Raw genomic sequence first — 56,878 nt, 5'->3', positions numbered from 1 at the left:
GCAAACTCGCCGACGAGTTGGCGCGTTTGCAGGCGGCGGAAATCCTGTTGCCCGAAGGCAAAAGCCTGCCTGATGGGTTTCAGACGACCTCCGCCAACATCACGCGCCTGAACTCGTGGCAGTTTGCCGCCGACGCGGGCGCGAAATTGTTGACCGAATACTTCGGCTGCCAAGACCTGCACGGCTTCGGTTTGGACGGCAAGGAACACGAAGCCGCCGTCGGCGCGGCGGGCGCGCTGTTGAACTACATCCGCCTGACGCAAAACCTGATGCCGCAACATTTAGACGGCATTTCGCTCGAAACCGACAGCCAATATATCGGCATGGACGCCGCCACGCGCCGCAATCTCGAAATCGCGCAAACCCTCTCCGGCAAAAAATCGCCGACCCTGTTTTCCATACTCGACGGCTGCGCCACCCACATGGGCAGCCGCCTCTTGGCACTCTGGCTGCACCACCCCTTACGTAGCCGCGCCCACATCCGCGCCCGCCAAGAAGCCGTTGCCGCGCTGGGTTCACAATATGAAACCCTGCAAGGCCGTCTGAAAAACATTGCGGACATCGAACGCATCGCCGCCCGCATCGCCGTCGGCAACTCTCGTCCGCGCGACCTCGCCGCCCTGCGCGACAGCCTGTTTTCCCTGAATGAAATCGAATTGTCCGCCGAGGGCAGTAGTCTCTTAGAAACCCTCAAAGCCGTTTTCCCCGAAACCCTGCCCGTTGCCGAAACCCTTAAAGCCGCCGTGATGCCTGAACCTGCCGTCTGGCTCAAAGACGGCGGTGTCATCAACCAAGGCTATTCGGCAGAACTCGACGAGTTGCGCCACATCCAAAACCACGGCGACGAATTCCTGCTCGAGCTTGAAGCGCGCGAACGCGAACGCACCGGCCTCTCCACCCTCAAAGTCGAGTTCAACCGTGTCCACGGCTTCTACATCGAGCTATCCAAAGTCCAGGCCGAACAAGCCCCCGCCGACTACCAACGCCGCCAGACCCTGAAAAACGCTGAACGCTTCATCACCCCCGAACTCAAAACCTTCGAAGATAAGGTCCTGACCGCGCAAGAGCAGGCATTGGCATTGGAAAAACGCCTGTTTGAAGCTCTGCTGAAAGAAGTTCAGACGGCCTTGCCGCAGCTTCAAAAAGCAGCCAAAGCCGCCGCTGCACTCGACGTACTTTCTACGTTTGCCGCGATTGCGGCCGAACGCGGCTTCGTCTGCCCCGAGTTTGCCGACTATCCGGTCATACATATCGAAAACGGCCGCCATCCCGTCGTTGAGCAACAAGTGCGCCACTTCACCGCCAACCACACCCGACTCGACCACAAACACCGTCTCATGCTCCTGACCGGCCCCAACATGGGCGGTAAATCCACTTACATGCGCCAAGTCGCCCACATCGTTCTCATGGCGCACACCGGCAGCTTCGTGCCTGCCGATTCAGCCCAAATCGGCCCCATCGACCAAATCTTTACCCGTATCGGCGCATCGGACGACCTAGCTTCCAACCGCTCCACCTTTATGGTCGAAATGAGCGAAACCGCCTACATCCTCCACCACGCCACCGAGCAATCCCTCGTCCTCATGGACGAAGTCGGTCGCGGAACTTCGACTTTTGACGGCCTCGCCCTTGCCCAAGCCATCGCCGAACATTTGCTGCAAAAAAACAAATCCTTCAGCCTCTTTGCCACCCACTATTTCGAGCTGACCAAATTGCCCGAAGCCCACGCAACGGCAGTCAATATGCACCTCTCCGCGCTTGAGCAAGGGCAGGACATTGTCTTCCTCCACCACATCGAGCCAGGCCCTGCCAGCAAAAGCTACGGTATCGCCGTTGCCAAACTCGCAGGCCTGCCCAACCGCGCTTTGAAAGCGGCTCAAAAGCATTTAAACGATTTGGAAAACCAAGCCGCCGCCAACCGTCCACAGTTGGATATTTTCAGCGCGATGCGGTCTGAAAATAGGGAAGATGAGGAAGGGAAAGAACAAGAAATTGAACCTGTCGATAATTTGCAGACCAATGAATTGGCTGAGGCGTTAGTGCAAATTCAGCCAGACAACCTCACGCCGCGCGAAGCCTTGGATGCCTTGTATCGTTTGAAAGATATCTGCAACAAGGCGTCGTAAATAACTTAAAGGCCGTCTGAAACAGGGGAAATATATAATGAGTTTTACTGATATTACCGTGGTTGGTATTACCGGCGCAGATTCTTATACCGAGGGCACGATGTATGCCATTATCCGCAGCTGTGCCGAATTGCCCGGCAGCCGTGGATTGCTGATCAGCCCGAGCTGTCCGCAAGGTTTGCCGAAAAATATCCGACATCAGCTTTGCCGGCCATTCGGTTATCTGGAATACAATCTGTTTGTTTTGTACCAACTGATGTATTACATCGAAACCGATTATTGTTTGATTGTTCAAAATGACGGCTGGGTGTTAAACGGTCAAAACTGGCAGGATGCCTATCGGGAATATGATTATATCGGCGCACCTTTGCCGATTTTGTTGGAAACCGAAGCAGACGGGCAGTTTTTCCTGAAGGGAACCGACCAATATTTGGCCAAACAGCATCTGATTCAGAACTCCCCGAATTTGGACGAGCCACAGAACGGCGGTTTCAGCCTGCGCAGCAAGCGGCTTTTAACCATGCCGCGACAGCTGGGCTTAAATGTAGAAATCCAGCCGCCTTTGCCGCCGGAAGACGGAAAAATTGCCGGTATGGAATGGCTGGTGCGTCTGCACCACGAAGATATGTTTTTGACGGCGCAACACCGTTATAGATTGCAGGACTTGGGTTTGAAATTCGCGCCTCCGAATATTGCTACACAATTTTCTTCAGAAGTACCGTTTATCAATCGAATGAGGAATGTCCCTTTAGAGCGCGTCTTTGGGGCGCACTGGATGGGAAGTGTGGTCTTGACCAGCTGCAACCGTATCCGTTTTACCCAATTAAATGGTGATGAGTTGGAAACATTCTCCCGTTTTTTTAGAAATTTGGGTTATGAATTAGAATAAATGAAGGCCGTCTGAAAGTTCAGACGGCCTTTTTTAATGGTTGTTAATGATGATGGTGGGCATGGCGTGCGGCTGCGCGTTTGGTACCAACAGGCACAATCAGCGTTGCGTAAGTATTGTCTTTCTGACATACGCTTTTATCGCCGTAATCGGTCTCGTTCACGACTTTGATTTTCCACAAACCGTCAATCAGCGTAATCACATTGACCACGCCGTTTTTATCGGTTTTGCCGGAGAAGCCTTGAGGTTCGCGGTGGTCATGGGTCGATTCCAAGTCCATTTCCGCCAAAGTGTCCGAGCTGGCGGTAACGGTGGCTTTAACCAAAGGCTCGCCTTTGTACAGGACTTTGACCGGCAAAATACCGCCGGCTTTGACTTCGTTCGGATTTTTCAGCGGAACCAGTTCCAGCTCTTGGCCGATAGGGCGGGTCAATACCGCTTCATCAACTGCGCCGTTGCCCACTTGGACGAAACTCTTGCCGAACATTTGCGATTGTTCGCAATAGGTGGCACCGGCCAGCTGTTTCAAGGTTTGCTGTTTCCAGCCGTCTTGGTTTTTCGACCAGAAAGTCGGTTTGTAGGTTGCGCTGACCCAGTAGGAGCCTTCAGGCAGGGCGGCTTTGGAAACGTATTGATAGTTTTCGCCTTTATTTACCAAATCAACGGTTTTCTTTGAGCTACCGGTCAATTGCAGCGGTTTGAAAATATGTACGCGGTCGTCGGCGATTTTTTCGACATTGGGGAAGTCATGGCTGTAACCCAAATCCGCATGCAGGATTTGGCCGGCAGGCTGATGTGTCGGTGCAGCCACCCAAACATCGTGCGCCTGCGCCACTGCGCCCAATCCCAGCAATCCTAAAAGCATCCATTGTTTCATCGTTTCTACACTCCATCTTTCTATTATTGAACAAAACGCCTAATGATTCGGCGAATACGAACGGTACTCTTTTTTATTAACTTTGTAAATAATATGGTTTAGATTTTATAGTTATAAGTAATTATTTTTTGATTTCAGACGGCCTTAGTTTATATAACCAAAACTGATAAACCCAAAAGCAAACATTATTTCCCGTTTGCCTCCGATCCCGATAAAGTATCGCCATACTTTTAATAGGAGCCGACCATGAATATCCGTACCCTTTCTTTTGCCGCATTGACCGCCGCGCTGGCGTTGAGTGCCTGCTCTCCCAAAAACGAACAATCTGCCGACAATGCAGCTTCCGCAGGCAAGGGCGGTAATGTGAAGCTGTTGAACGTCTCTTATGATGTCGCACGAGATTTTTATAAAGAATACAATCCTTTGTTTGTTAAAGAATATGCTGCGAAAAACGGCGGTGCAACGGTTGAAGTCCAACAGTCGCACGGTGGCTCCAGCAAGCAGGCTTTGGCTGTCGCCAATGGTTTGGCTGCCGATGTGGTGACCATGAACCAGACTTCCGATATCGAGCTTTTGGTGAAAAAAGGTTTGGTCAAAGCCGATTGGAACACCCGTCTGCCGGACAATGCCGTGCCTTATACCAGTAACGTCGTTTTCTTGGTACGCAAAGGCAATCCAAAACACATCCAAGACTGGGGCGATTTGGCCAAAGACGGCGTGCAAATCGTTTTGGCGAACCCGAAAACCACCGGCAACGGCCGCTACGCCTTTTTGGGTGCGTACGGTTATGGTTTGAAAGTGAATAACGGCGATGAAGGCAAAACCAAAGATTTTGTGGCCGCATTGCTGAAAAACACGCCTGTATTTGAAAACGGCGGTCGCGCGGCAACGACGACCTTCAGTCAACGCAATATCGGCGATGTCTTGGTTACCTTTGAAAATGAGGCCAACTACGTCAGCAAAAAGCTGACCCAAGACCAGTTTGAAATCGTCTATCCGAGCTACACCATTCTTTCCGAAGCACCGGTTGCCGTCGTGGACAGCGTAGTCGACAAAAAAGGCACACGCTCCGCTGCCGAAGCCTATCTGCAAAACCTCTGGAGCGAACCGGCTCAAGAGTTGGCCGCCAATCTTTATCTGCGTCCGCGCAATACCGAAGTGTTGGCCAAACACAAAGCCGACTTCCCCGATATTGAAACCTTCAATCCGAATGAGAAGTTCGGCGCTTGGTCGGACATCATGAAAAAATTCTTTGCCGACGGCGGATTGTTTGATCAGCTTTCCGGTAAAAAATAAGGTTTGAACATAGAGGCCGTCTGAAATTTCAGACGGCCTTTTGTTACAATAAGCCTTTTCCTTATCCACCTTTTCCCATGTCCCAACGCAAAATCATCCATATCGATATGGACGCATTCTACGCTTCGGTAGAACTGCGCGAGCAGCCGCATTTGAAAGGGCTGCCCGTCGTTGTGGCATGGGACGGTGCGCGCTCGGTCATTTGTGCCGCGTCTTATGAAGCGCGCAAATTCGGTTTGCACTCGGCCATGTCGGTGGCGACGGCAAAAAGGCTGTGTCCGCAGGCGGTGTTTGTGCCGCCGCATTTCGATTTGTATCGCCAAGTGTCGGCGCAGATTCATGCCGTGTTTCGGCGTTATACCGATTTGATCGAGCCTTTGTCTTTGGACGAAGCCTATTTGGATGTTACCCGAAATTTTAAAAATATCCCGTACGCCAGCGAGGTGGCCAAACGCATTCGCGCCGAAATTTTTGAAGAAACCGGTTTGACGGCCTCTGCAGGCATCGCGCCCAATAAGTTTTTGGCCAAAATCGCTTCCGACTGGCGCAAGCCAAACGGACAGTTTGTATTGCCGCCACCCAAAATCATGGCGTTTTTGGAGAGCTTGCCGTTGGGTAAGATTCCCGGTGTCGGCAAAGTTACGCTGAAAAAAATGAACGCCCTCGGTATGCAGACTGCCGGCGATTTGCACCGTTTTGAGCGCGGCGAACTTTTAAACCATTTCGGCCGCTACGGCTACCGCCTTTATGATTTGGCACGCGGTATCGACGAGCGGCCGGTCAAAGCCGAACGCGAACGCCTGCAAATCTCAACCGAAATCACTTTGCCCGAAGATTTGTCTTTAGAGCAGGCTTCCAGCCATTTGCCGCACCTTGCCGAAGACCTTTGGCGGCAGATTGAGCGCAAAAACGTCGAAGCCAAAGGCGTTACCCTCAAACTCAAAACCCACGATTTCCGCATTATTACGCGTTCGCTGACGTATTCTTCCGTCCTGCCCGACAGTGCCTCGCTGCTTCAGGCGGCGCATACTTTGCTGCAACGCATACCGCCGCAACGCGAAGACGCCTTCCGCCTGATCGGCATCGGTGTGAGTCATTTGCTGCCGAAAAACCAGCAGCAGACGCTTTGGTTATAAAGAAATAGAAAAGCATTCTTTCCGTTTGAAGATAGGGCGCAGGACAATATCGTTCCATAACCATATCGGCAGCCGTTTCAACAGGCCGTCTGAAAATTATTAGGAACAACCAGCCATGTCTTTATTCCGCCCACAACTCTGGAAAATCCCCGAAATCAGCGATGCCGAACGCCGCCAACTGCCTGAGTTGGCAGCCGCTTTGGAGCACCGTTTGCAAGACATTGCCGCACGCTATCCGCAAGCCGTCTTCGCATCCAGCCTTGCGGTTGAGGATATGGTCATTACCGATGCCGTGTGCCGTCTGAAACTGCCCATCCGCATCATCACGCTAAATACGGGCAAACTCAATCCCGAAACCGCCTCGCTGATTGCCGAAACCAATGCGCGTTATCAAACCGAATTGGAAGTGTTTTATCCCAATCGACAAACCGCCGCCGAATTTGAAGCGGAGTTTGGTACGACCGCGATGTACGACAGTGTCGAGTTGCGCCGCCGTTGCTGCCATATCCGCAAAATTGAACCGCTCAACCGCGCTTTGCACAACGCGCCTGCATGGCTGACCGGACAACGCCGCAGCCAGTCCGAAACGCGCAGCGAATTGAATTTTGAAGAGCTGGATACAGGCCGCAACATCGCCAAATTCAATCCTATTTTCGATTGGGAAGAGCAGGATGTTTGGGCATATGCGCACGAGCACCAAGTTCCGCTTAATGCGCTGTATCATCAAGGCTATCCCAGCATTGGGTGCGAACCCTGCACGCGTCCAGTCAAGCTGGGCGAAAATATCCGCGCCGGGCGATGGTGGTGGGAAAGCAAAGACAGTAAGGAATGCGGTTTGCACAAATAATCAAAGGCCGTCTGAAAACGTTTCAGACGGCCTTTTTGACGGTTTAACAAGATGATTTATCAAGTATTTGCTTTTCGTTCAACAAAAGTGGAAAGCAGGGCGGTATCGATGTCCCATTTCCAGATGCCTTGATCCGAGCCGTCCATGCCGCGCAGGAAGAGGTAGCGGATGGCGATTTGGGGCAAGGGCTTGCCGCGCAGGGCATAGTAGCGCGCAATGGCAACGGCGTAGATCAGGGCTTGCAGGTAGTAGTGATGATGCGCCACGGCTTCGTTCATCGCCTGTTGCGTGTACGCGCTTGCATCGTTGCCCAAATGGTTGGATTTGTAGTCGATTAAAACGACATTGCCGTCTGAATCTTGGCAAACCATATCGATAAAGCCGTTCAAATAGCCTTGCAAATCATGGAAATCAAGCAGTTGCGCGGCTTGGACGCATTCGGGTGGCAGGTTTGCTTCGCTTGAGGCAAACCAACGGCGCAAGTTGTCCAGTTTGAAATCGTCCATGTACAGGGTAAACCCCATTTCGGGCAGGCATCGGGTTGGCGGAATCTGCGACAGGCTCTCACCGATTAAAGGCGTCAGGCGGCAGATGTCGAGCATGGCGCTTACCGTCGGCAGCCATTTGTCTTCAAAGCTGTGGCGTTGCAAAACTTCGGCAATCATTTCGGATTGGCTCTCGGCAGAGGCGGCGAAGTCGAGTTTTTCCAACATTTCATGCAAACATACGCCGGCATTGGTGCCGCGGGGGAAATGGTGGATATCGAGGCCGTCTGAAAGCGGGGACGACAGGTTTTCAGACGGCATGGCACGGTCTGCGCTTTCTGCAGGGTCGATGGCAGGTTGCAAAGGCTCGTGTTGTTCGTCGGTTGACTTGGTGTGCCTGCTCAAACCGGTAAAGCTGGTGTAGCGGATAAAGTCAAAATCGCGGCGTTTGATGCTCTGTGCGCTCAAGGCTTGGTCTTGCTGGCGGCTGTATTGGTAGACGGTTTCCGGCGGGGCTTCTTCCGTGAAGGCAAACTCCGTATTTTCAGGCGCGTTTTTGATAAAGCGTTGCCAGTTGGTTTTAAGCATTTCCACAACGTCTGTCGCGCTTTTATAGCTTTGGCTGACGCTTTCGCGGCCGGCATCCGGCAAACCTTCGAGCAGATAGGCAAAAGGATTATTTGGCGTACAGTTTTTGTTGGCGGCAGCATAGATGTTGAGCTGTTCTTCGGCGCGGGTAAGGGCGACATAAAGCAGACGTAAATCTTCTGCCGTCTTTTCGTCGGCAAGGTGGCTTAGTTCTGCTTCCAAGGTTTGCGATTTGGCCAGCAGCTCGGTTTCGTGGTTGTCAGTATGCAGGATTTTCCAGTTTTCTTTGGAATTGTCTTTGGTATCCCACGCGAAGGGGCAGTACACCAAAGGATATTGCAAACCTTTCGAGGCGTGCATGGTAACGATTTTGACCAGTTTTTCGTCGCTTTCAAGACGGATGGTTTGCGCATCTGACGGGAAATGGCCGCTGCGTGCACGGCTGATTTGTTCGTTTAACCATTTATGCAGGGCGGCAGGGTTGCGGCTTTGACTGTCTTCTTCGGACAAAAGCTCCAGAATTTGATAGTAGTTGGTCAGGCTGCGTTCGTTGCCGCCTTTGAGCAGACGTGTTTCGATGTCATGTAGGGCGGCAAACTGCTGCACGGCGGCAAAAATGCCGCCTTTCCGCCATTTTTCCATGGCCTCGGCAGACGACTCCAGCCATTTCAGCAGCTGGTGTTCGTTGTGGTTGAGTTCGTAAATCTCTTTGGCGGTATAGCCGAATAAAACGCCGGTCAAGACAAAGCGCAGCCAGTCGGTTTGCCTTGGGTTAAGCCAAAAGCCGATCAGTGCGGACAGCGAGTCGGCCTCGGCGGAATCGAAAACGGACTGGCGCGACAGCAACACGCTTTGGATACGGCGCTGTTTCAGTTTACCGGCAATCATTGCCGCTTCGTTGTTGGTGCGCACCAAGACGGCAATATCGCCAGATTCCAACGCGCGGCCTTTGAAATTCAGACGGCCTTCGGCTGCTTCATTGAGCGCAAAGGCAATTTCATCGGCGCAATATTCGGCGGCACGGCCGCGCAAAATCTCTTTGCCGGTTTGATCGTCCGTATTGAGCCAGCGCACTTGGATGGCGGGGCGGTGTGGCGACAGCCGGCTTTCGGCGCGGCTGGTGGAGACATCGCTGTAATCGATGTTTTCCAAGACGAAGGGGTGTTTTTTTTGTTTGAACAAGGCGCTGATGCCGTTAATCAGCTTGGCATGGCTGCGGTAGTTGACAGCGAGGGTGTAATGCCTGTCCGCATCTTGCGCGGCTTGCAGATAGGCGTAAATGTCCGCACCGCGAAAGCTGTAAATTGCCTGTTTGGGGTCGCCAACGAGAAACAGCGGGCAGCCTTGTTCGATAAAAATTTGGCGGAAAATTTCGTATTGCAGCGGGTCGGTATCTTGGAATTCGTCAATCAGCGCGATTTCCCAGTTTGCCGCCGCCGCTTTTGCCAACGTATTGCCGTGTTCATTGGTGGTCAATGCCTGATGGACATCCAGCAGCAAATCGTCAAACACGCGCTCGCGGCGTGATTTTTTTTGTTCGGCAATGGATTGGTTAATGTAGGAAAGGAGGTCGAGTTGCAGGCAGATGAAGACTGCTTCTTCCGCGCTTTCCATTGCCTGCAAATCACGACCGAGATTGGCCAAGGCTTGCAGCTGAATAATTTCCGCCGCATCGGCATCGGCTTTATTTTCTTTTTTCAGTTTACTGTTGAGCGTGTCGATATTGAAGAGGCTTAATTTCCCTAGCGTTTGTTTGCTCAGGCGGGGCAGACGGTTGGATTCGGCGTTTGTTTTTAAATCGGTAAAAACATTTTCAAAGGTTTTTCTTTTGTAGGTTTGGCCGTTAAGTTTGGGCAAGATTGTCCAAAACGCTTTTTCCAAGTCTTCCAACTGGCCGCAAATTTTTTGCCATGTTTCTTGAAGGTTGGCTTGGGCTTCTTTCAAATCGCCTTCAGGCCGTCTGAATTTCAGATAGGGGCGGCCGGTATAGCTTTTGATTTCGGCAAGCATTTCTTCGGGCGTGCATTTTCGGTCAAAAACCAATTGTGCCAATGTGGCATCGGTTGCCACTTTCTGCCGCCAAAAGTCTTGCGCAGGAATCAGCAGCCTCTCGCTCGAGTCGTCCGACAGCTCGACATCCAAAGGCGCGCCGCATAAAAACGCATAATCGCGCAAGACGCGCTGACAGAAGCCGTGGATGGTGTAAATCGAGGCGTTGTCAAACTGGCTCAGGGCGGCTTTGAGGCGGAGAATCAGGCGATGGCAGCTTTCCTGTCCGTCTTGCTCGCCTAAAGCCAAGGGAATCAATCGATTGAGAAAGTCATCGGGGGATTTTTTCTCTTTTTCGTAATATTTGTTCAGGCCGTCTGAAATATGTTCCGGCTCGCCGCCCAAAGTTTGGATTTCGTTCAAAACCTGCAACACTTCGTCCAAACGCGCGCGCAAACGGGTTTTCAGTTCTGCCGTCGCCGCTTTGGTAAAGGTAACGACCAGAATTTTCTCGATGTCTTTTTTTTCTAAAACAATCAGTCGGGTAAAGAGCGCGGCAATGCCGTAGGTTTTACCCGTACCGGCAGAAGCTTCGATAAGGTTGGTGCCGTCGATGGAAAGTGTGAGCGCGTCAAAAGGAAGGGCGGAAGACATGGTAGGAACGGAATAATATTAGCGAGGCATTATCATAACAGAGATAGTGTGTTGTTTTGCATTGATGATAAAAATGCCGTCTGAAAACTTTCTGTTTTCAGACGGCATGTCTTAATGGCTATTAAATGACTTCAATAGCGCATCTTAGTAGCGCAAACGGCGTTTGGCGTAGCTTGGTTGGCGAGGACGATAGGTATAACGGTTCGCCGCAGGAGCTTTACTGTCGTCATAGTAGTACGCAACATTATTACCGTTGATGGTCGTATTGTTGACGCTCAAACCGGTTGGAGAGCCGGTAGTAATAACAACATTGTCGCTTTGGATGGTGTTTGCCGTATTGGTTACGTTGGCTTCGTTTTTACCTTTGGTGTTGATGCCGCCGTTTGGTTTGCCTGAAGCGTAGCTGCCGTTGACATTGATGGTCAGATTTTTTTCGTTAACGCTGCTGATCGCGCCGGAAGTATTGACTTTGTTGCCTTCTACTTCAACGGAGTTGTTGGATACCAAGTTGGTACCGTGCAGGTTGACGTCGCCGTTGTTGGCATTGATTTTAATCTCATTGCCGGCCGCTACATTCGCGCCTGCGGCGGTAGAAGAAGCGTTATCGGTTTTGTTGACGCCGACAGAGCCGTTGACGTGAGGAACGGCAACACCGGTTTCAACATTGATTGTCGCGCCAGCGCCGATACCGACATTAACAGCTGTACCTTGGTTGGAGGCAGTATTGGCTGACTCGGTGAAGGTTACGCCGTTGCCTGCGGTAATGTTGACGTTGTTGTTGGCGGTAATGTTGGATGCGATTTCAGCAGAGTCTTTGGCGTTGATGACAACATTGGTCGCATTCATATCGCCTTTGACGGCGGTAGATTCTTTTTTGTTTTCATCAGCGTAGTTGACGTTCAGGTTGGCATTCACATCAACGTTTGAACCATCTTTGGTGTATGCGCCGACAGTCAAAGAAGCGCCGCCTTGTTTACTGCTGCTGTTGCTGGTGTTGTGGGCGGCAGTGTTGTGGTATGAACCTGCATCAATGTTAATCGCACCGGTCACATCGTATTTTGTACCTTCATCAGACACTTTGTCATTTGCCAAAACGATGGCATTGCCTGCGTTGATGGTGGTTACGGTTGCAGTGGATTCATTGTGGGTCGAGGAGTTGCCTTGACCTTGTGCAGTGATTTCACCGCCGATGCCTTTGTTGGTACTGATGCCGGCAGAAACGACCAAACCGCCGCCGTTTTGTTTCACATCGGATTTTGCACCGCTGTGTGCCGCTGCATGGGTAACGTTTTTGGCAGCTTCAACCACATTGCCGGTCGCATTAATCACTGTACCTTCTTGATTAATATTGCCGTTTGCAGTGATGGTGGCGTTGCCGCCGGTGTTGATGTTGGATACATGAGATGTATTCGTTACGGTAGTTGCATCTGTTTTGGTGCTGGTAATGCCGACAGATACGCCGACGCCTGCAACGTTATTTTTTTCGTATGCAGTAGCAGATACGCCCAAATCAGTTACGCGTCCGGATTCGGTCACAGTGTTGCTGCCTTTGGATGCAACAACATTGACGTCATTGGCTGCGGAAATGTTGACAGATTCTTCGCCGTTGACTTGGCTACCGCTGACGGTAACGTTTGAGTTGGAAGACAACTGGGTGTTTTTACCGGTCAAAATGCTGCCGTTCAGGCCGACAGAGTGGGTGTCGGTGTGGGTATCGGTGAATTTAATACCGGCTTTGGCAGTCACGCTGCCGTTTTCTTTATTGGTTTCGGTGCCAGAGTAGCCTTTGATGGAATACTCGTTGACCTGTTTGTTTTCTACCGCTTTGGCAGCATCAATGGTCAAATCGCCTGCGGAAGAAAGTTGCAGTTTTTGTGCCGCAAACAATGCAGAACCGATCACATTGATGTCTTTGTTGGAAACAACGGTCAGGTCGGCATTGGAAACCAAGGTAGAACCGGTTACTTTTTCAATGCTGCTGTTGCTGCTGGTTTTAGAGGTAGTGATATTGAAAATCGTACCTTTACGCGCGCTTTGTGCGGAAGTATCGGTGCTGGTGGCGTTTTTAATATCGACATTGCCTGCTTTGGAGCTGACGAATGTACCGGCTTGGCCTTCAACGGTACTGCCGTAAACGTTGACGCCGTTTTTTGCACCCAAAACTATGTTTGAGTTGGCAGTAATGCTGCTGCCGTGCAGGTTTTCGGTACGGTTGTTTTGAACTTGGCTTTCACCGCCGAACAGGCCGCCCCAGTATTTTTTCTGGTCGTCGAGGCTGTTGGTGTTGATGGTGGTTTGAGTACCCAAGTTGATGTTGTTGACATCGGTAACGACATTGCCGTTTGCCGCAATGCTTGCGCCGTAAGTGCTCAAATCGCCTTCGGAAATCAAACCGATATCACCGGCTGCGGAGATTTTGGTTTGATGGGCGGTAGAGTTTTTGGAAGATTTTGTAGCGATACCGGTTTTCAGGGCAGCAGTTTCATTTTTGAAGCTGACATAAGTCGAGCTGCTGTCGGTTTCGCTGTTGCTGCTTAATACGATTCCTTGTTGGGCGGCAATGCGTGCATCAGCAGCCGAGTTCAGTTCGGTCGCATCCAATTGAACTTTGCCGGTGGTGGCAATATTGACAGAACCGGCATTGATTTTGGTTTGATGCAGGCTTTCGTCAGCAGAGGAGCTCAGGTTGTTGTTGTACCAAAGGCCTTTGCTTTGAGTGTGGTCGGATTCTGTACGGTTGGTGGTTTTTACCGCGTTAGAATTGATATTGCCTGTGGCAGAAGCAGTCAGCGCGCCGGCATTGATGTTGGCTGCGCTCAGGTTGAGGCTGCCGCTATTGTTCAAAGTCAATGACTCGGATGCATTGATATTGCTGGCGGTAAAGGTTTCCGTTTTGTTGCGGTCCGAACGGAAGTGCTGAACATTTTGCGCCTCTTTGCCGCTGGAAGATTTGTTGGCAGAATGGCTGGTAACCGTGCCTTTGATGTCGGTATCGCGGGCAAACAATTCCATTTGTGCGCCGGTCAGATTGGCGGACTGGATGCTCAGGTTGCCTTTGCTGTCGATATTCAGGTAGCGGGTACCGGTAATGGCGGCATTTTGAATGTTTTGTTTGGCGCGTTTGTCGGTCGCGTGGATGCGGATGGTACCGGCGCGCATACTGCCGAAAATATGACCGTCAAGCACCGGCGCATTTGAAGCAGCGTCCAATGCTTCGATTTGTGCGGTTTTGTAGTCGAAGTTGCTTTTGCCTGAAGAAACATTGATGGCGTCGGCGGCATTAACGTTGGCTGATTTGCCGACAACCACTTGCGGCGCGAGCAGGTCAACCACGCGGTTGCCGCTCAAATTGCCGTTTACTTGCAGTTGTTTGCCATTGTCGCTGATATTGAAAGATTTCAACGCGCCGTCTGAAACGGTTGGCGTACCGACAACCAAGGATGCGCGGTTGGCATTCAGGATACTGCCGCCGTTGTGGGTAATGCCGTTAGGGTTTGCCAAAACATAGTCTGCGGCAATACCGAAGATCTCTTGCTGACCCAAGATCAGGGAAGGGTTTTTGCTGACCACTTCATTCAAGATCACAGATGCGGCCTGACCTTGGAAGTTTTTGTTGGCAGACAGGTTTCCGGCCAGTTGGGATTTACCGGCAGACAGGGCGTTATTCAAAACGGCACCGTGTTGGGAAACGTTGTACTTGTTATATTGGTTGTGAGAAAGACCTTGAGCCGTCGGTGCGGCAATGTTGACGATGTCAACATTGTGTTGCTGCTGTACCGAAGTTTGGCCGATGGCTTCGATATTGGCGGCTACCGCTGCATTTCCCAGGAATGCAAAGCACACGGCGACAGTTACTTTGCCGGAAGCTGAGAGCTTAGGCTGATATAAAGTGTCGATTTTCATGGATTTTAATCCTTATTTATCGTGATGGAGATTGAATCAGAAATCCCATATCGGGTATTGGATTTCTGTTGAGGAAATTTTTGAATGTATTAACATTGTTATGAATTTTTTTACAATCATACCACCAGTATGGCCTTGTGTGCACTATTTCAAATGCAAATAAAAACCGCCCATCTCATTGATATTAATGGAAAATTAATAACGGTAAGATGGGCGGTTTATATATTGGATAAAAGGATATATATTTACATAACTTTAAAATGGAATGCGTAAAGAAACAGTCACATGATCCTGTTTTTCGCTGTTTGATTGGTTGGGCATGCGCGCAAAACCTTTGCCGTAGTCGGCAGAAAGCTGCCATTTGTCCGCCTTGCCCAAATTCAAACCTGCCACTAAGCCCATGGCACGTTGCGAACCTTCGTTATTGTTTTTGGCAACGCCGATGTCTGCGCCCAGATAAGGCTCGATATAGATGCCGTGGGGCGTATTGCGGCGGAAATAAACAGTATTGCTTAACAGGACTGCGCTGTTTGCGCTCACAGAAGTCGAACGGAAACCGCGTACATTTTGATAACCGACGACGTCCATTTCTTTGGTAGCAAACAAATCATGCGGACTATATTGGGCATCGATTTGGTGATGGTTGCGCACGATCCATTTGCCCAATGGACGGTTTTGAATCAAATTGCTTTGCAAGGATACAGAGGTATAGCGCTTGTCAAACGGCGTATGTTCGGTATTTTTCGCAAATCCTTGTTCCACGCCGATATTGTTGAGCCAAATACCGTTTGGCAGGATGGCTGTATGTGACAGGCCGACTTGTGCTGAATAGATTTCCGGACTTTGCAATTCTAGTTTGCTGTCGGCAAATTTTGCAGTCTGTTTTATATAGTCGATGCCGACATAGGCGGAGGTGATGTGTTTTTGACTGCGTGAGAATACGCGGTCTGCTTTGATTCCTGCCGCTTTGGATTGGGAGCGGTAGGCATAACGCGTCACGCTGGGCACTAAGATGCTTTGCGATTGCGACGCGGCGGCGTAAGTGCTGAATGTCCATGCGCCATAAGGAACTTGGTAGAACATACTGCCGCCGCGACTGTAATGGCTGTCGTGGTTGTTTAGATTGGTGTAGCCGTTTAGATATAGGGAGTCGCTCAATCCCAACGGGCTGCCGATATTCAGGCTGCCGCGCAGCGTCGTGGTATTGGGTTTGCTGCCTTTATTGTCGATGGTAATGCTGCCGCCCCAATGTTTTTCGGCATCGTTGTTGAGTTGGATGGAGGCGGTGCCGTCATCATGCGGATAAACATCAATGCTGACGTTGTTGCCGACAACATGGTTTGCCTGTTCGATACCTTGGTCAAGGTATTGGATGTTTAGCGGTTTGCCTTGATGATTGGGGAAGAGGGTATCGACATTGACCGTACGGGAGCCGCCGGTAATCTCACGGATTTTGCCTTCGATGACTGCTAATTTCAAAACACGCTCAGGCGTGGTTTCAAATTTGATTTGCGTATGCGGATAGCCTTGAGCGATATATTCGGCAACGATATCCCGGTTCAGTTGGTTGATGCTGTTTTGATTGATGCATTTGGGTAACTTGGCTTCAATCTTTTTGGAATCGATGAGGGTAATACCGGAAAGCTCGATACCGGTGTAATCCAAGCATTTGGTATTGTTTTCAGACGGCACCTCTTGTGCAACCGCGTCATTATCTTGCTTTTTCTGCAAATCCCATGCCGACTGCTCGCGTTTTTGGATTTCGACCGAATGAATCTGGTCAAGATTGTCGCGGAAGTCTTTGTCAAATTGGTTGGGTACGTTTTTATCGATTTGATCAAGCGGATTCGGCGTATTGGCCGCATAGGCGTTTAGCGCGGAGAGAATCAATACGGGCAGGGGAAGAAGGCGGGATTTATACATGGTGTCGTAATTTTATAGGGTTAATAATTGGGTTTATTTTATCGAAAATAGCTGCTTGGGCGTATCGGTTTTTATCGTTGTCTGTAATCAGGGTCTGCTGAACTGCTATGAAACAAATTTCTATGATAATACCATAAAATTATTAAGGGAATTTAAATAACAAAAACCTGCCTTTGAAAAGGCAGGTTTTTTCAGACGGCCTGAGAGCCGTTAAAGATTTTGCAAACGCTCCACAGAAGGTGCGTAGTAGTAAGCACCTGATACGGCTTTAGACAAATATTTCAGCAGTAAGTCGGTTTTGCCGTCTGCATCGCCGAACATATTGAGCAGCTGAACTTCAATATTGTGCAGCGTGTTGCAATAGGAAGTGAACATCAAACCGTGTTCGCCACTGAGTTTGCCGAAAGGCAGGCTGCGGCGGACAATTTTTAGGTCAACGCCGTTTTCTTTGACATTGACGCGGCCGAGATGGGAGTCGGGCAGGCGTACATCTTCGCTGAATTCGTCATTGGTTTCTTTGCTGCGGCCAACGCTGGCTTCTTGTTCGGCAGTAGGAACGGCATCCCATTTTTTTAAATCGTGCAGGTATTTTTGCAGCAAAACATAGCTGCCGCCGGCATCGGGCTTGCCTTCGGGAATAATGGCGACATTGCGCACATTGTCATCGCCCTGCGGATTTTCCGTACCATCGACAAAACCGTCCAAGCCGCGGTCTTCATACAGGCGCAGGCCGTGTTCTTCAGTGGATACGCGGATGCTGTCGCCGAATGCGCCTAAAACAGATTGAGCCAAGGCATAAGCAGCTTTTTGCTCGGTGGCTTGGATGTGGATATAGAGGTCGTGTTGGGTGGAAGGGGCGAGGCCGTTGCCCAATTCTGGGAAAGGTTTGATTTCGCTGCCTTCGTCAGTATGGCCGAACGATTGCCATGCGCGGCTGCCGAAGGCAATGGTCAAACCCAAAATATCATTTGGAAAACGGGTTTTCAGTTTGGCCAAGGATTCCAAAGAAAGGCGGCAGGCAGATTTGATGTCTTCGTTGCGGCCGTCCGAAATGTCTGCTTCGATAAAAATACCGGCTTGTGCGTGATCAGGAATAATAGCTGATTGAGGTTGGCTCATGATGATTCCTTTCAAAATATTATGGGTTTTTACGTGGGGGATTATACACTGAAAGTTTCAGACGGCCTAAAATCTGCCTTTTGATTTTTTAGGGCGGAAAGGCATGTTTGGCAAGATGTTTTTTGTGAGCGTCATTCTGTTGCAAGTGTTTACATTCGGGCTCGGGCGTTCGCTGCGATGGCTGTTTGCGCCTTGGATTGGCAAAGTTGGCAGACGTTGGCTAATGGGTATTTCCTATTTCATTACAAACGGCTTGTTGGTCGGCTTGCTGCTGGAGTTGGGGCATATGATGTTTCGCGTGGTGGCGTTTTGGATGGTGATCTTGCTGTTTGTAATGTATGCCGCGTTGGTGACATTTATCCTGTATCTTTTGCTGCGCCGTTTTATGGCGCGTCAACCGCTGTCACGAAGCCTGCGGCTGTTTGCGCCTTTGTTTGTGGCCGGTTTGCTCGGTTTGGGGATGTATAACGCCTATACGCCCGTGGTCCGCCATCAGACCGTATTCATCAATAAGAAAATGGATAAGCCGCTGCGTATTGGCGTGGCCAGCGATTTGCACTTGGGAATTTTGTTCGGCGCGCGTCAATTGGACAAGCTGACGGACATCATGAAGCGGGAAAAAGTCGACATGGTGTTGCTGCCGGGGGATTTGATGGACGATACCGTCGATGCCTACCTTAAAGAAAACATGAAACCGCATTTGCAGAAGCTGACTGCGCCGATGGGCGTTTACGCCACTTTGGGCAATCATGATTGGTTCCGCGATCAGAAGCGCATCAAACATGAATTGGAAGCGGCAGGTTTGACGGTTTTGGCCAATCAGGTTTTGGAAGTGAATGGTGTGTTGTTGGTAGGGAGGAGCGATGATTTGGATCGCAAGCGTCCTAGTGCGGAGCAGCTTTTAGAAGGTCAAAATACCCGATTACCGGTTTTATTGATGGATCACCGTCCTACTTCAATTGAAGCCCATGCCCGGCTGCCGATTGATGTGCAGGTTTCCGGCCATGTCCACAACGGCCAAGTAGCCCCCGCCAACCTTATCGTCCGTACGCTTTATCGTCTTGCTTATGGTTATGAGGCGATCGGCAACGGCCATTTCTTCACCACTTCGGGCTATGGCTTCTGGGGCATTCCCCTTCGTTTGGGTTCGCAATCAGAAGTGTGGGTTATCGACATCAAGTCAAAGCATTGAAATAGAAATATAAACTTCAGGCCGTCTGAATTTCAGACAGCCTTTTTTATGAAAATTGGGGAAAAATATTGAAATTGGATTATAATCGATGTTAATAAAATCAGCCACCGATATGAGTGGCATCATAACTAGGGAACTCACTATGGGCATTATTAGTCTTGCGCTTATCTTCGTATCAATCGCCGCCGTCTTATTGTATTTCAAACAACAGTTGAAAGACCGCAAAAAAGACTGTCGCGAATCCTTTGTCTCTTTGCGCATTGCGCTCGACTGCCGACATCAGGCCGTCCGTCATGTATTGGATGCATACAGCAAACATCTGCAAGAGCAGGGCATTGCATCGGATCGAAACGTTCAGCAGATGTGTGCCGAAGTCGAAACTGCATTGGCGCAAACTGCCAAAACATTTTCCGAGTCCAAAATCAAACATCTGTGTGAAGCCGAAACAGCATTGAATCATGCGTTGAAAAAATTGCAAACTGCCGTCAACGGTCTTTTGAAACAGTATCCTGATGAGCAATTGGCGGGTTTGATGGAAATGCTGGATGCAGCAGAAGCGGAAGTTGCATCAGCACGCCGTACTTACAACCGCAGAGCCGGAAGTTACAACCATCATTTAAACAAGCTGCCCAACCGCCTTGTCGCCAAGCCATTAGGCTTTGACAAGCAGGCAGGATTGGTTCGTTTCACGGAAAATCAAACGCAACGCATGAGCAGCAATATGTTAGCTTAAAAATTAAGCAGTTTGCTGAATAAGTGATACACAAAAGGCCGTCTGAAATATTAATTTCAGACGGCCTTTTGTTTACTGTTAATGAAAAATACTTAGGCTTTGGCCAATTTATTGGGCAAAGCGGATCAGGCTGTCGGCAAGCTTATCGGCTGCAGTTTCGTAACCTTGTGCAGAGAAGTGAACGCCGTCTTTGGCTGCCAAGCCTTGAGCCATCCAGCTTTTCATGCTGCATGCGCCCCCCATTGCATCTTGCCAAGACCAGAACATGATTTTTTCGTCACGGGCAACGCGTTGCTGCATTTGTTGTACTTCGCTGAGCAAGACCGGACGGTTGCCGCAGCTGCCGTAGGCGGTTTTCAAAGATTCCGGAGCGCCGAGGATCAGGATACCTGCGTTGGGCAGGGTGTTTTTGATTTGACGGATGTAATTGCGCCATGTCCGTTCGGTAGAGGAAATATCGAGATTGCCGGAAAAGGCTTCATTGGTACCGTAGGCAAGGATGATTAAATCGGCTTTGGTTTGTGCCAAATCTTCCCACATACCCGGCCGCCATTTTGACCATTGGGATAACTGCGCGCCGTTGATGCCCATGGCGGAAACGGTTACGCCGCGTCCGGGGCGTTCGATATTAATGAAACCGATTTGCCAAGGCATGCTGCTGCTGAGGGTCATCGGCAGGGAAGCGTTGGTATGCAACAGTTGCCAGCCGTTTTGTGTGGCAGGGATTTCGCGGCCGTTGACGGTCAGGGTTTGCTCTGACCAAACCGGTTTGCCGAAAATGGAGATTTGTTGCATATCCATGCTGCCGTCGGCTGCGCTTAAGGTAACGCTGCCGCCATCGGCGCGTGCTTCAATACCGCCGAAAGAAAAATCGCTGTATGATTTGCGGCTGCTGATGGTGTTCCAACCGCTGCCGTTGTAACGGACGGTTGCCATGCGCTGGCCTTTGACGGTGTTGGGATAAACCCAACCGATGCCGCCGTTGCCCCATTGTTGTTGTAAACGGCGGCGCAGGCGGTCGGTGAAATAGTCGCCGGCGGTGTGGGAGTCGCCGACTTGGATAATGCGGAATTTGCCGTCTGAAGTATGGTTGAGCTGTTGCAGTTTGTTCAGCCAGGCAGGGTGGTTGGAGCCGTAGTTGCTTAACAGGCCGTCATTGGTTGCGCAGGCGGTAATAGGGAGTGCGAGAAGCGTGAGGAGTAAGGTTTTATTAAATTTCATGGTTGTGTATCGTGTGTAAAATTAATTTTTTCCATAATTTTTCCGGCCAATAGTTTTTGGCCTTCTGCGGAAAAGTGAATGCCGTCCTTGCTGCGGTAACGGATGATTTTTCCATCTACTTTGACAGAGTCGGCATATTCTTCTGCGCCATTGCTCAACAGTTTGTCGGTAGGCAACCAAATGGCTTGAGGCGACACCGTACCCGACAGGATTTTGTCGAGGTAGCGCATCTGTTCATTGAGCTTGGCTTTTTTCATGTAAGGAATGCCCAGCCAAATGACTTGGACATCATGTGCGGAGGCTGCATCAAGAATACGGCGGACGCGGTTGAGGTATTCTGCCTCCCATTCGGGGGAGGCGAATTTCAGGTATTTTTTACCCATCGGGAAATCCCAAGGGTCGTTTGGGCCTAAGAATACAACCAAAACGCGGATATCGGGTTCTTTTTGCAAAGTTTGTTCGATGGTTTTCGGCCAGTCGAAGAAATTGGGGTAGGACAAACCGGTACTTTGTTTACTGAGGTTGACCGATTGTACGCCATATTCTTGCTTGAGGTGTTTTTGTACGAAAGGTGCAACGCCCTGCATCAGCGAGTCGCCGGCAAAGAAAACTTTGTTGCCTTTTTTCAATACAACCTGCGTTGCCGACTGATCAGCCTGATTGCTTGGCTCGCTGGCTGTGGTATCTGTATTGTTAGTCGCATCGGAAGCAGCAGAGTCTTTTTGATTGTCGGATACTTCAATGTTTTCCGTATTTTCAGACGGCCTTGTTGCTTCAATGCCAGAGTCTTCCGAAGCCAAAGCGTCTTCCGTTTCCAGTGAAGCTTTCAGGCCGTCTGAAAATTCGTAGGCTTTTTGTTGCCAATCCGCACCGATACGCCACCAAGCGTATTCGGATAAAGGCTCAAGCGGACTGTTCTCATGATAGGTCTGCTGCCAATAGGCATTGATGGAGTTTTGGGCAAACCACGTCAGCGCAACCGCACTGAGCAGAATAGAAACAAACAGGGAGATAAAGCGTTTCATGTTCTGCTCCTTAGAAGTTGGCGTAAATAAAGCCGGGAATGCCGGACGGGGCGAAGATGATAATTAGGGCGAGGATAAGCGTGATGGGAATAAACCACAGCCATGCAGGCAGTTTGTCCAAGCCTTTTACCGATGCTTCAAATAAGCGAAGCAAATACGGGTACAGCGAAAGCATCATCGCAAATGTACCCAGCAACATGAGGTCGGTCGGCAGAGGCGCGTTCCAACCTTTGTCATTGGCAAATAATGCGCTGAACAGCATTTCCGTATCGGCAAGCGTTGCGCTGTTGAACACGACAAAAGCGAAACAAACGAAATGGAAGGTAAACAGCCAGGCGAGCGGTTTGCCGATTTTCAGACGGCCTAAGGCATTGCGGCCGACGATTTTGTCGCCGCAGTTAAGGAATACCAAAGCCGCACCGTGCAGCGCGCCCCAAATCAAAAAGCTCCAGCCGTAGCCATGCCAAATGCCGGAAAGCAACATGGCAATCATCAGATTGAGTTGGGTACGTCCGAAGCCTTTTTTGCTGCCGCCCAAAGGAATATAGATATAGTCGCGAATCCAAGTGGACAGGCTGATGTGCCATCTGTCCCAGAAGTCGCGGATGTTGATGGCGCGAAGCGGCGCGGCAAAGTTTTTCGGCAGCTGGAAGCCGAGCAGCATGGCCAAGCCGATGACTAAATCCGAGTAGCCGGAAAAGTCGAAAAAGAGTTGGAAGGTGTAGCCATAAATCGCAGACAACACGCCCCAGCCGTCGAACTGGGCCGGATTTTCAAAAACAGGCGATACCCAGCCTTCTGCCAATACGCCGGCAAGCCACCACTTTTTGGCAATGCCCAATACAATCAGGCCGACCGCCAAAGCCGGATAAATCAGCTGGCGTGCTTGTTTGGTGCGGATTTGCGCCAATGCGCCCGCTTGTTCGCCGTCTATGCTTTTAAAAGCGGCCGCACGGATAATCGGGCCGGATGTGATGGTGGGGAAGAAGCTCAGATGCAGTAGGAGCTCGTGCCATTCAAAACGGTCTCCTTTAGGCTTGCGGTAGCAATACACTAAGTAAGCCAGCGATTGGAAAGTGTAATAAGACAAGCCCAAGGGCAAAAGGATATCGATGACGGCGCTTTGCCCCGTATATTGCTGAATAATCGGGCGGAAAAAGTCGAAATATTTGAAGAAACACAAAATAGTCAATGCCGCCGAAATACCGCAACCCAGCCAAAATTTGCGGATATTCTCGTTTTCAGAAAACATCAGTACGCTGACCAGGTAAACCACAGACGAGTAAACCAAAATCAGCGCGGCAAAAATAGGGTCGATACGGTAAAGCCAGCCTAGCCCGGCAACCAAAAGTAAAACGTTTTGAACTTGCGGCAAACGCGCAAATGCCCAGTACAAGGGCAAAAATACGATAAAGAATACCGCAAACTCAATAGACAGCAACGGCATGACAATTCCTTGATGTGTTTAAACTTTCAAACTTTTCGATTGATTGTTATTTTTTGGCGTTAAGTTTGGCACGGATGACTTCGACTACCGCAGGTAAAATCGAAATCACGATGATTGCCGCCATGACTAAGCCCAGATTGTTTTTGACGACGGGGATATTGGCGAAGAAGTAGCCTGCATAGGAAAACGACAATACCCACAACACCGCGCCGATAATGTTGTAACGGATAAACGTCGCGTAGTGCATATCGCCCATACCGGCGACAAATGGCGCAAACGTCCGCACAATTGGCACAAAGCGGGCAATGATGATGGTTTTGCCGCCGTGTTTTTCATAGAACGCATGGGTTTTTTCCAAGTACGAACGGCGGAAAATTTTGGAATCAGGATTGGCAAACAGTTTTTGTCCAAAATATTTGCCAATCATAAAGTTGGCCGCATCGCCTAGAATGGCGGCCGCTAAGAGCAGCAATACCATGACGTGGATGTTCATGCCGCCGATGGCCGCAATACCGCCGGCAGCAAACAGCAGCGAGTCGCCGGGCAAAAATGGCGTTACGACCAAACCGGTTTCGCAGAAAATCACAACAAACAAAATCGCGTAAATCCACGGGCCGTATTGGGAGGAAAGGTGGACAAGGTGTTGGTCGATATGGAGGATGAAATCAATAAGGGTAGAAATCACTAGGGTTCCCCAAATAAAAAGGCCGTCTGAAAAAGAACAGACAAATGTTTCGGCGAGAAGTTCGACATTGTAAAACCAAAGCGGAATAAAACCAATGCCGTAAGCGCGTCAAGATATGTTTAGAAGTGCAGATATGTTGCAGGTATAGGCTTCAGACGGCCTTTATCCTTGATGGTGGACGGCAAAACAACGTAAAATAAAGCCGATTTCAACCTAACCGGTGCGCCTTTGTGAACCAGCTCATCTTCGATTTTGCCAGCCATGATTATCCCGGCTTCGACAAATTTTTGGGAACAGAAAATGCCGAGCTGGTGTATGTGTTGCAGCACAAACATGGGCAATGTATCTATGTTTGGGGTGAAGAGGGCGCAGGCAAAAGCCATCTCTTGCAGGCATGGGTCGCACAGGCGCTCGATGCCGGGCGAAATGCCCTCTATATTGATGCCGCCGCCACACCGCTGACAGAAGCCGCGTTGGATGTGGAATATCTCGCCATTGACCAAATCGAAAAGCTTAATAATGAAGAACAGGCTTTACTGTTTGCCATCTTCAACCGCTTCCGCAACAGCGGCAAAGGCTTTTTGCTTTTGAGTTCCGAATATACGCCGCAGCAGCTCGTTATCCGCGAAGACCTGCGCACACGCATGGCGTATTGCTTGGTTTACGAAGTCAAACCGCTGACCGACCGGGAAAAAATCGATGCGCTTGTCAGCATTGCGGCCGCCCGTCAGGTAACCATCGATCCAGAAATTTTCGAATACCTGCTGAACCATTGGCGGCGCGATATGGACAGCCTGATGCAAATGCTCGATACCCTCGACAACTACGCCGTTATGATGGGCAAGCGCATTACTTTGCCGCTTTTGCGCCAGCTTTTAAAACAACAGGAAACCCAATGAAAAACCTTGCCATTTTCGACCTCGACAATACTTTAATCAATACCGATTCGGATCACTCCTGGCCGCAATACCTGATTAAAAAGGGCATAGTGGATGCGGCTGAAACCGAGGCGCAAAATGAAAAGTTCTACCAAGACTATCAAAACGGTTGTCTTGATATTGATGCCTTCCTCAAATTCCATCTCGCGCCTTTGGCTCGTTTCAGCAAGGAAGAATTGGCTGAGTTTCATCGCGAGTTTATGGCCGAATATATTGTTCCATATATTTCCCCGATGCAGCGTATGTTGGTGCAAAGCCATCAAATGGCGGGCGACGAAATGTTGGTTATTTCTTCGACTAACGAATTCATCATTACCCCTATCTGCCATCTTTTCGGTATTCACAATGTTATCGGCACACAGCTTGAAACCGGCGAAGACGGCCGATATACCGGCAACTATGTCGGTACGCCCAGCCTGAAAGAAGGCAAAATTACCCGATTGAACCAATGGCTTGCCGAGCGTGGCGAGACATTTGAAAGCTACGGTAAGGTTTATTTTTACAGCGACTCCAAAAACGACTTGCCGCTGCTGCGTATCGTGGACGAACCTGTCGCCGTCAATCCGGATGCTGAGCTGGAAAAAGAAGCCAAAGCAAAAGGTTGGCCGATTTTGAATTTCAAATAACGACGAATCAGGCCGTCTGAAGTATTTAACCTGACCACAACCCTAATAAGGACTAAAACATGAAAACGACTAAACTCCTCGCCTCAGCCCTGTTGTTTGTCGCTGTATTCGGTACCGCACAAGCAGCCGATACCGAAACCCTGGAAGCCATGAAAGCCATGAAAGCGCAAAACGGCAGCGTTAAAACCGTTTTGATGGATGTCTTCACAACTCCTGCCGGTAATGTCGATCGTGTGAATATCATTCAATCCAGTGGCAATCCTGAAATAGACGAACGCGCAGTGAAAAGCGTTTCCAAATATCCTTATCCGAAACGCAAAACCGCATCTAAATACCAACATACCGTTACTTTTGAAACCAATGTCGAAGTAATCAACAACTGATTCGGACGTAAGGCCGTCTGAAAAACAGAAGGCGTTTTGATTGGGAAATTCCCTGTCAAAACGCCGTTTTATTCTTTAAACAAGTATAACCAAAATTGCCGTAAAACCACACGCTCCGGTGCTATACTGAAACAAATAAACCGCTTCATCACACATCATGTCTCCCCGTCCAGTTACCATTACTTCCTACAATATGCACAAAGGCATGTCCGCGCTCAACCGCAAAGTGCAGGTCAACCGCATGGCTGACGCGCTGGGTGCATTGGGTTCGGACGTTTTGTTTTTACAAGAAGTCCAAGGACAACATCTCAACAGAAGCCGCCGTACCGACTTCCCCGATGCACCGCATTACGACATCATCGGCGACAGCCTCGATTATCATCGCAGCTACGGCAAAAATGCCGTCTATCCCAAACGACACCACGGCAACGCCATTCTCAGCCGCCTGCCACTGAAAACGGAAAACAACCTCAACATCAGCGTCAATAAACTCGAACAACGTGGCCTGTTGCATTGCGAAGTCGTGCCCGAAGGTTGGGAAGATCCGCTGGTGTGTTTGTGTGTCCACCTCAACCTGCGCGAGCCTGACCGCCTTAAACAATACCGCGCCATCAGCGACTACGTTGGCCGATACATTCGTCCGGAAAGCCCGTTGATTATCGCCGGCGATTTCAATGACTGGCGGCAGAAATCAGCGCGTGAGCTGGGCAGGGCATTAGATTTGAACGAAGTATTCGTCGATAATACAGGCAAACGCCCCAAAACCTTCCCCTCACGCCTGCCTATCCTCAGCCTCGACCGCATTTATACGCGCAATCTTGATGTCATCGATTCTGAAATTCACAACAGTAAAGACTGGCAGTATTTGTCAGATCATCTGCCCTTGAGTGTAACGGTTAGGCCGCATCGTAAAATGAATATGAAATCAGATAGAAAAATGTAAGGCTGAAATTTTTTAAGCAAAACACTATTGGCAATGTATCGAAAGAAAACGTTTTTCGCTCAGATATTTGAGATAGAAACAGGCCGTCTGAAAAGTTTCAGACGGCCTGTTTAAGTTTATAAAAAAGCGCAAACCTTTTTATATCAAAAGTTTGCGCTTTAAATCTGGTGGAGGCGGGGGGAATCGAACCCCCGTCCGAAAGTCCTCTACAGAGCGTTCTACATACTTAGTTGTGTCTATTTAGAATCTCGTTCCCATCATGCCGACCAACAGGCCTTCAGAGAACCAGTTACCTTAAATCTCGTTTCCTGCCAAGTAACCCGACAGAAAACCAGTCAATGTAGAATGACGTTGCGGTAGCTTGCGCTACACAGCCCATTGACCAACTGCAGCAACGGCAGGCCTTAAGCGGCCAGTGCGTAAGTTTCGTCGTTTGCGACTATTTAAATTCAGTGTTTAACGGGAAATCTGAGACCCCGGTATGCCCGCATCTGCTTTGCAACCCCCGTCGAAACCAAGATCGCCCCCAGATAGGAAAAGTCGATTATACGCATGTCAGCGTGCTTTGCCAAGTTACCGATTGATTGAAAAGGCCGTCTGAATAGCAGTTTGCTTTTTCAGACGGCCTGTTTGGCTTAGGTTTATTGATGGTAGTTTTGCAAGAAGCGTTTGAGTTTGTCCATGGCTTCTTCGATTTGATGAACGGGCGGCAGGGTAACGATACGGAAGTGGTCGGGGCGTATCCAGTTAAAGCCTGTGCCTTGGACGAACAGGACTTTTTCACGTACGAGTAAGTCGTAGATGAATTTCATGTCGTCATGGATACTGTACATTTCGGTATCGATTTTGGGGAACATATACAATGCGCCCATGGGTTTGACGCAGGATATGCCCGGAATCTGGTTGACCAGTTCCCATGCTTTGTTGCGTTGCTCGAGCAGGCGGCCGCCGGGGAGGAGGAATTCGTTGATGCTTTGGTATCCGCCCAAGGCCGTCTGAATGGCGTGTTGCATGGGTGTGGTGGCACAAAGGCGCATCGACGAGAGCATGTCGAGGCCTTCGATATAGCCCTTGGCATGATGTTTCGGGCCGTTGAGCACCATCCAGCCTTGGCGGAAACCGGCCACGCGGTAGGCTTTGGAGAGGCCGTTAAACGTAATGGTCAGCAAGTCGGGGGCGAGGGCGGCAATGTGATGGTGTACGGCACCGTCGTAAAGAATTTTGTCGTAAATTTCGTCGGCGAAAATAATCAGGCCGTGTTTACGCGCCAGTTCGGCGATTTCGAGCAGGATTTCTTTGCTGTACACCGCGCCGGTAGGGTTGTTGGGGTTGATGATGACTATGGCTTTGGTTTTCGGTGTAATTTTGGCTTCCATATCGGCCAGGTTGGGGAACCAGTTGTTTTCTTCGTCGCATAGATAATGGCGGACGGTACCGCCTGCCAGTGTTGCGGCGGCGGTCCACAAAGGATAGTCCGGTGCGGGAATCAGGATTTCATCGCCGTCGTTGAGCAATGCCTGCATGGACATGGTGATCAGCTCGGACACGCCGTTGCCGATGTAAACATCGTTGACGGTAACGTCGAGCAGTCCTTTGGTTTGGTAGTAGTGGACGATGGCTTTGCGTGCGGAGTAAAGGCCTTTGGAGTCGCAATAGCCTTGCGAAGTCGGCAGGTTGCGGATGACGTCAACCAAAATTTCGTCAGGCGCTTCAAAGCCAAACGGAGCCGGATTGCCGATATTGAGCTTGAGGATTTTGTTGCCTTCTTCTTCCAGTTGCAGGGCTTTTTTGTGAACTGGGCCGCGAATATCGTAGCAAACGTGATCCAGTTTGGATGATTTAGGGAATTTCTCCATGATGTGTGTTCCGTAAAATTGTTAACAATGGGATAAATGTACTCTTTTTGTGGGTAAATTAAAAGAGCTTCAGACGTCCAAAGCTTACTTATTGCGCGCTTCAGCACGGCGAACCGTCACGCTTTTACCGCCTATGCCCCAGTTGTCCATATTGATTTCGTCGATGACGACGACGGTCGTCTCGGGATTTTTGTTGAGAACGCGTGAGAGTATTTCGGTGACGCCGCGAATTAATTCGGCTTTTTGTTCCGCACTCGGGGCTTCGTTGCCGCCGGTTACTTTGATGTTGACGTAGGGCATGGCTTTTTCCTTTTAAAATAGTGTTCACATGTTATCTTATTTTTATCAGGCCGTCTGAAATTTGATTGCAGGATTTTTCATTGCTCATGACTGCTTTTACAAAGAATTAAGTTTTTTGGAATAGATTGTTTTTAAAATGCGGTTTTATTTTGGATGGATATCGTCATGAACCGTTTTCTTCAGACTTTGATTGTGGCCGCGCCGATGGTGATTGCCGCGCCCTATGTGGCGGCGGAAACGCATCCTGCGCAAAAGCAGATGCAGCAGAATATTGATGCTGTGCTGAAAATTGCACGCAATACTTCTTTGACAGAAGCGCAACGTGTGAAACAGGTTGAGCAGTATGCCAACCGTTATTTGGATTATGAACGTATTTCGGCTTTGGCTGTCGGCGCGCCATGGCGTGAATTTTCTGCCAAACAGAAAACTGATTTTATCCGTGCATTCAAAGACATGGTGATTGCGATGTACTCGCATTCTGCACTGATTGGTGCGGCGGATGCGAATGTACGCCTGTTGCCGAAGATGACGGCAAACGGCAATAAGTTTGACGTTTTCTCGGAAATTCAGACCAAAAAAGGCACCAAGTATGAAGTGGCCTACCAGCTTTACCAAAGTGGCGGTGCGTATAAGATTTACAATATCCGCGTGGACGGTACCAGCTTGGTAACGGTATACCGCAACCAATTTGGCGAGCTGATTAAGAGCAAAGGCATTGACGGTACGATTGCGACTGTTGCAGCCAAGGGCTTGAAGAAACAATAAGGTAGATTGATAAAAAGGCCGTCTGAATATTCAGACGGCCTTTTTGTGTTACGGGCTGATTAAGCACGTTTGCGGAATTCGCCGGTACGGGTATCGATTTCGATTTTGTCACCGTTTTCGATATAAGACATCACTTGGATTTCAGTGCCGCCGACCAGACGCGCGGTTTTCATCACTTTACCGGAGGTATCGCCTTTAACGGCAGGCTCGGTGTATTCAACTTCGCGAACGATGATGGTAGGCAATTCTACGGAGATTGGGTTGCCTTCGTAGAAAGTAACTTCGCATTGGTCTTCCATACCGTCAACGATGAATTTCAACGCGTCGCCGATGTTGTCGGCTTCGATTTCGTATTGGTTGAATTCTTCGTCCATGAAGACGTACATAGGATCGGCAAAGTAGCTGTAAGTACAGTTTTTGCGGGACAGGATAACGACGTCGAATTTGTCGTCGGCTTTGTAAATGGTTTCAGAAGCGGCACCGGTCAGCAGGTTTTTCAGTTTCATGCTGACTTTGGCGGAAGAGCGGCCGCCTTTGATGTATTCGGTTTTTTGAACGACCATAGGATCGTTGCCGACCATGAATACGTTGCCGGCGCGCAGTTCTTGTGCTGTTTTCATTGTAGTTTTCCAATCAAATCGGTTGTAATAAAACGCGCTATTTTAGCGTATTTTTTTGTGCTTTGAAATAAAGGCGGCAAGTTTTTCAACGGCACTTTTTTGAGCAAAAAGTCCATCCCGCCATTTTGCCGCGCTTTGCCGCCATTCATTTTGGTGTGCAGTCAGGGTTTGCCATGCCTGCAGGCGCTGGCTGTCGCTGAGTGCATCACCGTTGTTGAGTTCGTCGGAAAGGCGGTGGTGTGCCGTGGCGACAACATCCGGATAAACCTGATGCGCTTTGTCCCAAAAAGCGTGCAGTTTGTCGAGATGGATATTTTCTTCTTGCGGATAGATGTGCCAAAAGAAAGGCTTTCCGGCAAGCTGGGCGCGAACAAAGCTGTCTTCGCCGCGTATGATAGCGCCGTCGGCAAGGTTGAGCAGTTTGTCGAAATCCTGTTGGGGGACAAAAGGGATTTTGATCAGGGTAATGTGTTCGCTCTGATACACATCGCCGTCTTCAAGCAGGGCATTTTGCGGTACTAGGTCGCTGTTTTTCAGACTGGCGATGATTTGTGTACCTGCAAGCAGCAGGGTAATGGGTTGGCCGGCCTGTTGCCACATAGTCAGCCATTTTGCCCAAATATCGCTTTGATAGCCGAAAAGCAGCCACTCGGACGCGTTTTTTGCGGGAAGTTTGAGTTGTCGGCGTAAGGCTTCCGTATCAAATCCGGCCGATTCGGCGTAATCGCGTTCGCGCAGCAGGCCGCCGCTTTTTTCGCTGAAACCCATAAACCAAAAGTATTTCTGTATGCCGCCGGCCTGGGGCGAGGGCATTAAGTGCAGCCTCTCGTTGCTGTCTTCCGCGCTGAGGTATTCCCAGTTGAGCCAAAGCGGTTGGTGTTGGCGGATGATGGTTTGAACGTTGTCGGGCAGTTCGCAGGCGAAGGTTTCGATGACAATGTCGGGGGTAGGGGCTGTATCGGTATCTTCGGCGTAGTCGGCTTGCCAAGCGTGAATGCCGATGCCTTGATGGATATTGGGAATCGAGGCCAAGTCAGGGCAGAGTGCCTGAAGGGACGGAAAGTCGTCTGTCCACAAATGCACTTGCCAGCCGAGTTCGCGTTGCAAAACACGCGCCAGCCGCCATGAAACGCCGATGTCGCCGAAGTTGTCGATGACGTTGCAGAAAATCCAGCAGGTATAAGGTGGGGTGGTGTTCATGGAAAAATATGCCCAAGGCCGTCTGAAAACATCAGAATGCGCCGAAATAGTGGAATAAATAAACAATCAGCAAAATAATCGGGATAAACATCCAAATGCTTTGCCGTTTCAATTCGGGCTCTTGTTTGAGGTGGTGTTTGATGACGTCAAAAAGGACGAACTTGAATAGGAACGTGGCTTCGCAGGCAAGGATGATGCCGTTGATGAGGTGTTGCGTTTTGTCTTCGGGCGGGTTGAGGGCAAACCACAAAAGGGTGGCGAGCGGAATCAGGCAGACGACGAGCCAGCGCAGAAGGATGGGTTTGGACATGGTGTGTGTGCAAGAAATAAAAAGGGTATTATACCCTGTCGTCTTTCAGACAAGTGCAAATCAGGCTATCATTCGTTTTATTTGAAGCGAACATTTATCCCTATGCAAACCCAAGCCATCATCCGCCATATTGTTCAATGGCTCAAAGATTACGCCGAGCAGGCGCTTGCCAAAGGTTTTGTCGTCGGCATATCCGGCGGCATCGATTCTGCCGTGGTTTCCACCCTTGCCGCGCAAACCGGTTTGTCGGTTTTGTTGTTGGAAATGCCGATTCGTCAGAAATCTGACCAAGTCAACCGCGCTCAAGAACACATGGGCCGTCTGAAAAAGCGTTATCCTAACGTAAAAGCGCAAAGTGTTGATTTGACTCCGGCGTTCGATACGTTTGCCGATACCGTTGATGTCAGCGAAACCGAATTTCCCAACAAACAGCTGGCACTTGCCAATGCACGCAGCCGCCTTCGCATGACGACGCTTTATTATTACGGCCAGCTGCATGGTTTGCTGGTGGCGGGAACGGGCAACAAAATTGAAGATTTCGGCGTCGGTTTCTTCACCAAATACGGCGACGGCGGCGTGGACATCAGCCCGATTGCCGATTTAACCAAAACTCAGGTGTACGCTTTGGCAGCCGAGCTAGACGTATCGGAAGACATTCAAAAAGCCGTGCCGACAGACGGCCTTTGGGATATCGAGCGTACCGATGAAGAGCAAATGGGCGCATCTTATCCCGAACTCGAATGGGCGATGAGCGTGTACAACAGCCACAAGCCTGAAGATTTTGAAGGCAGACAGCGCGAAGTTTTGACAATCTATACCCGATTGCACAAAGCCATGCAGCACAAAGTCAACCCGATTCCGGTTTGCAAGATTCCGGAAGAGCTGTTTTAAATTTGGACATCAAAAGGCCGTCTGAAAACGTTGGATTAAGGTTTTCAGACGGCCTTTTATATTTTATTTCAATAAGAATTAGGAATATGCTTGAAAAACAGCATCATCAGATACCAAAACAGCGTAGCGGCCGCCGCGCCCAGCAATACCCATGCGCTGATTTTGGCGATTTCACGAATGGTGCGCTTTTGTTTACGGCTGAACAAACGGTTCACAATCAATGCCGCTATGGCGCAAAAGAAAAAAAATCGCAAAAGCCTGCCTATCATTCCACATTCTCCCAAAAATATTGCCTTTAATCAGGGCAGGCCGTCTGAAGCCTCATGCACAAAACAAAGACGAAACGTTATAATACCCCTTTTGCCGCTTCACTTGGAAATTACAAATGACAACAAATGCCTCAGTGGGCATTGTAACGCCCCAGAAAATCCCGTTTGACACACCGCTTGCTCTGGAAAACGGCAAAACCTTACCTCGTTTCGACCTGATGATTGAAACCTACGGCACGCTCAACGCAGACAAAAGCAACGCCGTTCTTATCTGCCACGCCCTGTCAGGCAATCATCACGTTGCCGGCAAGCACAGCGTGGAGGATAAATACGCCGGTTGGTGGGACAATATGGTCGGCCCCGGCAAACCTATCGATACCGAACGCTTTTTCGTTGTCGGTTTGAACAACTTGGGCGGCTGCGACGGCAGTACCGGCCCTTTATCCGAAAATCCTGAAACCGGTCGCGAATATGGCGCGGATTTCCCCGTTGTAACCGTCAAAGACTGGGTGAAGTCCCAATCCATGCTTGCCGATTATCTCGGCATTCAAAAATGGGCGGCCATTGTCGGCGGCAGCTTAGGCGGCATGCAGGCATTGCAATGGACGATTTCTTTGCCTGAACGCGTTGCTCATGCGCTCGTCATCGCTTCTGCGCCTAAACTTTCCACTCAAAACATCGCGTTTAACGATGTTGCCCGCCAGGCGATTTTGACCGATCCCGATTTCCACGAAGGCAATTACCGCAGCCATCATACCGTTCCTTCACGCGGTTTGCGTATCGCGCGCATGATGGGACACATCACTTATCTTGCCGAAGACGGCTTGGGTAAAAAATTCGGCCGCGATTTAAAATCAGACGGTTATCAGTATGGTTACGGCGTTGAGTTTGAAGTGGAATCTTATCTTCGCTATCAAGGCGACAAGTTTGTCGGCCGCTTTGATGCCAACACTTATCTGCTGATGACCAAGGCGCTTGACTACTTCGACCCGGCCGCCGATTACGGCCACAACCTCACGCGCGCTGTGGAGAATGTGCAGGCCAAGTTTTTTGTTGCCAGCTTCAGCACCGACTGGCGCTTTTCGCCGCAACGTTCGCATGAATTGGTCAAGGCATTAATCGCCGCGCAAAAATCCGTGCAGTACATTGAAGTCAAATCCAATCACGGCCACGATGCGTTCTTGATGGAAGACGAAGCCTATATCCGCGCGGTTGCCGCTTATATGAACAACGTTTACAAGGACTGCCAAAAATGAATCTGCGCGACGATTTGCAACTCATTTACGATTGGATACCCGAAGGCAGCCGCGTACTCGATTTAGGCTGCGGCGACGGCGAGCTGTTGGCTGCGTTGGTGGAACATAAAAATTGCACCGGCTACGGTGTTGAAATCGATACCGACAGCGTGATTGCCGCCATATCCCGCGGTGTGAACGTCATTCAAGCCGATTTGGAAGAAGGTTTGGTGGCTTTTGGCGATCAAAGCTTTGATGTGATTGTCTTGAGCCAAACCATTCAGGCGATGCAGAACACGGAAAAAATCCTGCGCTGCCTGATGCGCGTGGCCAAGCAGGCTATTGTCAGCTTCCCTAACTTCGGCTACTGGCGCAACCGCTTTCAAATCGCCATTGGCGGCCATATGCCGGTTTCCGAGCGGATGCCGTATCATTGGTACGATACGCCCAATATCCATTGGTGTACCCTCAAAGACTTTGATTTGCTGTGTGCCAAAAACAAAATCCGCGTGCTTGAGCGTGCGGTCATGACGGGCAACCGACAGGTTAAACATCTGCCGAATTTATTGGGCAGCCTGGCGTTTTATCGTGTAGGTTGATTGCAGTAATCAATAGGGCCGTCTGAACAGGTAATCACGAAAGCATGGCTTTTGCAAATACCTGTTCAGACGGCCTTTTATTATTAAAGTCGGTTTAAGCCTGTTTCAGTTTTTCCAACAAGGCAAAACTGCCGGCATCGACCAGACGGTAGGTTTCGTCAAAGTCGCCCGTGTACCACGGATCAGGAACGTGGTTGTAACCTGAATCGGGGATAAGGTCGGTCAGTTTGAAGATTTTGCCGGGGTGGAAGCCGAGCTGCTTTTCGGTTTCTCTGAGGTTGTTGTCGTCCATCACGATGATGTAGTCGAAATGTTCGGCATCGCTGGGTTTGATTTTGCTGCTGGTAAAGCCTGACGGGTCGATGCCGTGTTGTTTGAGTACACGGCGCGTGCCTTCGTGCATGTTTTCCCCGTCGTGCCAACCTGACGTGCCTGCGCTGGCTGTAATGACGGCATTGCCCATGCCTGCTTTGCGGGCGCGGTGGCGCAGGACGTATTCGGCCATAGGGGAGCGGCAGATGTTGCCGAGGCAGACGAAAAGGATTTTGTGGGTTTTCATATGCGTGAAAATGAGCGGTAAGGTTTGAAAATCAATGCAACACGCTAAACCGTTTTCAGACGGCCTTGGCGTGTTGCATTTTCAATTTAGTTTACATTGCTGAAGAAAGGATTATGGCCTTCTAGTTTCAACGCTTGGGCATAAGTAGGGATGTTCTCGTTTTCGCCCAATGGGTTGTGCAGCAGGTAGAGGTGCTCGATTCGGCATTCGGCCATCAGGTCGAGGAAGTTTTGCTGAACGATGGCGATATTGTCGGTTGATGCAAGCTCCCAAGTGAAGGTCTGCGGAACGATTTCAAACGCGCTGTCTGTCGCGTTGAAGCTGAACTGGAGCTTGCCGTCCGCTTTCGCTGCGGCAACAACGCCGACGCGCGGGCTTTGCATACGGATGGCGCGGATGGCGTTGGTGGCAAAAACGTCCATGGCCATGCGTTGGCGGGTGTGGCTGCCGTCGGTAAGCGCGTCAAGCGGCGTATTGGGCGAGAGCGGGTTGGTAAAGAGGGTAACGCCGTCGAGGGCGAGATGCTCTTGCCAAACCTGCATCAATGGCAGGCCTGCCTGTTGCAGGTTAAGGCCCAAGGCAGTCTGAATGTCTTTATTGCCGTAGCCCAGCGCGTAAACAACATGGACGGATTGACCTTCGGGCAGCGTCAATGGTTTGTATTCGAATTTTTGCAGGAATGCGCCTGCCGCTTCATCGTTTTGCTTGGCTTGGAACCACTCGCCCGGGGTAACGCTGCTCAAGTCGGTAGATTGGACGAGGTAAGGCAGCCATTGCGTGTTTTGCGTGAGGGTACGCAGGTTGGGGTAGTTTTGCAGGCAGGCGAAGAGTGCTTCGGTAGGCAGCGTAAGCGGCAGGGTTTGTTCTTTTTTGCAACCGGCGACCAAAACGACAGGCAGGGCAAACCATTGGGCTTCGTTATCGTTTTCTGCCTTCAGGACTTCGCCTACGCTTTGAATCAGGCTGGTGTAAGTGCCGACATCGGGCGCCATGGTCATTGCCAATGAAAGGTTGATGTAATGGTTTTGGCTGAGCATGGTGCGGATTTCGGTTTGCAGTTGGCCGGCCGAAAGCTTGCGCGATGCGGAGGAGGAGTTGTGCGCCAGCTGATAGGCATTGAGCAGAAGGTAGTTTTTGATAGGGCTCTGCGGATAAGGGCGGGTATCTGGAAGAACAAAGGTTTTCATGACGGTTTGAAGTGTTGTGTTGTAAGTGTGGCGATTATAGCAATTTAGTCAGTCGGTGTGCTTGTTAATAAATTAAATTCAACTGGCGATAGGGATACGCTTCATTTTCACAAGGTTTAAGTATCAGCATTTTCTAAGTTGGGGAGGGTAAATGCCCGATGTGTTATAATCCATGACCAAACATAATTCAGAAAGGAACAAAATCATGCGCTTGCTTCATACTATGCTGCGTGTCGGCAATCTCGAACGCTCTTTGGATTTCTATCAAAACGTATTGAACATGCAACTGCTGCGCCGCCGCGATTATCCCGAAGGCCGTTTTACTTTGGCTTTTGTCGGTTATGGCGATGAAGCGGACCATACTGTTTTGGAACTGACCCACAACTGGGATACCGAGTCTTACGATTTGGGCGATGCTTATGGCCATATCGCGATTGAAGTCGATGATGCTTACGCGGCGTGCGAGCGTGTCAAAGAAATGGGAGGTAAAGTGGTACGCGAAGCCGGCCCGATGAAACACGGCACGACTGTGATTGCGTTTGTTGAAGATCCAGATGGCTACAAAATTGAATTTATTCAAAAGAAAAGCGGTAGCGATTCGGTTCAATATTCATCTTAAGGCATAAGATAATGGAAAAGGCCGTCTGAACATTCAGACGGCCTTTTTTTGATCAACCCAACTGTTTTTGCTTTTCGCTCAACAGGGCGTGTACTTGAAGCGCAGTAGCGTAGCGGTCTTCTCCTGCTTCAATCGGATCGAGGAAATGCAGTTCGACCGTGTTGGAAGGCTGGCTGATGACCATGCAGATAGATTGCCAGAGGCTGATGTCGCCGTAGTAGGCAGTGTGCGGATTGGGGCTGCTGCCGTCTGGATTCGGATAGCGGCAGAGTGCCGGAATAATCGGTACGCCTGCATCATAGGCCGTCTGAAAAAAGCTCGGTTTGAACGGCAGGATTTCACGGCCTTCGGTACTGGTGCCTTCGGGAAAAATGGTGACGGTATCGCCGTTTTTCAGCGCTTCGGTTACGCCGGCGATTTTGGCAGAATTGCCTTTGATGCCGCGGTTGCGCGAGACGTAAACCGTTTGAGCCTGTGTGGCAAGATAACCGACCACAGGCCATTTGGCCACATCGTCTTTAGCCACAAAACGGCCGGGGAAAGCACCGTTGACCGCCATAATGTCCAACCATGAAATATGGTTGCTGATAATCAGCTGACCGCGATCTTCTTGCGGCGGCGTGCCGAAAGTTTGCAGTTTCATGCCGCAGGAAGCGAGCACGCGCAGCGACCATAATTGGATCGCGCGCAGTTTGCGTTTGCTGCTGTAAAAGGGAAACAGAAAAAACATTTCGGCCATGCCGTATAAAAGGCAGCCGGCAATGCAGAGAAGACGGAAGATAAAACGGATTTTGGCGGTCATTGTGTGTGTTTTTATAAAGATTAGGCAGGCCGTCTGAAGTTTCAGACGGCCTTTTATTATGAATCGGCTTTAGGGGCAAAACGCTGCAAGTAGCGGTCGGAAAGGTGGTTGATGTCCATCATGATCAGCACATCCGCGCAGTTGAACGCTTCATCGACGCAAGGCTCGCCGCAGAACCACGCGCCTGCTTTGAGATAGCCTTTGATCAGGGCAGGTACAGGCGGATTTTCAGACGGCGTGATGCTGTCCCATTTGAGCGGGTTGAGCGGTTTGACACACCATTGTGCCGGAGCGAGGTATTTGTCTTTCAAAGCATGATACAGGCCGGCCGCATCGTTGCCGCCGTCACGCATTTCGATACTGCCGCAACCAATCATAAAGCGCAGGTTTTCGTCTTTCATGAATTTGACCAAACCGGTCCACAACAGCATGACCAAGCCGCCGTTGCGGTAGTCCGGGTGGGTACAGGCGCGGCCGAGTTCGACGGTTTGCGGCAGGATGTCTTTCAAAGGCTCAAGATCAAATTCATGCTCGCTGTACCAACCGCCGACTTTTTTTGCGGTTTCTTCGGTAATCAGGCGGTAGCAGCCGATTACCTCGCCGGTTGCATCGTCAAAGGCGAGCAGGTGGTGGCAATGTTCATCATAAGGATCGACATCGCGGCCGTCATCGCTTTCGATTTCCGCACCTAACTCTTGGGCAAAAACCTGATAGCGCAATCTTTGGGCGGCTTCGATTTCAGCTTGGGTTTCTGCAAGGCGTACGCTCAGGCCGATTTTGGGGCCCGTTTGATTGAAACGGCTGGGGGACATGATGTTTCCTGTTTGAAGAAAATGGCTGATTATAGCGGATATACGGACAGATTTATATTGATTTGCTTTGCGGTAGGGCAAATTATGTCGGGTTGTTGGAAAAAGGCTTCAGGCCGTCTGAATTTGGCATGCCAAGCGGTAGAAGCGTAAAATCAACGTTTTTGCCGCTTTTTTTGTTATGGAAACCTCTTTTCTGCTTGCCGGAAAAATTACCGAGCTGACGCTGATTGTTTTGATGGGCGTGGCCTTAGTGAAGGCAGGGCTGTTGAAATCGGAAAACAGCTATACGCTCTCGGTCATCGCGCTTTACTTGATCAGCCCGTCTGTCATGATTCATGCCTTTCAGATGGACAATACGCCGCAGATTATCGAAGGGCTGAAGCTTTCCGTCATGTTGGCGGTGTTTTTCCATGTGGTATTGATTGTTTTAGGCAGGTTGTTTAAACACTTGTTCAAACTCGATGCGCTCGAACACGCGGCGACGGTGTACAGCAATTCGGGCAACCTGATTATCCCTTTGGTAATGTCGGTCTTTGGGCCGGAATGGGTGATTTACACCACTGGTTTTATCTTGGTGCAGACGTTTTTGTTTTGGACGCATCTGCGCCTGTTGATTTGCGGTCGAGGCAATGTGGCTTGGAAAACCATTTTTACCAATATCAACATCTTATCCATGTTGGTCGGGCTGCTGATGTTTGCCTTTCAAATCAAGCTGCCGCACATTGTCGATAATACTTTGGCGACGGTGGGCAGTATGATTGGCCCGGTTGCCATGTTGGTGGCGGGCATGCTGCTGGCCTCTTTGCCGTTGCGTTCGATTGTGTGGACACCGAGGCTTTATCTCGTTGCTTTTTTAAGGCTGATTTTGATTCCGGTATTATTGCTTTTCGCCGTCAAAGCCTGCGGTTTTGCCCATCATGATGCGCATGCGGATACGGTTGTGTTAATCAGCTTTTTGGCAACGACTTCGCCTGCCGCTTCGACAGTTACCCAAATGGCGGTTGTTTACGGCAAAAATGCCCAAAAAGCCAGTGCGATTTATGGGTTGACGACCTTGCTTTGCGTGGTAACCATGCCGGTAATGATTGCCTTATATCGTTGGATTATTTAAGAAAAGGGCAGGCCGTCTGAAACTTTGACTTTATGTTTCAGACGGCCTGTTTGGTATTTTAATTTGAAAATAACTTTTATTATCAATTAATTAAGCAATTAAAAAACTATACAAAGCCGTTTGCAGCGTGTATCCTTATGTCTAACATTCATCCAATATCAATCTTTAAAGGAACACAGCCATGACCGACTTTACCGTTTGGGAAACCGCACCTTTCAATTCCACCATTGACCATATTTTGCAGCGTTACCACAATGTCCACCGCGCCCAGTTTGAAGAGTTGGTTCCGCTGGCGCAAAAAGTGGCGCAGGTTCATGCTGATACTTTCCCTGCCGAAGTTCCTGATTTGTTGGCCTATATGCAAAACGAGCTGTTGATGCACATGATGAAAGAGGAGCGCATGTTGTTCCCAATGATTAATCAGGGCGTGGGCCGTGGTGCGGCAATGCCCATCAGCGTGATGATGCACGAGCATGAAGAACACGACCAAGCCATCGCGCGTTTGGAAGAATTGACCAATAATTTTGAGCTTCCCGAAGGCGCTTGCGGCAGCTGGACCCGTTTGTACACATTGGCCAAAGAGATGGTGGATGATTTGAAAGACCATATCCATTTGGAAAATGAGATTTTGTTCCACCGCGTTTTGGCTTCGTAAAATTTGAGCTTAATCAAGGCCGTCTGAATGTTCAGACGGCCTGTTCTTTAATCCCTTGCTAAGTTAGTATAATAGTTCTAAAATTTTAATAAAGAAACAAAATTAGGTAGTAAAGGCACACATCCGTTCTTTTGTTTACTTGAGAAGGAGTTTATGAATGAAACATTCTAAAGTTTTACTATTGGGTATTCTGTTTGTTGCTCTGACTGCGTGCGCCCAAACGATGGACGGCAGCTGGAGCGCCCTGCAGGATACGAAAACAGGCGTGCAGTCGCGACCTTATTATGAATTTGGCAATGTACTTCAGAAGATTTCTTTTAAGAAAACCGGCAATCCGGAAAATGGTCTGAAAAAGCCTGTCTTGACTGTGTATCGTCAGGGCAAGCTGTTGGGCGAAGCATATAATTTGGAAGCCTCTCATGGCAGCCCCTTGTTGCCAACCCTGTTTTTGGTAAACGGCAAGTCATTAAATATCAATGACGGCAACGATAAAAAACAATTGGCTTCTGCGAAGAGAATCGATTTTTACGATTTCGGCCACGGCCGTATCGGCCATGCAGTCTTTACCGCGCCTAACGGCATCTGTCAGGATATGAAACACGGCAAAGGCGTTTCCTACAAGCTGGTTACCAACTATGTTAATTTCCCGGATTATCCTTCACCTGAAAATATCTTGATTATTACTGCGCAAGGCAAATATGAGCAAGACGGGTTTATATTGGATGCCACTGAGTCAAGAGTGACCAGTGCCAATAAAGAGTTTGCCAGAAAATATGGCGAAGCCCTGAAATCCAAGAATGGCCCTGAGACCAGGCATGTGAATATGGCCAATGCAGCCAGTGCAGAAAAAGGCAGACTGTTGGCTGATTATATCTGTCAGTAATCATATTAAAGGCCGTCTGAAATTCAGACGGCCTTTTTGAATCATAAATGCATCTCTTGTTCAAACGACAGCAGAATCTGTTTCACTTCATCCGCTTCTTTGACGGCGCGGATGCGGTCAAACAATACCTGCGCTTGTTCAAACTCTTTTTTCATCATGCCCAGCCACTGTTTCAAACGGGCAACCGGATATTTGTTGTTGGCTTCTTTAGCAAGGCATAAGTCGAAGAATTGGACTATCCATGAGGAGACTTCGGCAAAGTCGGTGTCTTTGACTGTTTCGCCGTTTTCATATTGCTTGATTTGCCGCGCCAAGTCGGGACGGATAACCGCGCCGCGCCCGAGCATCACGCTGTCGCAGCCGCTGACGGTTTTAATGTCGAGATAGTCTTGAAGGCTGAACACATCGCCGTTGGCAGTAACGGAAATATTGACTGCATCGCGGATTTTGCGCACCCATTCCCAATGTGCTGGCGGTTCGTAGCCTTCGACTTTGGTGCGCGCATGGACGGTTAACGCGCATGCACCGCCGTTTTCAATCGCGGAGGCGCATTCCAATGCCAGACTTTTGTCTTCATAACCGAGCCGCATCTTGGCAGTCAGCGGAATGTGTTGTGGCAGGCGTTGGCGCAGGGTGTGGACGATGTGGTAAATCAAGTCGGGCTCTTTGAGCAAGACTGCACCGCCTTTGTGTTTATTGACCGTCGGCGCGGGGCAGCCGAAGTTGAGGTCGATTTTGTCCGCACCGAAACGCACGGCTTCCAAAGCATTGACGGCCATGTTTTCCGCATCGCTGCCCAAAAGCTGGACAGTACAGGGCGTGCCGGCCGGCGTGCGGTTGGCATGGGCGATTTCGGGAACATATTTAAGCCAAGTGGCGCGTGAGTGGACCGTGTGCGTAATGCGGACAAATTCGCTGACGCATTCGTCAAATCCGCCGATACGCGTCAACAGGTCGCGCATCACATCGTCCACCAGCCCTTGCATGGGGGCAAGAATAAGCTGCATGAGTCAGGCCGTCTGAAAAAAGGAGGACATATTGTAGCGGTATATCGGTTAAAATACAGCTTCCTTTTTCAGACGGCCTTTTTATGATGCACACAATTCCGGCAACCGCCGCCATGTTGGTAAAAAATTCAGAACGTTATCTTTCAGAAGTTTTGAGTGCGCTGAAAGACTTTGACGAAGTCCTGCTGTTGGACAACGGCTCGACCGACCGTACTTTTGAAATTGCCAAGGGCTTTCCCAATGTCAGCTATTACAAGCATGACTTTATCGGGTTTGGCCCGATGAAAAATCTGGCGGCCAGACTGGCGCAAAACGATTGGATTTTCAGCATAGACAGCGATGAAGTGGCGGATGAGGCTTTAATCGAATCCATTCGTGCGGCCGTTTTGGAAAATGAGAAGGAACATATTTTTTCGCTTTCCCGTCTGAACCATTACCACGGCAGACTGATTAAAGGCTGCGGCTGGTATCCGGATATTATTCCACGCCTTTATCATCGAAAATTTACCCGTTTTTCTGACCGTCAGGTGCATGAGTCTTTGGTGTTGCCGCAGGAAGCTAAGATTAAACAACTTGATGGCCGTCTGAAACATTATTCTTTTGAAAACGCCGAAGGGCTGATTCAGAAAATGCAGCAGTACAGTTCGCTGTATGCGGAAGAAAACCGCTTCAAGAAAGACAGTTCGCCGGTTAAGGCTTTGCTGCATGGCGGCGTATCGTTTGTGAAGAACTATCTGCTCAAGCGCGGCTTTGCCTATGGTGCAGACGGCCTGACGATTTCAGTTTCCAACGCACAAGGTTCGTATTACAAATATGTCAAACTCTACGAGCGCAACCGCACGATAACCGTCTCCCTCATCATTACCACTTACAACCGCCCAGATGCTCTGGAGCTGGTGTTGAAATCGGCTTTATCGCAAACCCGTCTGCCGGATGAGATTATTGTCGCGGATGACGGCTCAAGGCAGGAAACCGCCGAAGTGGTTGATTTTATCCGCCGCAGAACAAGCATTCCGGTCAAGCATTCATGGCAGCCGGATAGAGGTTTTCGTGCCGCCGAATCGCGCAACCGTGCGCTGGCGCAGGCGAAAAGCGATTATATTGTGTTGATTGACGGCGATATGGTCTTGAATCCGTCTTTTATCGCCGATCATTTGAAGATTGCCCGAAAGGGCCGTCTGATACAGGGTTCCCGCGTGATTTTGACTGCGGAAAAAACGCAGGATATTTTGAACGAAGGCGATTTGCCTGCCTTGTCCATGTTCAGCTCGGGAATAGAAAAACGGCTTTCCGCCCTGCGCTGCCGTTGTTTGGCCAAATTGGCAGGCCGAAAAGGCAACCGCAAACACAAAGGCATCAAAACTTGCAATATGGGCTTTTTCCGCAGCGATGCGCTTGCCGTCAACGGGTTTGACAATAGCTTTGTCGGCTGGGGCAGGGAGGACAGCGAATTTGTCGCCCGTTGCTATCATAACGGGATGAAGCGCCATAATCTGAAATTTGCCGGCATTGCGTACCACCTCTGGCACAATGAGGCAGAACGCGATTCATTGCCGCAAAACGATGCCTTGTTGGAGGCAACTTTGTCGGAACGCAAAATCCGCTGTGTTCATGGCGTATCGGATTTTATAAAAGATGAAGAAGTAGCCGGAAAATAGCCTTATCATCTTTTTAAATCATAGAGGCCGTCTGAAAATTTTCAGACGGCCTCTTTTGTATTTTTAAAACCTAGTGTTTAAATGAGAATATTATTTATTTGATATAGACCAGTATGTATAATTAGGTAAAGTATGGTTAGGAAAGAGGGTTTACTCTATAATCCAACCGTTTGTAATTTTATTTCGGCTAAGGCCGGATTTTGGGAGTTGTTATGTCAACTATGTTTTTTATCCAGTTTGCCGTTGTGCTGCTGTGTATCCTGATTGGTGCGCAGGTTGGCGGTATTGGTTTGGGCGTGCTCGGCGGTATCGGCTTGGCCGTATTGTCTTTTGGTTTCCATCTTCAGCCGACCAGCCCGCCGATTGATGTGATGCTGATGATTATGGCGGTAGTGTCTGCCGCGGCGGCCATGCAGGCCAGCGGTGGTTTGGACTATATGATTAAGATTGCCACGCGCGTGTTGCACCGCAATCCGAAATACATCACCTTTATCGCGCCGGCGGTGACTTATACCTTTACCGTGTTGGCAGGTACGGGCCATGTGGCTTACTCGGTCTTGCCCGTGATTGCCGAAGTCAGCCGTCGCAATGGCATCCGTCCTTCCCGTCCGTTGACGATGGCGGTTATTGCTTCCCAATTTGCGATCGTTGCCAGCCCGATTGCCGCCGCGGTTGTTGCCTGTGTTACCATGCTTGAGCCGCAACACATCACGATGGCGGATGTGTTGAAAGTTACTGTTCCGTCCACGATTTTGGGTATCGGTTTGGCTTGCGTGTTCGTAAACAAACTGGGCAAAGAATTGAAAGACGATCCGCATTATCAGGCTTTGCTGAAAGACCCGAACTATGTGAAAGAATACATCGATGTGGAGGAACAACAAACCGATGTCGCCATTTCGCCGAAAGCCAAATTGTCAGTCGGTATTTTCTTGACTGCGGCATTGCTGGTAGTTGTGATGGGTGCGCTGCCTGAGCTGCGTCCGGCTTTTGAACACGATGGCGCGATCAAGCCTATGGGCATGGCGCATACGATTGAAATCGTGATGTTGTCTGCTTCTGCATTGATTATCTTGGCGTGTAAACCCAATGGCGATGCGATTACCCGAGGTTCGGTATTCCATGCCGGTATGCGTGCCGTGATTGCGGTGTTTGGCGTGGCTTGGTTGGGCGATACCTTGATGAACGGCCACTTAACAGAAGTGGAATCGACAGTCAGCCATTTGGTTGAATCTGCACCATGGACCTTTGCCTTTGCCCTGTTTGTCTTGTCGGTATTGGTCAATAGCCAAGGCGCGACAGTGGCAACGCTGTTTCCGATCGCCATCAAACTGGGTATTCCTGCGCCCATCATTATCGGCACATTTGTTGCGGTAAACGGTTATTTCTTCATTCCGAACTACGGTCCGATTATTGCCGCTATCGACTTCGATACAACCGGCTCGACCAAAATCGGCAAATTCATCTTCAACCACAGCTTCATGATTCCGGGCCTGTTGAGCATGGCATTTAGTCTGGCTTTCGGTTTGTTGTTGGTTCAACTGTATTATTGATGGACTGAAAAATAAAGGCCGTCTGAAATTAAATTTCAGACGGCCTTTTTGATATTGTTATCCGAGAGCTTAATTGCAGTATTTATTGACGTCGTTTTGGTATTGCTTAATCAGGCTGTCGCGATTGGTCAAGCGTGCGCTTTCGGCGACTTGACGGTTGATTTTGGCGATTTTGCAGTTTTCCAGCTTGTTTTGGCGGTTTTGCTCTTCGATTTTTTTATTGCGCTCTTCGATTTGTTTGTTTTGTTCCGCAACCTGTTCGTTGGGCTGCTCGGCAACCGGCTCAGATGCCGCAACAGCAGGCGCAACGGCAGGTTTGACGTTGTGCGTGCGGATGTTGACCACGCCGGAACGCTTCGGTTGCAGACGGTTTGGCGTATCGGAATAGCTGTTGCCCGATGTGCCTTTCCAAGTGTAAACCTCGGCCGCGCCGGTCAGGGCGGCGGAAGAGAGAAGGGCTGCTATCAGACAGGTTTTGAGTACGGAAGATTTCATGGGTTTCCCTTATGTAAATGATGTTCTCATGCGGCTTATTTTACTTGAAACTGCAATGCGTTGGCATATTTTTGTACGCCAAATCAAATCATGTAAAAAAATAACGTTAAAACGTGTATTGCCAATGTTAGCATCAAGCCGGTGTGATATAATGCCGTGCATCTTGCACAAACTGAAAGACCGAGCATCATGCGTATTGTAGAAAAAGCCTATACTTTCGACGACGTTTTGTTGGTTCCAGCGCACTCAAACGTGCTGCCTCGAGATGTCAAACTTCAAACCAAACTCACCCGCGATATCACGCTCAACCTCCCTCTACTTTCTGCTGCAATGGATACCGTTACCGAAGCGCGTCTGGCCATCTCTATGGCTCAAGAAGGCGGCATCGGCATTATCCATAAAAACATGACGCCGGAGTTGCAAGCGCGTGCCGTTTCCAAAGTGAAGCGCCATGAGAGCGGTGTGGTGAAAGATCCCGTTACCGTTGCGCCGACCGCATTGATCCGCGAAGTCTTGGAAATGCGCGCACAACGCAAACGCAAAATGTCCGGTCTGCCTGTTGTTGAAAACGGCAAAGTGGTCGGTATCGTGACCAACCGCGACCTGCGTTTTGAAAACCGTGTCGATCTGCCGGTTTCTGCTATCATGACTCCCCGTGACCGTTTGGTTACCGTTCCTGAAGGTACCAGCATCGATGAAGCCCGCGAAATCATGCATGCGCACAAAGTTGAGCGCGTTTTGGTGTTAAATGACCAAGACGAACTCAAAGGTCTGATTACAGTTAAAGATATTCTGAAAACAACCGAATTCCCTAATGCCAACAAAGATGCCGAAGGCCGCCTGCGCGTCGGTGCCGCGGTGGGTACCGGCGGCGATACCGAAGAGCGCGTCAAAGCATTGGTAGAAGCAGGCGTGGACGTGATTGTGGTTGATACTGCCCACGGTCATAGCCAAGGCGTTATCGATCGCGTGCGCTGGGTAAAAGAAACCTACCCACACATCCAAGTCATCGGCGGCAACATCGCGACTGCTAAAGCTGCTTTGGATTTAGTCGCTGCCGGTGCGGATGCCGTTAAAGTCGGTATCGGCCCGGGCTCGATTTGTACGACCCGTATCGTGGCCGGCGTGGGCGTGCCTCAACTGACTGCGATTCACAATGTTTCCGAAGCCCTGAAAGGTACAGGCGTTCCCCTGATTGCTGACGGAGGTATCCGCTTCTCCGGCGATATTGCCAAAGCTCTGGCAGCAGGTGCATACAGCGTCATGCTGGGCGGTATGTTTGCCGGTACGGAAGAAGCTCCGGGTGAAATCGAACTTTACCAAGGCCGCTCTTACAAGTCTTACCGCGGCATGGGTTCGTTGGGTGCGATGAGCCAAGGCTCTGCCGACCGCTACTTCCAAGACAAAACCGACAGCACAGACAAATATGTTCCTGAAGGCATCGAAGGCCGCGTTCCTTACAAAGGTCCGATCGTGAACATCATCCACCAGCTGACCGGCGGCCTGCGCTCCAGCATGGGTTATTTGGGTTGCGCCAATATTGCTGAAATGCACGAGAAAGCAGAATTTGTGGAAATCACTTCTGCCGGTATGAGCGAATCTCACGTTCACGACGTACAAATCACCAAAGAAGCGCCTAACTACCATCGTTAAACGAGTATAAAAAGGTCGTCTGAAAATATTTCAGACGGCCTTTCTGTTTTTATAAGGTTTTAAAAATGAAGCAAATATTGCTTGCTGCCGTTATGCTTAGTATTTGGGGTGTGGTATTTGCCGAATAATTGGGAAGACAAACGCTTCACGCGCTCGAGCCAGAGTGCATCTGTTGAAATAATATGTATCAACCAGTACGTTCTGATCTAGGCGATTAAACCGAGTTTCAGACGGCCTTTTAAAAATCGTATTACAATAAGCCAAAATTAAAAACACATTCCATTATGTCCAAAAAAATCCTGATTATTACCCCAAGCTGGATTGGGGACTGCGTCATGACCCAACCGCTTTATCGCCGTTTGCATGAGCTGCATCCCGGCTGCACTATTGATGCTTTTGCGCCCAAATGGTCGATGGCCGTATTTGAGCGTATGCCTGAAATCAACCGTGTGATGGAAAACCCGTTTGGACATGGTGCGTTGGAATTAAAAAAACGCTGGCGTATCGGACGTGAATTGGGAAAAGAAGGCTATGATCAAGTAATTGTTTTGCCCGGTTCGCTCAAATCCGCCATTATTGCCTTGGCTGCGGGCATTAAGCAGCGTACGGGCTATGTTGGCGAGTCGCGCTATTTTTTGTTGAACGATATCCGCAAGTTGGATAAGGCCGCGTTGCCGTTGATGGTCGACCGCTATACTGCGCTGGCGCACCCGACCCAAGCGGATTTTAACGGCCATTCCGATAATCCCTGTTTCACGATTGATCCTAAAAGCCGTCAAGCCGCTTTAGAAAAACATGGTTTGACGACGGATAAGCCGATTTTGGCATTTTGTCCCGGTGCAGAATATGGCCCGGCCAAGCGTTGGCCTGCGCGTCATTTTGCCGAACTCGGCCGCCGCTATTTGGCCGAGGGTTGGCAGGTTTGGCTGTTTGGTTCGCAAAAAGATTTCGATATTGCAGATGAAATTAACCGACTTTCAGACGGACTATGCACCAATCTTTGCGGTAAAACCAATCTTCCAGAGGCAATTGATTTGTTGTCTTGCGCTGATACGGTCGTGTGCAACGACAGTGGTCTGATGCACCTTGCGGCCGCGCTTGATCGGAAATTGGTTGCGGTTTACGGCTCCTCCAGCCCTGACCATACGCCGCCTTTAAGCCAAAAGGCAAAAATCGTCAGCTTGAATTTGGATTGCTCGCCTTGTTTCAAACGCGAATGTCCGTTGGGGCACACGGATTGTTTGAACAAGCTGACACCGGATAGGGTGCAAAAAGCGGCGGAAGAGCTGGCTCGTTCGGCGTAATCCTATAAAGATTAGATGGAAAACAGCAAAGGGTAGATTTGAATCTGCCCTTTTGATTTTTTGTTTCTTTTATTTTTTAACAAAAGGCCGTCTGAAAATCATATTTCAGACGGCCTTTTTGGGTTTGAAATCAATACATATGATTATTTTTGATGCAGATTATAAACGTATTCCACTTCTTCGCGACTGCCCATGAATACGGCAACACGTTGGTGCAGGCCGGTAGGTTGGATGTCGAGCATGGCTTCGATGGCATCGTTTGATGCGCCGCCGGCTTGTTCCATAAGCAGGCTCATCGGGTTGGCTTCGTACATCAGGCGCAGTTTGCCCGGTTTGGATGGGTCGCGTTTGTCTTGCGGATACATGAATACGCCGCCGCGCATCAGGATGCGGTGGATTTCGGCAACCATGCTGGCTACCCAGCGCATATTGTAGTTTTTGCCGCGTACGCCGGTTTCGCCTGCCAGCAATTCGTCAATGTATTGTTGAACAGGGGCGAACCAATGTCTTTGGTTGGACATATTAATGGCGAATTCTTTAGTGGATTCGGGAACGCGCGGATTTTCTTTGGTCAGCAGGAATTGGTTGGCATCGTCCAGAGTGAAGACGAACACGCCATGACCGACAGTCAGTACCAGTTGGGTTTGCGGACCGTATAAAACATAACCTGCGGCTACTTGGTTGCGGCCTTTTTGCAGGAAGGATTCGGTAGTCAATTCGCCTTCAGGTTTCGCCAAAATGGAGAAGATGGTGCCGACGGAGATGTTGACGTCGATATTGGAAGAGCCGTCCAATGGGTCAAACAATACCAAATAGCCGCCGTTTTCGTGTGTGGCGACATAGGTGTCTTCTTCTTCGCTGGCGAGGCCTGCGATGTTGGCATTGGCTTTTAAAACATCAATCATGATGTTGTTGGCAATGACGTCAAGTTTCTTTTGGTCTTCGCCTTGGATGTTGCCGGTACCTGCCATGCCCAAAACGCCGGAAAGCGCGCCGAGGCGGACTTTGGCGTTGATGTCCAAACAGGCTGCGGCCACGGATTCCAATACGCTGGCCAGCTCTTGCGGCAGTTTGTGTTCGGGCAGGTGTTGGGCTAAGAATTGGTTCAGTGTCTTCATGGTTTCACTCTTTTCCTAAGTTTGAATCGGGTATTTTTCAATTTCAGGCCGTCTGAAAACGGCGTGTTCATTTGGTTTTGCTCTCGGCCATGCCTAAAACTTCTTTAGTGCAGGCGATGCTGGTGTCTTTGATGCGTTTTTTCAGCTCGTCGCTCATGGAGTCGCTGCCGCCCAAAAGTGAGGTCGCTTCTTCAGGATTGATTTGGTCGACTGTTTTTTCGCCGATACAGCGGCAGATTTTTTCAGTGGTCACGGAATCAAACGGGCTTTTTCCGGAGGCTTTTTCCACGCAGGCTTCGGTTGCCGAGCGGACAAATTCGGTGCGGAAACTTTGGGTAAATTCTTCTTTAAATTCGTTTTTTGCTGATTCGCTGCACGCGTAAAGCAGGAGCGTGCAGGCTAGGGGTGTGCGTATATTCATGAGTGGACGGCCGTTAATTGTTATGTTGTGAATTGTAGTGGAAAAAGGCTTAAGTATAAAGGGTTAAGGCCGTCTGAACGGGTATAGCGGCAAAATCGAAGCGCTTGGATATACGTTCAGACGGCAGCGTTTATTTCGTTTTGCTTTCCAATACATAATGCGCGCCTGCATCTTGCGCCAAAATTTTGGTAAGTTCGGGCAGATTGTTTTGCAACTGTTCGGCAAGCATATAGGGCGGATTGATGACGAACATGCCGCTGCCGTGCATACCGAAGCCGTCGCTGCGCGGTGTATGGACATGAAGCTCGGCGTGCAGATAATTGTTGGGAGCGATTTTTTTGAGTTCGTCCGGCAGTTTGCGGCTTTCTTCACGGCTCAAGCAGGGATACCAAACCATGTAGCAGCCGGTTTCAAAGCGTTTCAAAGCATCTTTCAAAACTTGGACGACACGGCGGTAGTCTTGTTTTTCTTCGTAGGGCGGATCAATCAAGACGGCGGCGCGGCGCGGCGGAGGAGGCAAGAGTGAAATCAAACCTTGATAACCGTCCGCTTGGCTGACTTGTACTTTGCGCGGCGGACGGACTTCGCGCATATTGTTTTGCAAATGGACAAAATCGGCAGGGTGTAGCTCAAAGAGGCGCATTTTGTCGCTGTCGCGCGTGAGCGCCTGTGCCAGCCAAGGCGAGCCGCAGTAAAGGTTGTCTTGCGGCAGTATTTGTTTCAGACGGCCTACAAATTCGGCCAATTCGGCAGGCAGCTTGTCAGCTTGTTCCAAGAGCGCAATGCCTTGTTTGTATTCGCCGACTTTTTGCGCTTCATCACCGCTCAAATCATACAAACCGGCACCGCTGTGCGTATCGATATACCAATAGGGCTTGTCTTTGCGGTTGAAATATTCGAGGACGAGGAAGAGGGTAAAGTGCTTGAGCATATCGGCATGGTTGCCGGCATGGAAGGCGTGGCGGTAGCTGAGCATGATCGGGCTGCGGAAATAAAAATCCGATTATACCCCAAACCATCGCATCACCGCTTTCAGACGGCCTTTGTGCCTGGAAAATGCTACAATATCCGCCTTATCGTACCATCGGAAAGAAGACATCATGTTTACAGGCATCGTACAAGGCATGGGCAAAATTACAGACATCGCCCAACCTTCGCCCGACTTTCGTACCCACACTGTCGAGCTGCCCCCCGAAATCGCCGACAATCTGCAAACCGGCGCCTCTGTCGCCAACAATGGCTGCTGCCTGACCATTACCCGAATCGACGGCAACAAAGTCAGCTTTGATTTGATGGACGAAACCTTACGCAAAACCAATCTCGGCAGCTTGAAAGTCGGCGACAGTGTCAATTTGGAACGCGCGGCGCGGTTTGGCGATGAAATCGGCGGCCATGTGATGAGCGGCCATGTGATGGCAGTTACCCGAATTTCCCGAATTGAATTAAGCGAGTTCAACCGTACAGTTTGGTTTGAGCTGCCGGAAAACCTCAAGCCCTACATCCTGACCAAAGGCTTTGTCGGTTTGGACGGTTGCAGCCTGACCATAGGCGAAGTCAGCGACAGCGAATTTTGCGTACACCTGATTCCGGAGACTTTGGAGCGTACCCTGTTTGGCAGCCGCAAAGAAGGCGATCTCATCAATATTGAAATCGATCCGCAAACCCAAGCCGTTGTCGATACCGTGATGCGAGTATTGGCACAAAAGGCCGTCTGAAAAAAAGAAAGCCGAAATGAAATTATCCAATTTTTTGAAAAAAGCTAATTCCGTTTTAAACCGTCTGGATTTAATCCTGCCTGATGAAACCGGTAAAACCGACTGGAGCGCTTTGGCCTACCGTTGGCACAGCGTTGGCAAAAAAGGCATTTTGGAAAGCCTGCCGCGTCCGCATACGTTTCCTTTAAGCAGATTGGCGGCAGTCGGTTCGCAAACCGACAGGCTGAAACGCAATACCGAGCAATTTTTGGCAGGCCGTCCTGCAAATAATGTCTTGATGACCGGCGCGCGCGGTACGGGCAAATCTTCCTTGGTTAAAGCGTTGTTGCACGAATACGCCGAGCACGGCCTGCGACTGATTGAAGTGGATAAAAGTGATTTGATCAGCTTGCCGGCTTTGTTGACGCTGTTGTCCGAACGTCCCGAGAAGTTTATCGTTTTCTGCGATGATTTGTCGTTTGAAACCGGCGATGAAACCTATAAAGCCTTGAAAACTGCTTTAGACGGCGGACTGTCGCAACGTTGCACCAATGTTTTGGTTTATGCCACTTCCAACCGCCGTCATTTAATTCCCGAATACATGGATGAAAACGGCGGTACTACGGGCACTCGTGGCGAAATTCATCAGAAAGAGGCTGTTGAGGAGAAAATCTCCCTTTCCGACCGCTTCGGTTTGTGGCTGAGTTTTTATCCTTTCGACCAAAACGATTATTTGACCGCCGTAGCCAACTGGTTGGACGATTTTAATGTGCCTTTTGACGATACGGCGCGCCACGCCGCGTTGCAATGGGCGCAAATGCGCGGCAGCCGTTCAGGCCGCTCGGCATGGCAGTTTGCCTGCGACTGGGCAGGTCGGTTGCCGGAAGAAAGAGTGCTGGATTAAGGCTGAAAAAAGCAAAGGCCGTCTGAGTATGGTTTCAGACGGCCTTTTTGTATTTTTATTTATCCATCAGCGCAAGCATGAAGACAACCATTGCTGTCGCTGGCGCGGATTGAGCAGATGATAGAGGCGGTATTGGATTTCCATTTCATCCACTGCATAGTCCATGCTGGAGAGGTAGCGGTTTTCAACATAATCGCGGGCGGCGTTTGAGTCGAATGAGTCGCCGGAGAGGATTTTGATGATGGTTTGACGGCGGTTGCGGTCGGAGCGTACGGTTTTACGGTAGGCTTTATCGTTGATTTGTTTGAAGTCGGTACGCAGGCGGCGCAGGGCGGCGTGTTGGTCGGCGGATAAATTGAGCTGTCGGATGTCACAATTCGGGTGGAAGTCGTCTAAAGTGGCCAGAAATGGACCGGCATGTGTAGGCAGACTGGAACAGAGTAGGGCGAGTGCTAAGAAAATAAAAGTCGGATAGCGGGAAAGTGCAACAGACACGGTGTTTTCCTAATGTTTCATCAGGTTTGGAAATATAACCGATAAGCGTGTGAAAGGCAGTATCAATGCAGTTAACTTTTGTTAATGATGTTAGATTTTTTTGAATGTGTATGTAATCTAATAATTTATTTTCAAAGCCTTACTATGTGATTATAAGTTTCATTAATGTATATGAAATGTAAATTCACAAAAATGACGGCAGAGACGTTGTCGGCGGCATACAACATAGGGTTAAAAATGCGATAATGACAAAGGAACACACTTTAGGAGAATAAACATGACCGACTACCGTATTGCACCCAGTATTTTGTCTGCCGATTTTGCCCGTTTGGGCGAAGAGGTTGCCGAAGTTATCCGCGCGGGTGCGGATTTGATTCATTTTGACGTGATGGACAATCATTATGTGCCGAATCTGACTTTCGGCCCTATGGTTTGTGCGGCTTTGAAACCGTATGCAACCGTGCCGGTCGATGTGCATTTGATGGTTGAGCCGGTGGACGATTTGATTCATGCGTTTGCCAAATCCGGTGCCAATATCATTACCTTTCATCCCGAAGCCAGCCGCCATGTCGACCGCAGCTTGGGTTTGATTAAAGAATACGGCTGTCAGGCAGGCTTGGTATTGAATCCTGCTACGCCGGTTAATATTCTGGAAAACGTTTTGGACAAACTGGATATGGTGTTGCTGATGTCGGTCAACCCGGGCTTTGGCGGGCAAAGCTTTATCCCGAATACGCTGGTGAAAATCCGCAAAGTGCGCGAGATGTTGGACGAGTATGAACGGCAAAGCGGCCGCCATATCGCATTGGAAGTCGATGGCGGCGTGAAGACAGACAATATTGCTGAAATTGCGGCGGCGGGTGCGGATACGTTTGTCGCCGGTTCGGCAATTTTTGGCAAACCGGATTACAAAGCCGTTATCGATGAAATGCGTCAACAGTTGGCGCAAGTCGGATAACTAAGCCGGGATATTCTTGTTTTTTCAAACTTTGAAATAGCAATATTGAATATTAAAGGCCGTCTGAAATGATTTTCAGACGGCCTTTTGTTTTAGCCTAAACCCTTACAGCGGCCATTTCAATGCAGGATTGCTTTCAATGACTGCTTTGAATTGGTTTTGAATACGCTCAATCGCTTCTTGCGTATCCGCTTCAAAACGCAATACCAAAATCGGCGTGGTATTGGAAGCACGCATCAGGCCGAAGCCGTCAGGGAATTCAACGCGCAAGCCGTCGATGGTGATGATTTCGGTCGCACCTTCAAACTTGGCATTGGCAGCCAGCTCTTCAATCACTTTGTGCCCGTTGCTGCCTTCCGGCAGGTCGATGTTGAGTTCCGGAGTAGAAATGCTTTGCGGTAGCTTGTTCAACACTTCGGACGGATTGTCGAAGGCAGACAGGATTTCCAAGAGGCGTGCGCCGGCATACATACCGTCATCGAAGCCGAACCAGCGTTCTTTAAAGAAAACGTGACCGCTCATTTCGCCGGCAACCAGTGCGCCGGTTTTTTTCATGGTGGATTTGATGAAGCTGTGGCCGGTTTTTTCCATCACAGGATCGCCGCCGTGTTCTTTAATCCAAGGTGCGAGCAGGCGGGTGGATTTGACGTCGAAAATCACTTTGGCTTTAGGATTGCGGCTCAACACGTCTTGCGCGAAAAGCATCAGTTGGCGGTCTGGATAGATGATGTTGCCGTCTTTGGTGACCACGCCCAAGCGGTCGGCATCGCCGTCAAATGCCAAGCCGATTTCAGCATTGCCGTTTTTGAGCTCGACGATGAGGTCTTGCAGGTTTTTCGGTTTGGACGGATCAGGGTGGTGATTAGGGAAATTGCCGTCCACTTCGCAGAAAAGTTCGGTCACTTCGTTGCCCAAACCTTTGTAGAGTTTGCCTGCAAATGCGCCGCCGACACCGTTGCCCGCGTCAATCACGATTTTCATCGGGCGTTTGATTTTGATGTGGCCGACGATGTTGTTGTGGTATTCGCCGGAGATGTCTTTTTCGGTTACGCTGCCTTGTTTGTCGGCGGCAACAAAACCGTCTTTCTCAACAATAGCTAAAAGTTCTTGAATGGCTTCGCCTGCGAGCGTGTCGCCGCCGAGCATCATTTTGAAACCGTTGTAATCGGGCGGATTGTGGCTGCCGGTAATCATCACGCCGCTGCCGCCGCATTCGTTGATGGCTGCGAAGTAAAGCATAGGAGTGGCAACCATGCCGACGTTGAGGACATCGATGCCGCTGTCTGTAAAACCGCGTTGAATTTGTGCCATCAGGCCGGGGCCGCTCAAACGGCCATCGCGGCCGAGTGCGATGCGGGTAATGCCTTTTTCGGAGGCTTTGGTGGCAATGGCTTTGCCGATTAAGTAGGCAGCTTCGTCAGTCAGAGTTTTACCGACGATGCCCCGGATGTCGTAGGCTTTGAAAATGTCGCGGGCGATATTTGCCATGTGGATTTCCTTTGAATTTAAGGGAAAATAATAGGCGTTATTCTAACACGGCTAAAAGGCCGTCTGAAGAATTCAGACGGCCTTTTGTCGTTACATCAAAGAACAGTGTTGCTTGGACGAATCAATTGTTGAAAGTGTTGCACTGGTTGATGTCGCCGCTTTCCAAACCGCGCTTGAGCCAAGTCATGCGTTCTTCGGACGAGCCATGAGTAAAGCTGTCGGGAACGACATAGCCCTGAGCCTGTTTCTGCAAGCGGTCATCACCGACGGATTCGGCAGCAAGCATGGCTTTTTGAATGTCTTCGGCTTTGAAGATGTTGTTGTTGACGGCGTAGTGTCCCCAAATACCGGCGAAACAGTCGGCCTGCAATTCGAGTTTGACGGAAAGGGCATTGGCCTCTTTCTTGCCGACTTGCTGTTGCATTTTGTGGACTT

The 56,878-nt window shown here is 49.8% G+C and carries 53 protein-coding genes and 1 other RNA gene (2 of these 54 cut by a window edge); 26 read left to right on the top strand and 28 right to left on the bottom strand.

From position 1 onward, the window contains the following. On the top strand, window positions 1-2,126 hold the 3' portion of the coding sequence (mutS, locus tag ACTHTG_RS01615; RefSeq protein ID WP_440360500.1) for a DNA mismatch repair protein MutS. The gene continues 475 nt to the left of window position 1, outside the view; only the last 2,126 of its 2,601 coding nucleotides appear in the window; the start codon falls outside the window, past its left edge; the stop codon is at window positions 2,124-2,126. A 37-nt stretch (window positions 2,127-2,163) separates the two neighbouring features. Next, window positions 2,164-3,015, top strand: a complete 852-nt coding sequence (locus tag ACTHTG_RS01610; RefSeq protein WP_070765392.1) for a DUF5672 family protein — start codon at window positions 2,164-2,166, stop codon at window positions 3,013-3,015. A 43-nt stretch (window positions 3,016-3,058) separates the two neighbouring features. On the opposite strand, the gene ACTHTG_RS01605 is transcribed toward ACTHTG_RS01610, so the two are convergent. Then, entirely contained in the window at window positions 3,059-3,892 is an 834-nt protein-coding gene (locus ACTHTG_RS01605) for a DUF4198 domain-containing protein (protein ID WP_070765393.1), read from the bottom strand. A 252-nt stretch (window positions 3,893-4,144) separates the two neighbouring features. Here ACTHTG_RS01605 and ACTHTG_RS01600 point away from each other — a divergent pair, with 252 nt between their 5' ends. The 3 genes from ACTHTG_RS01600 (at window position 4,145) to ACTHTG_RS01590 (ending at window position 7,171) form a co-directional block, all read left to right on the top strand. Beyond that, complete coding sequence (locus ACTHTG_RS01600) at window positions 4,145-5,188, top strand: sulfate ABC transporter substrate-binding protein (protein ID WP_192832390.1); 1,044 nt, start codon at window positions 4,145-4,147, stop codon at window positions 5,186-5,188. A 77-nt stretch (window positions 5,189-5,265) separates the two neighbouring features. After that, window positions 5,266-6,324: a DNA polymerase IV gene (dinB, locus tag ACTHTG_RS01595; protein ID WP_049333441.1), complete on the top strand. Its 1,059-nt coding sequence runs from the start codon at window positions 5,266-5,268 to the stop codon at window positions 6,322-6,324. Between the two features lie 115 nt (window positions 6,325-6,439). Beyond that, window positions 6,440-7,171, top strand: a complete 732-nt coding sequence (locus tag ACTHTG_RS01590) for a phosphoadenylyl-sulfate reductase (protein WP_004521081.1) — start codon at window positions 6,440-6,442, stop codon at window positions 7,169-7,171. Window positions 7,172-7,230: 59 nt separating this feature from the next. Here ACTHTG_RS01590 and recB read toward each other — a convergent pair whose 3' ends face one another. From recB to ACTHTG_RS01570, 4 genes are all read right to left on the bottom strand, one after another. Continuing rightward, entirely contained in the window at window positions 7,231-10,887 is a 3,657-nt protein-coding gene (recB, locus tag ACTHTG_RS01585) for an exodeoxyribonuclease V subunit beta (RefSeq protein ID WP_440360499.1), read from the bottom strand. Window positions 10,888-11,031: 144 nt separating this feature from the next. After that, on the bottom strand, window positions 11,032-14,790 hold the full coding sequence (locus ACTHTG_RS01580) for a hemagglutinin repeat-containing protein (protein WP_440360498.1): 3,759 nt from the start codon (window positions 14,788-14,790) through the stop codon (window positions 11,032-11,034). Window positions 14,791-15,045: 255 nt separating this feature from the next. Further along, window positions 15,046-16,713: a ShlB/FhaC/HecB family hemolysin secretion/activation protein gene (locus tag ACTHTG_RS01575; protein WP_308538300.1), complete on the bottom strand. Its 1,668-nt coding sequence runs from the start codon at window positions 16,711-16,713 to the stop codon at window positions 15,046-15,048. Window positions 16,714-16,923: 210 nt separating this feature from the next. Continuing rightward, window positions 16,924-17,832: a Dyp-type peroxidase gene (locus ACTHTG_RS01570; protein WP_308538301.1), complete on the bottom strand. Its 909-nt coding sequence runs from the start codon at window positions 17,830-17,832 to the stop codon at window positions 16,924-16,926. 103 nt (window positions 17,833-17,935) lie between these two features. Here ACTHTG_RS01570 and ACTHTG_RS01565 point away from each other — a divergent pair, with 103 nt between their 5' ends. Both ACTHTG_RS01565 and ACTHTG_RS01560 read left to right on the top strand, forming a co-directional pair. Further along, window positions 17,936-19,024 (top strand): metallophosphoesterase, encoded by a 1,089-nt coding sequence (locus ACTHTG_RS01565; protein WP_440360497.1) that lies wholly within the window; start codon window positions 17,936-17,938, stop codon window positions 19,022-19,024. A 142-nt stretch (window positions 19,025-19,166) separates the two neighbouring features. After that, complete coding sequence (locus ACTHTG_RS01560) at window positions 19,167-19,757, top strand: LemA family protein (protein WP_039862166.1); 591 nt, start codon at window positions 19,167-19,169, stop codon at window positions 19,755-19,757. A 108-nt stretch (window positions 19,758-19,865) separates the two neighbouring features. Here the strand turns inward: ACTHTG_RS01560 and ACTHTG_RS01555 are convergent, their stop codons facing one another. From ACTHTG_RS01555 to ACTHTG_RS01540, 4 genes are read right to left on the bottom strand one after another with little or no spacing between them, the layout of a single operon-like run. Then, entirely contained in the window at window positions 19,866-20,978 is a 1,113-nt protein-coding gene (locus tag ACTHTG_RS01555) for an SGNH/GDSL hydrolase family protein (RefSeq protein WP_004519876.1), read from the bottom strand. Continuing rightward, a complete protein-coding gene (gene patB, locus ACTHTG_RS01550) occupies window positions 20,975-22,003 on the bottom strand; it encodes a peptidoglycan O-acetyltransferase PatB (protein ID WP_004519875.1) in 1,029 nt (342 codons plus the stop codon). The genes ACTHTG_RS01555 and patB overlap by 4 nt, the downstream gene beginning before the upstream one ends. 10 nt (window positions 22,004-22,013) lie before the next feature. Further along, window positions 22,014-23,450, bottom strand: coding sequence for an MBOAT family O-acyltransferase (locus tag ACTHTG_RS01545; RefSeq protein WP_308538303.1), 1,437 nt, complete (start codon window positions 23,448-23,450; stop codon window positions 22,014-22,016). A 46-nt stretch (window positions 23,451-23,496) separates the two neighbouring features. Then, entirely contained in the window at window positions 23,497-24,135 is a 639-nt protein-coding gene (locus ACTHTG_RS01540) for a DedA family protein (protein WP_004519872.1), read from the bottom strand. A 230-nt stretch (window positions 24,136-24,365) separates the two neighbouring features. Here ACTHTG_RS01540 and hda point away from each other — a divergent pair, with 230 nt between their 5' ends. The 4 genes from hda (at window position 24,366) to ACTHTG_RS01520 (ending at window position 27,025) form a co-directional block, all read left to right on the top strand. Further along, the gene (gene hda / locus ACTHTG_RS01535) at window positions 24,366-25,034 is read left to right on the top strand and encodes a DnaA regulatory inactivator Hda (protein WP_440360496.1); all 669 of its coding nucleotides are present in this window, start codon (window positions 24,366-24,368) and stop codon (window positions 25,032-25,034) included. Then, entirely contained in the window at window positions 25,031-25,699 is a 669-nt protein-coding gene (locus ACTHTG_RS01530) for an HAD family hydrolase (RefSeq protein WP_003747163.1), read from the top strand. Before hda ends, ACTHTG_RS01530 begins: the two co-directional genes overlap by 4 nt. Before the next feature lie 59 nt (window positions 25,700-25,758). Continuing rightward, a complete protein-coding gene (locus ACTHTG_RS01525) occupies window positions 25,759-26,082 on the top strand; it encodes a TonB family protein (protein ID WP_440360495.1) in 324 nt (107 codons plus the stop codon). Window positions 26,083-26,239: 157 nt separating this feature from the next. Further along, window positions 26,240-27,025: an endonuclease/exonuclease/phosphatase family protein gene (locus ACTHTG_RS01520; protein ID WP_440360494.1), complete on the top strand. Its 786-nt coding sequence runs from the start codon at window positions 26,240-26,242 to the stop codon at window positions 27,023-27,025. Between the two features lie 165 nt (window positions 27,026-27,190). Here ACTHTG_RS01520 and ssrA read toward each other — a convergent pair. From ssrA to ACTHTG_RS01505, 3 genes are all read right to left on the bottom strand, one after another. Further along, window positions 27,191-27,553: a transfer-messenger RNA gene (gene ssrA / locus ACTHTG_RS01515) on the bottom strand. A 113-nt stretch (window positions 27,554-27,666) separates the two neighbouring features. Beyond that, window positions 27,667-28,881 (bottom strand): pyridoxal phosphate-dependent aminotransferase, encoded by a 1,215-nt coding sequence (locus ACTHTG_RS01510; protein WP_440360493.1) that lies wholly within the window; start codon window positions 28,879-28,881, stop codon window positions 27,667-27,669. Window positions 28,882-28,965: 84 nt separating this feature from the next. After that, window positions 28,966-29,181: a tautomerase family protein gene (locus ACTHTG_RS01505; protein WP_440360492.1), complete on the bottom strand. Its 216-nt coding sequence runs from the start codon at window positions 29,179-29,181 to the stop codon at window positions 28,966-28,968. A 165-nt stretch (window positions 29,182-29,346) separates the two neighbouring features. Here ACTHTG_RS01505 and ACTHTG_RS01500 point away from each other — a divergent pair, with 165 nt between their 5' ends. Next, a complete protein-coding gene (locus tag ACTHTG_RS01500; RefSeq protein WP_039862173.1) occupies window positions 29,347-29,946 on the top strand; it encodes an MlaC/ttg2D family ABC transporter substrate-binding protein in 600 nt (199 codons plus the stop codon). Window positions 29,947-30,005: 59 nt separating this feature from the next. Here the strand turns inward: ACTHTG_RS01500 and efp are convergent, their stop codons facing one another. From efp to ACTHTG_RS01485, 3 genes are read right to left on the bottom strand one after another with little or no spacing between them, the layout of a single operon-like run. After that, window positions 30,006-30,566: an elongation factor P gene (efp, locus tag ACTHTG_RS01495; RefSeq protein WP_002213793.1), complete on the bottom strand. Its 561-nt coding sequence runs from the start codon at window positions 30,564-30,566 to the stop codon at window positions 30,006-30,008. A gap of 42 nt (window positions 30,567-30,608) precedes the next feature. Continuing rightward, complete coding sequence (gene earP / locus ACTHTG_RS01490; protein ID WP_049336336.1) at window positions 30,609-31,766, bottom strand: elongation factor P maturation arginine rhamnosyltransferase EarP; 1,158 nt, start codon at window positions 31,764-31,766, stop codon at window positions 30,609-30,611. 31 nt (window positions 31,767-31,797) lie between these two features. Further along, complete coding sequence (locus ACTHTG_RS01485) at window positions 31,798-32,076, bottom strand: hypothetical protein (protein ID WP_004519862.1); 279 nt, start codon at window positions 32,074-32,076, stop codon at window positions 31,798-31,800. Window positions 32,077-32,178: 102 nt separating this feature from the next. On the opposite strand from ACTHTG_RS01485, the gene nadE reads away from it, so the two are divergent. Next, entirely contained in the window at window positions 32,179-32,967 is a 789-nt protein-coding gene (gene nadE, locus ACTHTG_RS01480; protein WP_049336338.1) for an NAD(+) synthase, read from the top strand. 68 nt (window positions 32,968-33,035) lie between these two features. Here the strand turns inward: nadE and ACTHTG_RS01475 are convergent, their stop codons facing one another. Continuing rightward, a complete protein-coding gene (locus ACTHTG_RS01475; protein WP_003682450.1) occupies window positions 33,036-33,236 on the bottom strand; it encodes a protein MIGRI in 201 nt (66 codons plus the stop codon). A 116-nt stretch (window positions 33,237-33,352) separates the two neighbouring features. Between ACTHTG_RS01475 and metX the strand changes: the two genes are divergently transcribed. Together metX and metW are read left to right on the top strand one after the other, a co-directional pair. Beyond that, the gene (gene metX, locus ACTHTG_RS01470) at window positions 33,353-34,492 is read left to right on the top strand and encodes a homoserine O-succinyltransferase MetX (RefSeq protein ID WP_049336341.1); all 1,140 of its coding nucleotides are present in this window, start codon (window positions 33,353-33,355) and stop codon (window positions 34,490-34,492) included. Next, complete coding sequence (gene metW, locus ACTHTG_RS01465; RefSeq protein ID WP_049329691.1) at window positions 34,489-35,070, top strand: methionine biosynthesis protein MetW; 582 nt, start codon at window positions 34,489-34,491, stop codon at window positions 35,068-35,070. Before metX ends, metW begins: the two co-directional genes overlap by 4 nt. A gap of 94 nt (window positions 35,071-35,164) precedes the next feature. On the opposite strand, the gene ACTHTG_RS01460 is transcribed toward metW, so the two are convergent. Further along, window positions 35,165-35,629 (bottom strand): low molecular weight protein-tyrosine-phosphatase, encoded by a 465-nt coding sequence (locus ACTHTG_RS01460; protein WP_049344703.1) that lies wholly within the window; start codon window positions 35,627-35,629, stop codon window positions 35,165-35,167. A gap of 86 nt (window positions 35,630-35,715) precedes the next feature. Continuing rightward, window positions 35,716-36,816 (bottom strand): hypothetical protein, encoded by a 1,101-nt coding sequence (locus ACTHTG_RS01455; RefSeq protein WP_003685151.1) that lies wholly within the window; start codon window positions 36,814-36,816, stop codon window positions 35,716-35,718. A 205-nt stretch (window positions 36,817-37,021) separates the two neighbouring features. Between ACTHTG_RS01455 and gloA the strand changes: the two genes are divergently transcribed. Next, complete coding sequence (gene gloA, locus ACTHTG_RS01450) at window positions 37,022-37,435, top strand: lactoylglutathione lyase (RefSeq protein WP_003685011.1); 414 nt, start codon at window positions 37,022-37,024, stop codon at window positions 37,433-37,435. A gap of 52 nt (window positions 37,436-37,487) precedes the next feature. On the opposite strand, the gene ACTHTG_RS01445 is transcribed toward gloA, so the two are convergent. Both ACTHTG_RS01445 and ACTHTG_RS01440 read right to left on the bottom strand, forming a co-directional pair. After that, entirely contained in the window at window positions 37,488-38,237 is a 750-nt protein-coding gene (locus tag ACTHTG_RS01445) for a lysophospholipid acyltransferase family protein (protein WP_004519853.1), read from the bottom strand. A 56-nt stretch (window positions 38,238-38,293) separates the two neighbouring features. Then, complete coding sequence (locus tag ACTHTG_RS01440) at window positions 38,294-39,049, bottom strand: GNAT family N-acetyltransferase (RefSeq protein ID WP_004519852.1); 756 nt, start codon at window positions 39,047-39,049, stop codon at window positions 38,294-38,296. A gap of 178 nt (window positions 39,050-39,227) precedes the next feature. Here ACTHTG_RS01440 and ACTHTG_RS01435 point away from each other — a divergent pair, with 178 nt between their 5' ends. From ACTHTG_RS01435 to ACTHTG_RS01425, 3 genes are all read left to right on the top strand, one after another. After that, window positions 39,228-40,160 (top strand): AEC family transporter, encoded by a 933-nt coding sequence (locus ACTHTG_RS01435; protein WP_049336531.1) that lies wholly within the window; start codon window positions 39,228-39,230, stop codon window positions 40,158-40,160. A gap of 181 nt (window positions 40,161-40,341) precedes the next feature. Continuing rightward, window positions 40,342-40,815, top strand: a complete 474-nt coding sequence (gene dnrN, locus ACTHTG_RS01430) for an iron-sulfur cluster repair protein DnrN (RefSeq protein ID WP_004519850.1) — start codon at window positions 40,342-40,344, stop codon at window positions 40,813-40,815. 157 nt (window positions 40,816-40,972) lie between these two features. Further along, window positions 40,973-41,698 (top strand): hypothetical protein, encoded by a 726-nt coding sequence (locus tag ACTHTG_RS01425; protein ID WP_308538307.1) that lies wholly within the window; start codon window positions 40,973-40,975, stop codon window positions 41,696-41,698. A 41-nt stretch (window positions 41,699-41,739) separates the two neighbouring features. Here ACTHTG_RS01425 and ACTHTG_RS01420 read toward each other — a convergent pair whose 3' ends face one another. Beyond that, window positions 41,740-42,705 carry a tRNA dihydrouridine synthase gene (locus tag ACTHTG_RS01420; protein ID WP_070587787.1) on the bottom strand — a complete coding sequence of 322 codons (966 nt, stop codon included), beginning with the start codon at window positions 42,703-42,705 and terminating at the stop codon, window positions 41,740-41,742. An 83-nt stretch (window positions 42,706-42,788) separates the two neighbouring features. Between ACTHTG_RS01420 and ACTHTG_RS01415 the strand changes: the two genes are divergently transcribed. Together ACTHTG_RS01415 and ACTHTG_RS01410 are read left to right on the top strand one after the other, a co-directional pair. Next, window positions 42,789-44,363: a glycosyltransferase family 2 protein gene (locus tag ACTHTG_RS01415; RefSeq protein ID WP_440360491.1), complete on the top strand. Its 1,575-nt coding sequence runs from the start codon at window positions 42,789-42,791 to the stop codon at window positions 44,361-44,363. A gap of 221 nt (window positions 44,364-44,584) precedes the next feature. Then, window positions 44,585-45,913: an anaerobic C4-dicarboxylate transporter family protein gene (locus ACTHTG_RS01410; RefSeq protein ID WP_049333380.1), complete on the top strand. Its 1,329-nt coding sequence runs from the start codon at window positions 44,585-44,587 to the stop codon at window positions 45,911-45,913. A gap of 69 nt (window positions 45,914-45,982) precedes the next feature. Here the strand turns inward: ACTHTG_RS01410 and ACTHTG_RS01405 are convergent, their stop codons facing one another. Beyond that, window positions 45,983-46,408, bottom strand: a complete 426-nt coding sequence (locus ACTHTG_RS01405) for a DUF4124 domain-containing protein (RefSeq protein ID WP_049336541.1) — start codon at window positions 46,406-46,408, stop codon at window positions 45,983-45,985. 189 nt (window positions 46,409-46,597) lie between these two features. Here ACTHTG_RS01405 and guaB point away from each other — a divergent pair, with 189 nt between their 5' ends. Both guaB and waaF read left to right on the top strand, forming a co-directional pair. Beyond that, the gene (gene guaB / locus ACTHTG_RS01400) at window positions 46,598-48,061 is read left to right on the top strand and encodes an IMP dehydrogenase (protein ID WP_003678893.1); all 1,464 of its coding nucleotides are present in this window, start codon (window positions 46,598-46,600) and stop codon (window positions 48,059-48,061) included. Between the two features lie 284 nt (window positions 48,062-48,345). After that, complete coding sequence (gene waaF / locus ACTHTG_RS01395) at window positions 48,346-49,365, top strand: lipopolysaccharide heptosyltransferase II (protein ID WP_308538308.1); 1,020 nt, start codon at window positions 48,346-48,348, stop codon at window positions 49,363-49,365. Window positions 49,366-49,508: 143 nt separating this feature from the next. Here waaF and ACTHTG_RS01390 read toward each other — a convergent pair whose 3' ends face one another. From ACTHTG_RS01390 to ACTHTG_RS01380, 3 genes are all read right to left on the bottom strand, one after another. Then, window positions 49,509-50,483, bottom strand: coding sequence for a class 1 fructose-bisphosphatase (locus tag ACTHTG_RS01390; protein ID WP_308538309.1), 975 nt, complete (start codon window positions 50,481-50,483; stop codon window positions 49,509-49,511). A 67-nt stretch (window positions 50,484-50,550) separates the two neighbouring features. Continuing rightward, complete coding sequence (locus tag ACTHTG_RS01385) at window positions 50,551-50,904, bottom strand: hypothetical protein (protein WP_440360490.1); 354 nt, start codon at window positions 50,902-50,904, stop codon at window positions 50,551-50,553. A gap of 130 nt (window positions 50,905-51,034) precedes the next feature. After that, a complete protein-coding gene (locus ACTHTG_RS01380) occupies window positions 51,035-51,880 on the bottom strand; it encodes a 23S rRNA (adenine(2030)-N(6))-methyltransferase RlmJ (protein WP_308538311.1) in 846 nt (281 codons plus the stop codon). A gap of 124 nt (window positions 51,881-52,004) precedes the next feature. Between ACTHTG_RS01380 and ACTHTG_RS01375 the strand changes: the two genes are divergently transcribed. Both ACTHTG_RS01375 and ACTHTG_RS01370 read left to right on the top strand, forming a co-directional pair. Further along, on the top strand, window positions 52,005-52,619 hold the full coding sequence (locus ACTHTG_RS01375; RefSeq protein WP_308538312.1) for a riboflavin synthase subunit alpha: 615 nt from the start codon (window positions 52,005-52,007) through the stop codon (window positions 52,617-52,619). Between the two features lie 16 nt (window positions 52,620-52,635). After that, entirely contained in the window at window positions 52,636-53,502 is an 867-nt protein-coding gene (locus ACTHTG_RS01370) for an ATP-binding protein (RefSeq protein ID WP_308538313.1), read from the top strand. Between the two features lie 66 nt (window positions 53,503-53,568). Here the strand turns inward: ACTHTG_RS01370 and ACTHTG_RS01365 are convergent, their stop codons facing one another. Beyond that, window positions 53,569-53,997: a Spy/CpxP family protein refolding chaperone gene (locus ACTHTG_RS01365; RefSeq protein ID WP_049333360.1), complete on the bottom strand. Its 429-nt coding sequence runs from the start codon at window positions 53,995-53,997 to the stop codon at window positions 53,569-53,571. Between the two features lie 277 nt (window positions 53,998-54,274). On the opposite strand from ACTHTG_RS01365, the gene rpe reads away from it, so the two are divergent. Further along, on the top strand, window positions 54,275-54,955 hold the full coding sequence (gene rpe / locus ACTHTG_RS01360) for a ribulose-phosphate 3-epimerase (protein ID WP_070625401.1): 681 nt from the start codon (window positions 54,275-54,277) through the stop codon (window positions 54,953-54,955). Between the two features lie 105 nt (window positions 54,956-55,060). On the opposite strand, the gene ACTHTG_RS01355 is transcribed toward rpe, so the two are convergent. Continuing rightward, the gene (locus ACTHTG_RS01355) at window positions 55,061-56,443 is read right to left on the bottom strand and encodes a phosphomannomutase/phosphoglucomutase (protein ID WP_070625399.1); all 1,383 of its coding nucleotides are present in this window, start codon (window positions 56,441-56,443) and stop codon (window positions 55,061-55,063) included. Between the two features lie 121 nt (window positions 56,444-56,564). Next, window positions 56,565-56,878, bottom strand: partial view of a KPN_02809 family neutral zinc metallopeptidase gene (gene ypfJ / locus ACTHTG_RS01350; RefSeq protein ID WP_440360489.1) — the 3' portion only. It continues 526 nt past the right edge of the window; the window shows 314 of its 840 coding nt (coding positions 527-840); its start codon lies off the right edge, out of view; it ends in the stop codon at window positions 56,565-56,567.

This window comes from Neisseria sp. P0017.S009, from assembly GCF_051957375.1.
Taxonomy (GTDB): Bacteria; Pseudomonadota; Gammaproteobacteria; order Burkholderiales; family Neisseriaceae; genus Neisseria; species Neisseria perflava.
This window is presented reverse-complemented; position numbering and strand designations above follow the sequence as displayed.

Bases quoted from the DNA above. Each gene is read 5' to 3' on its own strand.
- guaB (WP_003678893.1), top strand. From the start codon at position 46,598: ATGCGTATTGTAGAAAAAGCCTATACTTTCGACGACGTTTTGTTGGTT.
- ACTHTG_RS01385 (WP_440360490.1), bottom strand. From the start codon at position 50,904: ATGAATATACGCACACCCCTAGCCTGCACGCTCCTGCTTTACGCGTGC.
- ACTHTG_RS01565 (WP_440360497.1), top strand. From the start codon at position 17,936: ATGTTTGGCAAGATGTTTTTTGTGAGCGTCATTCTGTTGCAAGTGTTT.
- earP (WP_049336336.1), bottom strand. From the start codon at position 31,766: ATGAACACCACCCCACCTTATACCTGCTGGATTTTCTGCAACGTCATC.
- ACTHTG_RS01580 (WP_440360498.1), bottom strand. From the start codon at position 14,790: ATGAAAATCGACACTTTATATCAGCCTAAGCTCTCAGCTTCCGGCAAA.
- ACTHTG_RS01530 (WP_003747163.1), top strand. From the start codon at position 25,031: ATGAAAAACCTTGCCATTTTCGACCTCGACAATACTTTAATCAATACC.
- ACTHTG_RS01570 (WP_308538301.1), bottom strand. From the start codon at position 17,832: ATGAGCCAACCTCAATCAGCTATTATTCCTGATCACGCACAAGCCGGT.
- ACTHTG_RS01520 (WP_440360494.1), top strand. From the start codon at position 26,240: ATGTCTCCCCGTCCAGTTACCATTACTTCCTACAATATGCACAAAGGC.
- ACTHTG_RS01415 (WP_440360491.1), top strand. From the start codon at position 42,789: ATGATGCACACAATTCCGGCAACCGCCGCCATGTTGGTAAAAAATTCA.
- efp (WP_002213793.1), bottom strand. From the start codon at position 30,566: ATGAAAACAGCACAAGAACTGCGCGCCGGCAACGTATTCATGGTCGGC.
- ACTHTG_RS01560 (WP_039862166.1), top strand. From the start codon at position 19,167: ATGGGCATTATTAGTCTTGCGCTTATCTTCGTATCAATCGCCGCCGTC.
- patB (WP_004519875.1), bottom strand. From the start codon at position 22,003: ATGAAACGCTTTATCTCCCTGTTTGTTTCTATTCTGCTCAGTGCGGTT.
- waaF (WP_308538308.1), top strand. From the start codon at position 48,346: ATGTCCAAAAAAATCCTGATTATTACCCCAAGCTGGATTGGGGACTGC.
- gloA (WP_003685011.1), top strand. From the start codon at position 37,022: ATGCGCTTGCTTCATACTATGCTGCGTGTCGGCAATCTCGAACGCTCT.
- ACTHTG_RS01475 (WP_003682450.1), bottom strand. From the start codon at position 33,236: ATGATAGGCAGGCTTTTGCGATTTTTTTTCTTTTGCGCCATAGCGGCA.
- ACTHTG_RS01460 (WP_049344703.1), bottom strand. From the start codon at position 35,629: ATGAAAACCCACAAAATCCTTTTCGTCTGCCTCGGCAACATCTGCCGC.
- ACTHTG_RS01605 (WP_070765393.1), bottom strand. From the start codon at position 3,892: ATGAAACAATGGATGCTTTTAGGATTGCTGGGATTGGGCGCAGTGGCG.
- ACTHTG_RS01410 (WP_049333380.1), top strand. From the start codon at position 44,585: ATGTTTTTTATCCAGTTTGCCGTTGTGCTGCTGTGTATCCTGATTGGT.
- ACTHTG_RS01435 (WP_049336531.1), top strand. From the start codon at position 39,228: ATGGAAACCTCTTTTCTGCTTGCCGGAAAAATTACCGAGCTGACGCTG.
- ACTHTG_RS01390 (WP_308538309.1), bottom strand. From the start codon at position 50,483: ATGAAGACACTGAACCAATTCTTAGCCCAACACCTGCCCGAACACAAA.
- rpe (WP_070625401.1), top strand. From the start codon at position 54,275: ATGACCGACTACCGTATTGCACCCAGTATTTTGTCTGCCGATTTTGCC.
- ACTHTG_RS01445 (WP_004519853.1), bottom strand. From the start codon at position 38,237: ATGACCGCCAAAATCCGTTTTATCTTCCGTCTTCTCTGCATTGCCGGC.
- metW (WP_049329691.1), top strand. From the start codon at position 34,489: ATGAATCTGCGCGACGATTTGCAACTCATTTACGATTGGATACCCGAA.
- ACTHTG_RS01575 (WP_308538300.1), bottom strand. From the start codon at position 16,713: ATGTATAAATCCCGCCTTCTTCCCCTGCCCGTATTGATTCTCTCCGCG.
- metX (WP_049336341.1), top strand. From the start codon at position 33,353: ATGACAACAAATGCCTCAGTGGGCATTGTAACGCCCCAGAAAATCCCG.
- ACTHTG_RS01420 (WP_070587787.1), bottom strand. From the start codon at position 42,705: ATGCAGCTTATTCTTGCCCCCATGCAAGGGCTGGTGGACGATGTGATG.
- ACTHTG_RS01355 (WP_070625399.1), bottom strand. From the start codon at position 56,443: ATGGCAAATATCGCCCGCGACATTTTCAAAGCCTACGACATCCGGGGC.
- ACTHTG_RS01455 (WP_003685151.1), bottom strand. From the start codon at position 36,816: ATGAAAACCTTTGTTCTTCCAGATACCCGCCCTTATCCGCAGAGCCCT.
- ACTHTG_RS01405 (WP_049336541.1), bottom strand. From the start codon at position 46,408: ATGAAATCTTCCGTACTCAAAACCTGTCTGATAGCAGCCCTTCTCTCT.
- ACTHTG_RS01425 (WP_308538307.1), top strand. From the start codon at position 40,973: ATGAAACATTCTAAAGTTTTACTATTGGGTATTCTGTTTGTTGCTCTG.
- ACTHTG_RS01510 (WP_440360493.1), bottom strand. From the start codon at position 28,881: ATGGAGAAATTCCCTAAATCATCCAAACTGGATCACGTTTGCTACGAT.
- ACTHTG_RS01485 (WP_004519862.1), bottom strand. From the start codon at position 32,076: ATGTCCAAACCCATCCTTCTGCGCTGGCTCGTCGTCTGCCTGATTCCG.
- ACTHTG_RS01555 (WP_004519876.1), bottom strand. From the start codon at position 20,978: ATGAAATTTAATAAAACCTTACTCCTCACGCTTCTCGCACTCCCTATT.
- ACTHTG_RS01375 (WP_308538312.1), top strand. From the start codon at position 52,005: ATGTTTACAGGCATCGTACAAGGCATGGGCAAAATTACAGACATCGCC.
- ACTHTG_RS01380 (WP_308538311.1), bottom strand. From the start codon at position 51,880: ATGCTCAGCTACCGCCACGCCTTCCATGCCGGCAACCATGCCGATATG.
- ACTHTG_RS01545 (WP_308538303.1), bottom strand. From the start codon at position 23,450: ATGCCGTTGCTGTCTATTGAGTTTGCGGTATTCTTTATCGTATTTTTG.
- ACTHTG_RS01525 (WP_440360495.1), top strand. From the start codon at position 25,759: ATGAAAACGACTAAACTCCTCGCCTCAGCCCTGTTGTTTGTCGCTGTA.
- recB (WP_440360499.1), bottom strand. From the start codon at position 10,887: ATGTCTTCCGCCCTTCCTTTTGACGCGCTCACACTTTCCATCGACGGC.
- ACTHTG_RS01440 (WP_004519852.1), bottom strand. From the start codon at position 39,049: ATGTCCCCCAGCCGTTTCAATCAAACGGGCCCCAAAATCGGCCTGAGC.
- ACTHTG_RS01590 (WP_004521081.1), top strand. From the start codon at position 6,440: ATGTCTTTATTCCGCCCACAACTCTGGAAAATCCCCGAAATCAGCGAT.
- dinB (WP_049333441.1), top strand. From the start codon at position 5,266: ATGTCCCAACGCAAAATCATCCATATCGATATGGACGCATTCTACGCT.
- ACTHTG_RS01610 (WP_070765392.1), top strand. From the start codon at position 2,164: ATGAGTTTTACTGATATTACCGTGGTTGGTATTACCGGCGCAGATTCT.
- nadE (WP_049336338.1), top strand. From the start codon at position 32,179: ATGCAAACCCAAGCCATCATCCGCCATATTGTTCAATGGCTCAAAGAT.
- ACTHTG_RS01500 (WP_039862173.1), top strand. From the start codon at position 29,347: ATGAACCGTTTTCTTCAGACTTTGATTGTGGCCGCGCCGATGGTGATT.
- dnrN (WP_004519850.1), top strand. From the start codon at position 40,342: ATGACCGACTTTACCGTTTGGGAAACCGCACCTTTCAATTCCACCATT.
- ACTHTG_RS01505 (WP_440360492.1), bottom strand. From the start codon at position 29,181: ATGCCCTACGTCAACATCAAAGTAACCGGCGGCAACGAAGCCCCGAGT.
- ACTHTG_RS01370 (WP_308538313.1), top strand. From the start codon at position 52,636: ATGAAATTATCCAATTTTTTGAAAAAAGCTAATTCCGTTTTAAACCGT.